Raw genomic sequence first — 41,692 nt, forward strand, 5'->3', positions numbered from 1 at the left:
CAGGAGCCTGACACATGGCACAGCTGTCCCCCCTGCTCAAGCAGGCCACCCCGGTCCAGGCCGCGCGCGGTGAGGGTGTCTACCTCTACGACACCGAGGACCGCCGCCACCTGGACTTCACCGCCGGCATCGGCGTCACCAGCACCGGGCACTGCCACCCGAAGGTCGTCAAGGCCGCGCAGGACCAGGTCGGGACGCTGATCCACGGCCAGTACACGACCGTCATGCACCAGCCGCTGCTGCAGCTGGCCGAGAAGATGGGCGAGATCCTCCCCGAGGGGATCGACTCGGTCTTCTTCTCCAACTCCGGCTCCGAGGCCGTCGAGGCCTCGGTCCGGCTGGCCCGTCAGGCCACCGGCCGCCCGCTGATCATGGCCTTCGACGGCGGGTTCCACGGCCGCACGATGGGCGCCGGCGCGCTCACCACGTCCGGCGCGAAGATCCGGGCCGGGATCGGCCCGATGATGGGCGGCGTCGCGTTCGCGCCCTACCCCTTCGCCTACCGCTACGGCTGGTCCGAGGAGCAGACCGTCGCGTTCTGCCTGGCCGAGCTGGACCGCCAGCTGGCCAGCACCGCGCCCGCATCGGACGTCGCCGCGTTCATCATCGAGCCGGTGCTCGGCGAGGGCGGCTACGTGCCGACCCCGCCCGCGTTCCTGCAGGGACTGCGTGAGCGCGCCGACCGCCTCGGCATCCTGCTGATCGCCGACGAGGTGCAGACCGGCTACGGGCGCACCGGCAAGTTCTGGGGCCACCAGCACGCCGAGGGGGTCACGCCGGACATCATCGTCACGGCGAAGGGCCTGGCCAGTGGCTTCCCGCTGTCCGCCATCGCCGCGCCGAAGGCGATCATGGAGAAGGCGTGGCCGGGCTCGCAGGGCGGCACCTACGGCGGCAACGCCGTCGCCTGCGCCGCGGCACTGGCCACCCTGGACGTCGTGCAGTCCGAGGGCCTGGTGGAGAACGCCCGCGTGCAGGGCGCGAAGCTCGTCGCCGGGGTCCGGGACGCCGCGCAGGGGATCGCCGCGATCGGCGACGTGCGCGGCATCGGCCTGATGGTCGGCATCGAGTTCGTCGACGCGCAGGGCAAGCCGGACGGCGCCACCGCCGCGAAGGTGCACGCCGCCGCGGCCGAGCAGGGCCTGCTGCTGCTGACCTGCGGCGTCTACGGCAACGTCGTCCGCATGATCCCGGCCCTGATCGTCACGGCCGAGCAGATCGACGAGGGCCTGGCCCTCTGGACCAAGGCCCTGAACAACGCCCTGAGCTGACCCCCGGAGCATCAACGAGCGGCGCCCTCGTCGGGAAGATTCCGACGAGGGCGCCGCTCGTTGACGGGTGGGGGGTTACCGGCCGACCGGGGAGATGTTCAGGCTCATGCCGGCCAGGCCACGGGCCCGGGTGGTGAGACGGTCCGCGACGCCGAGCAGGGCCTTCGCGGCCGGGGACTCCGGGTCCGAGAGCACGATCGGGGTTCCGGAGTCACCGGACTCGCGCAGCCGGGTCTCCAGCGGGATCTGCCCGAGCAGCGGCACCGTCGAGCCGATGGACTTCGTCAGCGAGTCCGCGACGACCTGCCCGCCGCCGGAGCCGAAGATGTCCATCCGGGTGCCGTCGGGCATCTCCATCCAGGACATGTTCTCCACCACGCCGGCCAGGCGCTGGCGGGTCTGCAGCGCGATCGACCCGGCCCGCTCGGCGACCTCGGCCGCGGCCTGCTGCGGGGTCGTGACCACCAGCAGCTCCGCGTTCGGGACGAGCTGCGAGGTGGAGATCGCGATGTCGCCGGTGCCCGGGGGCAGATCGAGGAGCAGGACGTCGAGGTCGCCCCAGAACACGTCGGCGAGGAACTGCTGCAGCGCGCGGTGCAGCATCGGCCCGCGCCAGACGACGGGGGTGTTGCCCTCGACGAACATGCCGATCGAGATGACCTTCACGCCGTGCGCCTGCGGCGGCATGATCATGTTGTCGACCTTGGTCGGGCGGTCGGCCGAGCCGAGCATCCGCGGCACCGAGTGGCCGTAGATGTCCGCGTCGACGACCCCGACGTTGAGGCCCTTCTGCGCCATCGCGGCCGCCAGGTTCACCGTGACCGAGGACTTGCCGACCCCGCCCTTGCCGGACGCGACGCAGTAGACGCGCGTCAGCGAGCCCGGCTGGGCGAACGGGATGACGGGCTCCTCGGAGTCACCGCGCAGGCCGCGACGCAGCTCGGTGCGCTGCTCGTCGCTCATCACGTCGAGCTCGACCTCGACGTTCGTGATCCCCGGGACGTCCATGACGGCAGCCGTCACGCGCTTGGTGATGGTGTCCTTCATGGGACAGCCGGCGACGGTCAGGTAGACCCCGATCTGCGCGAGACCGGCGGCGGAGACGGCGACGCTCTTGACCATCCCCAGCTCGGTGATCGGCTTGTGGATCTCCGGGTCCTCGACCTTGCCCAGCGCCGCGCGCACGGCCTCGTCGATGGTCCCCGTGCTGGTGTTGCCGATGACGGACATGCGGTGGGGTACAACCTCTCCTGCGACTCGGTGGCCCGGCGTGAGGGCCGTCACGGCCGTGTCGACCCTGCCGTGTCGACGCTGTGGGCCGACGCTGTGGATCCGACGCCGTTCCGGCGCCGCCGCGACACACCCATGCTACGTGGCCGTGGATCGCCCGCTGCGTGTCCGTAGGATTCACCGGCGTGAGTGAGAGCGTCGACACGTCCGCGGCGGACACCGGCGGACGCGTGCGCTCCCCGGGGGGCCGCCGGGTCGTCCCGACGCACGCCGAGCTGGCCTCCTGGCGCAGCTTCCTGCGGGCGCACGCGACGATCACCAAGGCGCTCGAGGCCGAGCTGGAGACCGAGCAGCAGCTGTCCCTGGCCGCCTACGACGTCCTGGTCCAGCTCTCCGAGGCGCCCGCCCACCGGCTGCGGATGACCGAGCTGGCCGACGCCGTGCTGCTCTCGCGTTCCGGGGTGACGCGGCTGGTGGACCGCCTGGAGCGGCTCGGGCTGGTGGCCCGTTGCCGGGTGGCCGACGACGGTCGCGGTGTCGCCGCCGAGCTCTCCGCGGACGGCCTGTCCCGGCTGCGCGGGGCGTCGGTCACCCATCTTCGCGGGATCCGGGCGCACTTCGCCGACGTGCTCGACGAGTCCGACCTGACGGCCCTGGAGAAGATCAGTCGGAAGCTGGCCCCCTGAGCCCCCGGGTGGGGTCGTCCTGCCCCTTCTCGGTGCGCCCGTTCTCCGGACGCCCGCCGTCCCGGCGCCGGTTCTCGCGCCCGGCGCCGCCCTGGCGCTGCCCGGCCGGGCGTGAGCTCCCGTCCCGGGGCGCCGTCTCGGCCAGGGCGGCCTGGATCTGCGTCGAGAGCTTCTCCATCTCCCCGCGCAGGTAGTCCCGGGTGGCCATCTCGCCGACGGCCAGGCGCAGCGACGCGAGCTCGCGGGCCAGGTACTCGGTGTCGGCCTTGGTGCGCTCGGCGCGCCGGCGGTCCTCGTCCAGGGCGATCCGGTCCCGGTCGTCCTGGCGGTTCTGGGCCAGCAGGATCAGCGGCGCGGCGTAGGCGGCCTGGGTGGAGAAGGCCAGGTTGAGCAGGATGAACGGGTACGGGTCCCACTGGATCCGCCAGGCCACCAGGTTCAGCGCGATCCAGAACAGGACGATCACGGACTGGATGGCCAGGAACCGGCCGGTCCCGAGGAACCGCGCGATCCGCTCGGAGAGGCGGGCGAACCCGTCCGGGTCGACCTCGAACCGGCGACGGCCGACGAGGGGCTGGTCGAGCCGCCTTCCGGGCTGCAGCTCAGGCATCGGCCACCTCCGCCTCCGGTACGTCGATCGGGTCGGCCTGCTCCTCGTCGCGCCAGCCGACCGGGAGCAGGTGGTCCAGCACGTCGTCGACGGTCACCGCCCCCAGCAGGTGGTCCTGCGGGTCCACGACCGGGCCGGCGACCAGGTTGTAGGTGGCGAAGTAGCGGGTCACCTCGCCCAGCGAGGCGTCCGGACCCAGCTGCGGGAGCTCGGAGTCCAGAATCCCGGCGACGAGCTCGAACGGCGCGGCGCGCAGCAGCTGCTGGGCGTGCACGCAGCCCAGGTAGCGCCCGGTCGGGGTGGCCGAGGGCGGGCGGCAGACGAACACCATGCTGGCCAGCGCGGGCGGGATGTCCGGGTTGCGGACCCGGGCCAGCGCCTCGGCGACGGTGGCGTCCGGGTTCAGCGTGATCGGCTCCGGGGTCATCAGGCCGCCCGCGGTGTTCCACTCGTAGCGCAGCAGCCGCCGCACCGGCTCGGACTCGTCGGGCTCCATCAGCTCCAGCAGCCGCCCGGCCTCGTCGTCGGGCAGCTCGCCGAGCAGGTCGGCCGCGTCGTCCGGGGACATCGCCTCCAGCACGTCGGCCTGCCGCTCGGAGTGCAGGTACCCGAGCAGCACCCGCTGGTCGGACTCGGAGAGCTCCTCGAACACGTCGGCGAGGCGCTCGTCGTCGAGGGCGTCGACGACCTGGCGCTGGCGTTCCCGCGGCAGCTCGGACAGCGCGGCCGCGACGTCGGCGGGGCGCATCGTCTCGAACACCGCGAGCAGGCGGTCGGTGCCCTGCCGGTCGGAGATGCCCAGGCCCTGCGCCGCCGACCAGGCCACCACCTCGACGTGCCCGCGTCGGGACAGCCGCCCGGCGCGCCGGGTGCGCACGGCCAGGCGTCCGATCGCCCAGTCCCGGGTCCGGGTCGGCTCGATCGCGGCGTCGACGACGACGCCCTCCTCACCGGAGTCGCGCAGGGTGACCGGGGAGTCGAGCAGCTGGCCGAGCACGAGCGTCTCGTTCGGGCGCTGGTCGAACCGGCGCAGGCTGACCGAGCCGCTGGCCAGCGTCACCGCGGCCGGGTCGACGTCGGCCACCCGCAGCATCGGCACGAAGATCCGGCGGCGGCTGGACAGGTCCACGACCAGGCCGAGCACCCGCGGCGGGCTGGCGTCCACCCGCAGCGCCACGACCACGTCACGGACCTTGCCGATCCGCTCCCCGTCCGGTCCGAACACGGCGAGCCCGGCCATGCGCGCGACGAAGACCCGGGGTGCTGCCATACCCGCAGCCTAGAGCGGTCGTGCGGGCCGGTCCGACCGCGGCGGCGTGGGTAGGGTCGGGCGCCATGTCCGGGCTCAGATTCGACGTGGTGGACGTGTTCACCGACCGCCCCTACGCGGGCAACCCACTGGCCGTGGTGCACGACGCCCACGACCTCACGACCGAGCAGATGCAGGCGGTCGCCGCCGAGTTCGGCCTCTCCGAGACCGCCTTCACGCTGCCGGTGACCGACCCGTCGGCCGACTACCGGGTACGGATCTTCACCCCGGCCCGCGAGCTGCCCTTCGCCGGGCACCCGAGCGTCGGGACGGCCTGGGTGCTCGCGCGCGACGGCGTGATCGCCGCGGGCAGCCGGGTCCAGGAGTGCGGGGCCGGGCTGCTGCCGGTCGAGGTCGACGCCGACGGGGCCCGGGTCACCGGCGGCACGCCGGTCGCCGGGGAGGACCTGGACGCCGGGCTGCTGGCCACCGCCGTCGGGCTCGAGCTCGACGACGTCGACGGCGCCGCTGCGCCCGGCGTGGCCGGAGCTGGCGTCGACTACGCGTTCCTGCTGGTCCGCGACGACGCGGTGGCCCGCGCCCGGTGCGACGCGGCGGCGGTGCGCGCGGTGACCGGGGACCTGGGCGTCGGCCTGGTCGTCTGCTCGGTCGACGCGGACGTGCGACGGGTGCACCTGCGGATGTTCGCGCCCGGTTCCGGAGTCGGGGAGGACCCGGCGACCGGCTCGGCCGCGGTGGCGCTGGGGGTGTTCCTGGCCGACCGCGGCCTCATCGACGACGACGTCGAGCACGCGTTCACGGTCGCGCAGGGCGCCGAGATCGGGCGGCCCTCGACCCTGCACACCCGGGTGCGCACCGAGCGCGGTGCCGCCGTCGCCACCAGCGTCGGTGGTGGCGTGTCGGCGGTGACCCGCGGCGAGCTCGTCGCGATACCGCCCGCCGTGGGGTGACGCACGGGTAACCCACCCCCACCTCGGCTGGGTGAGGAGTGTAACCAATCACCTGGGCGGGGCGCATCGGGAGCGGGCATGCCAGCATCACCCCGATCAGTCGCTCCGCGCGCGAACGAGTGCCGCGCCGGGCGAGGAGTACTCGACGAGGAGCCCTGCCTGTGAGCACCACCCTCCGTGCCCGCCGATCCTGCCTGGCCGTGCCCGGGTCCAGCCAGAAGTTCATCGACAAGGCCCGTGGTCTGAACTCCGACCAGGTGTTCCTGGACCTCGAGGACGCCTGCGCGCCGCTGGCCAAGCCGGGGGCCCGCAAGACGATCGTGGCGGCGCTGAACGAGGGCGGCTGGGGCGAGAAGATCCGCGTGGTCCGGGTCAACGACTGGACCACCGAGTGGACCTACCGCGACGTCACCGAGGTCGTCGAGGGCGCAGGCGCGAACCTCGACGCCATCATGCTGCCGAAGGTGCAGACGCCCGAGCAGGTCGTCGCCCTGGACCTGCTGATGACCCAGATCGAGAAGTCGCTCGGCTACGAGGTCGGCAAGATCGGCATCGAGGCGCAGATCGAGAACGCGCTGGGCCTGACCAACGTCAACGCGATCGCCACCGCGTCCCCGCGCGTCGAGACGATCATCTTCGGCCCGGCCGACTTCATGGCCTCGATCAACATGAAGTCGCTGGTCGTGGGCGAGCAGCCGCCCGGCTACGACGTCGGCGACGCCTACCACCACATCCTGATGTCGATCCTGATGGCCGCCCGCGCGCACGACAAGCAGGCCATCGACGGCCCGTTCCTGCAGATCCGCGACGTCGAGGCCTTCCAGAAGGTCGCCGGGCGCTCGGCGGCGCTGGGCTACGACGGCAAGTGGGTGCTGCACCCCGGCCAGATCGACGCGGCGAACGAGACGTTCTCCCCGGACCAGGCCGACTTCGACCACGCCGAGAACATCCTCGACGCCTACGAGTACTTCACGTCCGAGGCGGGCGGGAAGAAGGGCTCGGCGATGATCGGCGACGAGATGATCGACGAGGCCAGCCGCAAGATGGCCCTGGTGATCTCGGGCAAGGGCCGTGCCGCCGGCATGGAGCGCGGCGAGAAGTGGACCCCGCCGGAGTCCTGACCCACGCCCGCCCCCGACCACCGACGCTGGAGGAACAACCATGGCCCGGCTCGCACAGACCGCCGGATTGACCGACGTCCAGGAGGAGATCCTCTCCACCGTCCGCTCCTTCGTGGACAAGGAGATCATCCCGCACGCCACGGCGCTGGAGCACGCGGACGCGTATCCGCAGGACATCGTCGACGGGATGAAGGAGATGGGGCTGTTCGGCCTCACCATCCCGGAGGAGTACGGCGGCCTGGGCGAGTCGCTGCTGACCTACGCGCTGGTCGTGGAGCAGATCGCCCGCGGCTGGATGAGCGTGTCCGGCGTGATCAACACGCACTTCATCGTCGCGTACATGCTGATGCACCACGGCACGGACGAGCAGAAGCAGCGCTACCTGCCGAAGATGGCGCTGGGGGAGACCCGCGGGTCGTTCTCCATGTCCGAGCCCGACCTCGGCTCCGACGTCGCGGCGATCAAGACGAAGGCCGTGGCCGACGGTGACGACTTCGTGATCGACGGCGCGAAGATGTGGCTGACCAACGGCGGCACGTCCAATCTGACCGCGGTGCTGGTCAAGACGGACGAGGGCGCGGAGAAGCCCTACCAGAACCTGACCACGTTCCTGGTCGAGAAGCCGACCGGCTACGGCGAGGTCGCGCCCGGCCTGATCGTCCCCGGCAAGATCGACAAGATGGGCTACAAGGGCGTGGACACCACCGAGATGGTGTTCAAGGGCCACAAGGTCGCCGGGGACCAGATCCTCGGCGGCAGGCGGGGCGCCGGCTTCGCCCAGATGATGGACGGCGTCGAGGTCGGCCGCGTGAACGTGGCCGCCCGCGCGTGCGGCATCTCCATCCGCGCGTTCGAGCTGGCCGCCGAGTACGCCCAGCAGCGCTCCACGTTCGGCAAGCCGATCGCCCAGCACCAGGCGATCGCGTTCAAGCTGGCCGAGATGGGCACCAAGGTCGAGGCCGCGCACCACATGATGGTCAACGCCGCGCGCCTGAAGGACCGCGGCGAGCGCAACGACGTCGAGGCCGGCATGGCCAAGCTGCTGGCCTCGGAGTACTGCGCCGAGGTGACGCAGGAGTCGTTCCGGATCCACGGTGGCTACGGCTACTCCAAGGAGTACGAGATCGAGCGCCTGATGCGCGAGGCCCCGTTCCTGCTGATCGGCGAGGGCACCAGCGAGATCCAGAAGACGATCATCTCCCGCGGCCTGCTGCGCGACTACAAGCTGCGCTGACCCGTGTCCCACCCCGGCCGGACGCCCGGCCGGGACGCACTCATGGCGCTTGTCTCCCGCGCGACGGGAGGCAGGCGCCATGAGTGTTTTCCGCGGCCGGACGAACCGGACGGGCGACTGGGCTGTTCGGGGGATACGATCGGCCCCGCCGCCACCGGAGCGTCGCGGGTCGTGTTCGTTCGGCCCGCGTGTCCTGCGGCACCCCGGGGCACTCGTGCCCGGGTCCCGGCGTTGACCGGGTGACAGCATCGCCACGAACGACCGAGATCTCGCGGAGGGCCTCATGACCACACCGTTCGGCGGGCCCGCGCGCACCGCGCCGGGCCTGCCCCAACTGCCCACCCCGCCGACCGGCTGGCCGATCGGCTCCTACGCCACCTACGAGGAGGCGCAGCGGGCCGTCGACCACCTCGCCGACTCCGACTTCCCGGTCCGGGACGTGACGATCGTCGGTGTCGACCTGATGCTGGTCGAGCGCGTCATCGGCCGTCTGACCTGGGGCCGGGTGCTGGCCTCGGGGGCCGCGTCCGGGGCCTGGCTGGGTCTGTTCGTGGGCCTGCTGCTGAGCCTGTTCTCCACCGCGAGCCCCGGCAGCTTCTGGCCGATCCTGGTCGGACTGGCCAGCGGCGCGGTGTTCGGCATGGTCTTCGCCGCGGTCGGCTACCGGGCGAGCGCCGGACGTCGGGACTTCCAGTCGGCCAGCCAGATGGTCGCCGGGCGCTACGACGTGCTGTGCGAGCCGCGCAACGCGGAGAAGGCCCGCGAGCTGCTGGCCCGCCTGGCGATGAGCCCGCCACCGGCCGGACACTGACGTTCACCCGCGGGTAGGACGCGGGCGCGCCTGCTTCCGGTGAGTGGCCGGGATGGGACAGGATCGACGCGTGAGCGAATCCGAGCGCCCGGACGCGATCCGGCCGGCCACCGTCCACCGGGCGTACGGACGGCGGGCCGCCGGGTTCGACGGCTTCCTCAAGGCGATCCCCGGCTACCACGCCCATCTGCGGATGTCGACGAACCGGATGGGCCTGCGCGGTGGCTCCGCGCTGCGCCTGCTCGACATCGGGTGCGGCACCGGAGCCTCGACGGCGGCGCTGCTCGACGCGGCCCCCGGCGCGAGCGTGGTCGCGGTGGACGCCTCCACCGAGATGCTCGCGGTGGCACGCAAGAAGAACTGGCCGCCGCACGTGGAGTTCGTGCACACGCGGCTGGAGACCCTGGCCGAGGCGGGGGTGCACGGGCCGTTCGACGGGATCTTCGCCAGCTACCTGGTGAGCAACCTGCCGGACGCCGAGATCGGGTTGCGACGGCTGCTGTCGCTGCTCAAGCCGGGTGCGCCGCTGGCCGTGCACGACTACGCCGTGGCCGACCGGATGGGCAGCCGGGTGCGCTGGACGCTGGCGTCCTGGTCCTACCTGATCCCGATGGCGCGGATCCGGTCCGGCTCGGCCGAGCTGCAGCGCTACCGCACCCAGCGGGTGCAGGGCACCGACGGCGTGGAGGCGATGACGCACCGGATGGGCCGCGCCGGGTTCGAGGACGTCCGCGTGCAGACCGTGCCGGGGTGGCAGCAGCACGTCGTACACACGTTCCTGGGCCGCCGTCCCGACGAGCCGGACGTGGTCGGGCAGCGCCAGGCCGCCCGGGCAGCCGCGGCCGGGCAGCCGTGGCCCGAGGAGCCGGCGAACCCCGAGGAGGCCGGTGAGGAGGCCGCCGTGCCCCCGCAGGAGGAGGGCGGCCCCGAGGACACCGGCTACGCCGGGACCGACGCCGGGACCGACGCCGACGCGGACACTCCTCCGACGGGCCTCCCGCCGGCCCGCGACGACCGGACCGACTGACGCATCGCCCATCCCGCCCGGGCCGGAGACGGGCGTTGCGGCGGTCGCGGGGCTGTCAGAGCCAGTTGTTGCGGCGGAAGTTGCGGTAGAGCAGACCGCAGACGAAGGCGATGACGAGCATGATCATCGGATAGCCGAAGTTCCAGTGCAGCTCGGGCATGTAGTCGAAGTTCATGCCGTAGACCCCGGCCACCATCGTCGGCACCGAGATCAGGCCCGCGTAGGCGGTGATCTTCCGCATGTCGTTGTTCTGCCGCATGCTGATCTTCGCCAGGACCGCGTCGACGAGCGTGGTGAGCAGCTCGTTGAAACCGGCGACCTGCTCGGCGACGCCGCCGAGGTGGTCGTCGACGTCGCGGAAGTAGCTGCGCACGTCGTGCGGGATCAGCGAGCTGTAGCCCTCCGAGAGCTTGCGCATCGGCCCGACCAGCGGCATCACCGCGCGGCGCAGGTCGAGGATCTCGCGCTTCATGACGTAGATCTGCTCGGGGTCCATCGTCGACTTCGGCGAGAACACCTCGGCCTCGATCTCGTCGATGTCGCCCTCGATCTGGCGGGCCACCTCGATGTAGGTGTCCACGACGTGGTCGGCGATCGCGTGCAGCACCGCCGACGGGCCCAGCGCGAGCTGTGCGGCGTCCTCCTCCAGGCGGCGGCGGACGTCGCGCAGGCCGGAGTGGCGCCCGTGCCGGACCGTCACCACGAAGTCGCGGCCCAGGAACGCCATCACCTCGCCGGTCTCGACGATCTCGGTCGCCGCCGTCGGGTCGCGGTGCCCGACGTAGCGGACCGTCTTGAGCACCATGAACAGCGTCTCGTCGTAGCGCTCGAGCTTGGGCCGGTTGTGCGCGTGCACGGCGTCCTCGACCGCGAGCTCGTGCAGCCCGTAGGTCTCGGCTATGCCGTTGATCTGGTCCTCGGTCGGCTCGTGCAGGCCGATCCAGGCGAAGCCCTCACCGCGCTCGCGGACCTCGGCGATCGCCTCGTCGTGGGTCCACCGCCCGGGCAGCCGCTCGCCGTCGACGTAGACGGCGCAGTCGACCACGTAGGCCGAGAGCGGTACCCGCAGCTTCGGGGTCTGGCCGGGGGCCGAACGCCCGGTCAGACGGGCGCGGTGACCCGCGGAACGGATCGCGGGTCGCAGGTGGGACAGAGGCGGCACGATGGGCCCTCCTTGCCGGGGACGGGCGCGGCGCCGGAGTCGGGTCCCGGCGCCGCCTGGGCGGCGAATCGACGCCTCCTCCTCCGGCACGCGCGCACCGGTCAGCCGGTGGGCGGGGGGATCGGGAGGCGGTACGTACTGCCAACCGGTGTCGTCGACACCGCGCTCACCTCCCCTCGTCGGTCGTGCCACGGCGGTCGCCGGCGCCGCGCGTGGGATCGCGCGCGCCAGGTGTGAGAAGGACCGCCCGCCCTCGTCCGGGCCACCGGATAGGTTACCCCCGCAAGATGTCGCGAACGTGATGGAGGCGTGGACGGTGCAGTTCGGTCGCTACTACGAGGAGTTCGAGGTCGGTGCGGTCTACAAGCACTGGCCCGGGAAGACGGTCACCGAGTACGACGACCACCTCTTCTGTCTGATCACCATGAACCACCACCCGTTGCACCTGGACTCGAACTACGCGGAGGAGACCACCGACTTCGGCAAGAACGTCGTCGTCGGCAACTACGTCTACTCGCTGCTGCTCGGGATGTCGGTGCCGGACGTGTCCGGCAAGGCGATCGCGAACCTCGAGGTCGAGTCGCTCAAGCACACGAAGCCGACCTTCCACGGGGACACGATCTACGGCGAGACCGAGGTCCTGGACAAGACCGAGTCGAAGTCCAAGGACGACCGGGGCGTGGTGTACGTCGAGACCCGCGGCTACAAGCAGGACGGCACCGTCGTGTGCACGTTCCGGCGCAAGGTCATGGTCCCGAAGAAGGTCTACGGCGAGAGCCGGGGCGGCGAGCAGCCCGGCCGCCCGACCCCGAACGTCTAGTTCTCAGCTGCGGGGCAGGACGCCCCAGCCGTCGAGGGTCTCGCCGAGGCCCTCGACGAGCGGCAGGGCGGCGAACGCGGCGGCGTCGACGAAACGGGCGTCGGTCGCGTCGTCGCCCGCCCGCAGGGACGTGGTGGCGCCGTCCGGGTCGTCGAGCGTGCAGAGGTAGTCGGCGATCCGGTAGGGACCGCGTTCCACGGACCCGACCAGGCGCCCGGGACGGACGGCGAGGCCGGTCTCCTCGGCCATCTCCCGGACCAGGGCGGCGTGATCATCCTCACCGGCCTCGACCCGGCCCCCGGGGACCGACCACAGTCCCCGTCCGGGCTCGTTGCCCCGCCGGACGAGCAGCAGTTTCCCGTCGGTGTCGAACAGGATTCCCCCCACACAGGGGACGTGTCGGCTACCCTCGGTCATGCGGTGCCACGGTACGCTGCCCGCGTGCCGGTACCGGTTGACGAGGGCCGTCCGGTACGACTGAACGGGCAAGCACCTACGGGCTGAAACGGTGGTCGGGTTAACGTGAAGAAGGTTCTGACGCTTCTCGGTGTCGCCCTCGTTGTCTTCTTGATCCTCACCAACCCGAATGGCGCCTCCGGCTCGGTGCAGAACATCGGGAACATCCTCTACAACGCCGCGCAGTCGGTCACCGTGTTCTTCACCAACCTGTTCTGATCGTGCTCGCTCCCCGGGAGATCGACGAGTATCTGCTCCCCACGGAGCGGCGCGTCATCCGCGTGCGCCAGCACTGGGCCGTCATGGCCAAGCACATCGGGCAGACACTGTTCTTCCTGGTGGCGATGGTCCTCGTCGAGAGCCTGCTGGACGGGCGGACGTCACCGGACGTCGACGTCGTCATCGACAACCTCGCGTTCTACCTGTCGCTGGTGGCCGTCCTGCGGTTCACCGCGAACACGATCCTGTGGTGGATCGAGCGGATCGTCATCACCGACAAGCGGGTGATGATCGCCCAGGGCATCATCGTGCACAACGTCGGCATGATGCCGCTGGGAAAGGTCACCGACCTGACGTTCCGGCGCACCCTGTCCGGCCGCATCCTCGGGTACGGGACGATGGTCGTCGAGTCGGCGGGACAGATCCAGGCGCTGAACCAGATCGACTTCATGCCGCGACCGGAGGAGATCTACGAGGCGCTCTCCGAGCTGGTGTTCGGGGAGAAGGGCAAGACCCGCGCGACCGGCATGCTGGCCAAACCACGCTGGCGGCGCTGACCCACGGCTGCGGCTAGGGTCGGGCGGTGGCCCGCATCGACCTGCACACCCACTCCACCGTCTCGGACGGCACCGACTCGCCGTCGGAGCTGGTCGCCGCGGCCTCGGCCGCCGGCGTCGACGTCGTCGCGATCACCGACCACGACACCACCGGCGGCTGGGCCGAGGCCGCCGAGGCGTGCCCGCCCGGGCTGACCCTGGTGCGCGGGGCGGAGTTCTCCTGCCTGAGCCCGACCGGCCGCGACGGCGAGGACCGGTGCTCGGTGCACCTGCTCGGCTACCTGTTCGACCCGGAGCACCCTGCGCTGGTGACCGAGCAGGCGCGGCTGCGCGAGGAGCGCGTGACCCGGCTGCACACGATGATCGGGCGGATGGCCGACGACGGCTACCCGGTCGACGTCGAGACGGTGTTCTCCTACCTGCCCGAGGGCGCCAGTGCGGGGCGCCCGCACCTGGCCCGCGCCCTGGTCTCGGCCGGTGTCGTCGCCTCGGTCGACGAGGCGTTCGCGAAGCTGCTGCACAACGACAGCCCGTACTACGTGCCGCGCGCGGACACCGCCGTCGAGACGGCCGTGGAGATGATCCGCACCGCCGGCGGGGTGCCGGTGTTCGCGCACCCGCTGGCACGCACGCGCGGGACGGTGATCGAGCCGTCGGTGCTGGTCGACCTGGTCGGGCACGGCCTGGGCGGGATCGAGGTGGACCACCCGAACCACGTGCCCGCCGACCGGGAGCTGCTGCGCGGCCTGGCCGCCGAGCACGGCCTGCTGGCCACCGGTTCCAGTGACTACCACGGCACGAACAAGACGACGCCGCTCGCGGCCGAGACCACCGACCCCGAGGTCTTCGAGGCGCTGGTCGCCCGGGCGACCGGCGTCGGCGTGGTCGGGGCGTCGGCCGGGCGGTAGCGCCCGCCCACGATCGCTGACGGCGCGTGGTCGAGCCGGTGCGCAAGGTACCGGTACCGTGGCGCCGGTGAGTACGACCGGCAGCGAACGGAGCTCGTCGGAGTGAGAATCGAACCTGAACAGCTGGGCCTCGACCTGCTCGACGACGCGTTCGCCGCGCCGGCGCTGCACCGGGTGACCCCGGCACGGCTCGCGCACTGGGAGTCCTGCCCGCGCCGTTTCCGGATGCTCTACCTGGACCGGCCGGCCCCGTCCCGCGGCGGGGCCTGGGCGCACACCACGCTCGGGGCCGTCGTGCACCTGGCGTTGCGCGCGCTGTTCGACCTGCCCCCGGCGCGCCGCACGGCCACGGCGGCGGCCGCGCTGGTCGACCGCAACTGGTCCGACGAGGGCTTCCGGGACTCCGCGCAGGTCGCCGAGTACCGGGACCGGGCCCGCGACTGGCTGGCCGCCGTCGCGACCGGTCCGGACGGCGCGGACGAGCCGCTGGCCCTGGAGCGCCGGGTGGTGGCACCGGTCGGGTCGTTGCTCCTGGAGGGCCGGGTCGACCGGATCGACGCCCGCGACGGGGAGGCCGTGATCGTCGACTACAAGACCGGGCGCGGAGTGCCCGACGCCGGCAGCGCCCGGGACTCGCAGGCGCTCGCGCTCTACGCGATGGCCGCCGCGCACGTGCTGCGCCGCCCGTGCCGGCGGGTGGAGCTGCACCACGTCCCGACCGGTGAGGTCGGGGCGTGGGAGCACGACGACACGTCGTTGCGCGGGCACCGGGAGCGGGCCGAGCGCCAGGCCGCGGACTCCGCCGCCGCGGCGGCGCGGCTCGGGGCCGGGGGCGACCCGGACGCGCTGTTCCCGGTCCGGACCGGGACGCAGTGCGGGACCTGCACCGTGCGCCGGCACTGCCCGCCCGGCCGGGCCGCCGCGGAGGAGCCGCAGCCGTGGGCGCTGCTCGCCGCGTGAACGCCGACCGCCCGCCGCCGGATCGCCCGCTGCCGGACCAGCCACCGGACCGCCGGCCGCCCGGGCACAGGTCTCCCGACCGTGGCCGCGGCGCCGACCCGCGTCCGGACGCGGGACGCCCTGCTGCTCGTGCGCCGCGTCCCGCCGCCGGGCGGCACACCGGCGACGGACCGCGACCGGGGCCGGGAGGCCGGGGCGTGCCGGAGGGCTGGGACGCCCCGGAGGGTTGGGGGACCCCCGCCGGCCCGCACCGCCGGGACGACCCGGGCGGTGCCGAGCACCGGAACCGGTCCGGCCGGGGGGCGCAACGGGCGGTGCGAGCCCGGCTGCCGCTCTGGGACAGGGCGCTGCGGGGTCTGGCCGGGGTGCTCGCCGGCGGACTCGTGGTGCTGTCGCTGGTCCTGCTCGGCGTGTGGCTGCTCGCCGGCAACTGGGGCGTGCCCGGCCCGGGCGGGTTCACGGTGTTCTGGCACGTCGTCGGCGCGGTGGTCGGGGTCGCCGGGCAGCGGGTGGCCGACCGTAGACCGGACCGCACCGGGTCCGTGGCCGCCGCCGTGGTGGTCGGGGCCGCCGCGCTCGTGCTGGGCCTGGCCTGGTTCCTCTGAGCCGACCCCGGTCCGGACCCGGTTCCTAGCGCGGTCCCAGCGCGACCACGTCCTGGCCGCGCAGCTCGACCAGGACCGAACCCTGCGCGGCGGTCTGCACCGGCCCGGTCCAGCCGGCACGGTCGACCGGGACCCTCGCGCGGGACACCCCGGTGGCAGGGTCGACGTCGGCGAGCCCGCCGGGCTGCGGGACCAGGAGCCGTCCGGCGTAGGGCACGCCGGGGCCCAGGGTGCCGCGCAGCGTCCAGCGCGGCTCGAGCGTGTCGCGGTCCAGGGCGACCGTCGCCGAGCCCGTCCACCAGTACAGGTCGCCCTCGCCGCGGGTCACCCGCGCGACGCCGTCGGTGGGGGTGAACACGGGCGGCCCGACGGCCAGCGGGAACTCCCCGACGCGTGCGCCGGCACGGTCGACGAGCAGCAGCCGCGGTTCGCCGGGGAGCAGGACCGCGACCCGGTCCGCGGCCACGGCGACCACCTGTGCGCCGCGCACGCCCAGCTCGGCCGACGAGTCCGCGGCCGGCTGGTCGCCCTTGGCCGCGTCCGGGCGCAGTACGGTGAGCCGCTGCGAGGTGTCCGACGGGCAGTCCTCGGTCACCGCGACCCGGCCCCCGCCGGTGCCGAACGAGGAGTACGTGCACCCGGTCCGCGGCTGGTCGCCCGGTTCCTCGAGGGCGCGCACGGTGCCGTACTCGGTGGTCCGGACCAGGTCGGAGCGCATCGTCTCCAGGTAGTCCTGACCGGTCGCCAGCAGCGGGCCGTCGCCGACCAGCCGGGTCCCGGGGCGGACGTCGAGCGTGCGCGCGGGCCCCCGCGCACCGCTGTCCGGGGCCAGCGCGGAGAGCTCGCTGCAGTACTCGTCGTTGCGGTAGGCGGCGAGCACCCGTCCGAACGCCGACCCGACCGTGCACAGCGGCAGGTCGCGGGTGTAGCTCCACCGCTGCTGCCCGGTCCGGGCGTCGCGGCCGGAGACCGTCGAGTCGCCGGCCACCACGACGCCGTCACCGGCGGCGACCGGCACCGGGGTGGCCGGGCTCGGTGCGCGCCACAGCTCGGTGAAACCGGTCGGGACGGCTGCGGCCGGCGGCGGCGGGTCGGGCGGCGCGGTCGCGGTCACCGACCCGGTGTTCGCCGCCGGGCTCTGCACGCCGTAGAGGATCGCGACCCCGGCCAGCAGCACGACGAGCACCGCGGCGACCAGGAGGTCGCCGCGGTGGCGTCGTTCGGGTGCGGGCAGCCGAAACCGCGGCACGGGGGAGCGCAGGAGCTACGGGTCAGCTGGCAGCGACGTCCGCGCCGCTGTCGGAGCCACCGCCGGTACCGCCGGCCTGGGCGCCCTCGCCCTGGCCGGCACCGGAACGGCGTCCCCGACGGCGACGGCGACGCGGCTTGGCCGCACCGCCCTCGCCGTCCGGACCGGCGTTCGCGGCCGGGCCGGAGTCACCACCGGACGACGGGACCGCGGCGTGGGTCTCCGAGCCGCCCGCCGACGGGGCGGCGCCGGCCTCGACCGACACGCCACCACGGGTGCGCGACCGCGACCGGTTGCGACGCGGGCGGCGGCTCTCGCCGTCCCCGTCCCCGTCACCGCTGCGCCCGCCGGCACCGCCACGTCCGCCGGGACCACGACCGCCGTCGTGGCCGCCGCCGTCGCGGTCGCGGCGCTTGGCCCCGCCGTGGTCGCCCTCGGAGTCGATGTACTCGGCCTCGAGGCCGGCCCGGGTGCGGTTCGCGACCGGCAGCCGGCCGCTCGCCTTGGCCGGGATCTCCAGGTCGGAGAACAGGTGGTCGGACGTCGAGTAGGTCTCCACCGGCTCGTCGATACCCAGCGAGAGCTCGTCGCTGATCATCTTCCAGCGGGGCATCTCGTCCCAGTCCACGAGCGTGACCGCCACGCCCTCCTTACCGGCACGCCCGGTGCGGCCGATCCGGTGGATGTAGGTCTTCGCGTCCTCGGGGCACTGGTAGTTGAGCACGTGGGTGACGTCGGTGACGTCGATGCCGCGGGCCGCGACGTCGGTGGCCACCAGGACGTCGACCTTCTGCGCGCGGAACGCGCGCAGCGCCTGCTCGCGGGCGCCCTGGCCCAGGTCGCCGTGCACGGCCGCGGCGGCGAAACCGCGCTCGGCCAGGTCGTCGGCGACCCGCTGGACGGTCCGCTTGGTGCGGGCGAAGACCATCGTCAGGCCGCGGTCCTTGGCCTGCAGGACGCGCGTGACCAGCTCGACCTTGTCCATCGCGTGTGCCCGGTAGACGAGCTGGCGGGTGCGCTCGTGGATGGAGCCCTGGTCGGACTCCTCGGCGCGGATGTGGGTCGGGCGGTTCAGGAACCGCCGGGACAGCGCCACGATCGGACTCGGCATGGTGGCCGAGAACAGCATCGTGTGCCGCTCCTCGGGCAGCATCCGCAGGATCCGCTCGACGTCGGGCAGGAAGCCCAGGTCCAGCATCTCGTCGGCCTCGTCGAGGACCAGCGCGTTGACCCGGCCCAGCACCAGGTGGCGCTGCTCGGCCAGGTCGAGCAGCCGGCCCGGGGTGCCGACGACGATGTCCACGCCCTTGCGCAGGGCCTCGAGCTGGGGCTCGTAGGCGCGGCCGCCGTAGATGGCCACGACGCGGACGCCGAGGTTCTTGCCGGCGGCGGCGATGTCGCGCGCGACCTGCACGCACAGCTCCCGGGTCGGGACGACGACCAGGGCCTGCGGGACGTCCTTGGTGCGGTCCGCGGCCTCGCCCTCGGCGGTGGCGGCGGGGCGTTCACCGGGCGGGGTGAGGCGCTGCAGCATCGGGACGCCGAAGCCCAGCGTCTTGCCGGTGCCGGTACGGGCCTGGCCGATGCAGTCCTCACCGGCCAGCGCCAGCGGCAGCGTCAGCTCCTGGATGGCGAACGTGCGCACGATGTCGTTCTCCGCCAGCGCGGAGACGATCTCGGGACGGACGCCGAGCTCGGCGAAGGTCGGGGGGAGCTTCTCGTCGGCCGGGGCCTCGGTCGGCTCGTCCCGGATCATCGCGGGGATTCCGGTGTCCTCGAACCCGGGGTCGATCTCGGGTGAGGACTCGTCGGGTGTGGGGATGTCGTTCGGGGCGGACAGGGTGATCGCCTCTCTCCGCGCACAGGAGCCGGTGGCGAGCTCGTCGACCACGCCGGGCCGTGAGGCCGCGGGTGGGAGAACCGCCGAGGCGCTGCGCGCACCAGGTCATGTGCGGGGCGGTGGGTCGCAGTACTCGTGGCACTGTGCGTACTCGTGGCACTGTGCGACCCGTTGCCCGTTCCCCGCGCGGTGGGCACGTCTCTCCCGGCTGGGTGTGGCGTGCACCCCGCATCCTACCCCGCCGGGTCCGGCACCGGGCACGACGGTGTCGCAGCCCACCCGGGCGGACCCCTGCCGACCTGCCCGCACGGTGCGACACGCCGGGCGCCACGCCGGGCCGTCGGCGGCCGCCCGGGGTCGCCGGGACGTCGCGGGCGGTGTCCGGGTGTCGCAGGCCCGCGGACGTCTAGGGTGACGGCCATGAGGACGGATGCCGGTGCCGAGCTCGACGCCGGCGGCCCCGCCCGGGCGATGGTCGACCTGCTCGGGGTGCTGGCCTACGGCGAGCTCTCCGCGTTCGACCGGCTGGCCGAGGACGCGCGTGCCGCCCCCACCCTGACCGGGCGTGCGCAGCTCTCCGCGATGGCCGCGGCCGAGATCGGGCACTTCCGTCTGATCGAGGACCACCTGGCACGGACCGGGGTCGCGGTGTCCGAGGCGATGGCGCCGTTCGTCGCGCTGTGGGACTCCTACCACGCCTCGATCGCCCCCCGGAGCTGGCTGGAGTCGCTGGTCAAGGCCTACCTCGGCGACGGTCTCGGCGCCGACTTCTACCGCGAGGTTGCCGGGTGGGTCGACCCGGGGACCGGGGAGCTGGTGCAGCAGGTTCTGGCCGACACCGGGCACAGCGCGTTCGCCGAGCGGGAGGTCCAGGCGGCCTGCGCGGTGAACCCGCAGCAGCGCGACCGGCTGGCGCTGTGGGGGCGGCGGCTGCTCGGTGAGGCGGTGACCCAGGCCCAGCGCGTGGTCGCCGAGCGCGACGAGCTGGCCGAGTTCATCGTCCGCGGCTCCGGTGACATGGGCGGCATCGCGAACCTGATCAAGAAGGTGCAGGCCAACCACGGCAGGCGGATGTCGCGCCTGGGCCTGTCCTAGGGATGACGTGACGTCGGCCCGGTGGCTCCCCGTCCTGGCCGTGGCCGTGGCGGTGTCGCTCGCCGGCTGCAGCGCCGCCGCGCCCGCGCCGCAGCGGGGCCCGGTCCGCGTCCCCAACACCTCCGCTCCCGGCGCCGAAGCCGTGGTGGTCCTCGACGGCGACGTGCACCGCGTGCGCGAGATCACCGGCAACGGACTGGAGAAGTCGGTGGGGAAGATGTCGGTGGACGTCACCTGGTGGGGCGGCCCCGGGGTCGGCGCGCGGTTCGAGCGGCACACCGAGTCCGGGTTGGACCTGCTCCGGGCCGACCCGTTCTCCGGCTACGACGCCGGTCCGGCCGGGACCCCGGTGCAGTCGGCCGTCCTGCTCGCGGTCGGGGCCGACGGCGCGACGGCCGCGGTGTCCTACGTCGAGCTCGCGACCCGCCGCAGCAGCGACGGCGTGAGCGGCCCGGGCGGTGTCCTGCTGTCCTACCAGGAGGACGGGAGATACCTGGACCGGCCGCGGCTGATCGTGGTGGGCGACCGGACGCCGGACCGTGCGATCCGCGACGTCGTCGAGCTGCGGATCGTCCGGCTGGACCGGTGAGCCGCCGCCCTCAGCCGTCCGGCATCCAGCGGGTGATCGACCCGTCGCCGAACGCGGCGACGACCACGAGCCTCCCCCCGACGACGGTGGTCGCGACCGCGTAGCCGCCCCGCGCCGCGGCGGGCAGTGTGGTGGTCTCCACGGGCCCCTCGGCCAGCGTCGGCCCCATGCGGGTGACCGTGCCGTCGGCGTAGGCGGCGACGACGGCGTCCCCGCCGGGCAGGCGCCGGGTCTGCAGCGAGGTCACCGGACCCCTGGCGACGTCGCGCGGGGTACTCATCGGGAGCTGCTCGCTGTAGCTGATCTCGGTCAGGACCCGGATCGACCCGTCGCCGTACCCGGCCGCGAACAGCAGGAGCCGGCGCGGGTCGCCGTAGCGGGGCACGGCCCCGTCGGGCGGGTGCACCGCGGTGACGGCGGTGACGCCGCCCGACGCGCTGACGGCACGTCCCCCGTTCCCGGACCCGCCGCCGGTGTACGCCGCGTACGGGAGCACGAGCCCGTCCGCGGTGCCGACGACGAGGCTGGTCCGGACGATGACCCCCAGGGAGGTGTCGTAGGCGCCGTAGGTCTGCTCGACGGCGGTGGTGTCGGCCGCGATCGCCCGTACCGCACCGGTGGCCCGGGCCTCGCTCCGGATCCGGTCGAGGAGGGTCTGCCGCGAACCGCCGCTCGCGTCCCACATCCGTACCGTGCCGTCCTCGCCGCCGGACGCGAGCCCGGGCCCGCCGTCGTAGGGCTCCGGGCGGCCGACGGTCCGGCCCTCGTAGGGCAGGCGGGTCGCGACGAGCGAGGTGACCGCCCCGTCGTGGCTGCCGAGGGTGCCGTCGACCGGGTCGCCGGTCTCCAGGTCGCGCATCGCGACCCGGCCGTCCTGGTCGCCGGTCGCGATGCGCGCCCGGCCGTCGACGGTCACGACGGTGAGCGCGCGGACGACCTCACCGGGGGTCGGCGTCGTGTCGAGGACGTCGCCGGTCGCGGGGTCGACGCGCCGCAGCGTGGGGCCGGGTCCGGCGACCACGACGACCGGCCGGGGCCCGTCGAGGGCGGTGGCCACCACCGGCCGCGGCGCGGACAGGCCGACCCGGTCGCGTACGTAGGAGAGGTCGACCAGGAGCGCCGCCACACAGACCACCACCGCGGCGGCCACGCCGACCCGCACGCCTCGTCCCCGCCGGGTCCCGCGGCCCGGGCCCCGCCCGTCCGGCCGGAACCCGGGCGCTCCGGGACGGGCGTCGGTCATGGTGCGGCCCCCGTTCCGCTGCGGTTTCCGCGGAGTGTGGCATCGCGGACCGGCGGCCGCCGCCCCGGTTTCTCCCACGGCGAACCGGGGGAGCCGTCGAGATCGTCCCGACTGGACTAGCCTGGCGACGGATAAGACATCGAGCAGTGCGTTCAGGAGGTCCACCGGTGAAGGTCAAGATCGGCATCGCGGAGAGCCCGCGGGAGCTCGTGGTGTCCAGCGACCGGTCGCCGGACGAGGTCGTCGAGCAGGTCAGCGGTGCGCTCAAGTCGGACACCGGGCTGCTGGACATGACCGACGAGCAGGGCAACCGTTTCGTCGTCCCGGTGGCGCGGATCTCGTACGTCGAGATCGGCAGCGAGGAGCGCAAGGTCGGGTTCGGCCTCGGCGGCTGAGCCCCCGAGAAGCAGAGTTTCCCGAGAAGCAGACGACGACGGCCCGGCCACCGGTGGTGGCCGGGCCGTCGTCGTACCCGTGGGCCCGGGCCGGGAGGCCGGGCCCGGACGATCAGGCGTCGTCGGACTCCGGCTCCGGCGGTTCGTCCATCGCGAACGGCGGGTGCCCGACGCCGGTGGCCCGGTAGCGACCCCACATGTCGGGCTCCGCGAGCCTGCCCTGCGCGGCGTGGGTGCCGGTCCGTACCTCGACCTCGGCGCCGCCGTTGCCGATCAGCTCGGTGAGCCGCGCGTTCACCAGCACCCGCCCGGACCAGTGGACCTTCCCGTCGAACGGCTCGTGCCGGCACTCCAGGCGGACCTCGACCGCGATCTGCTCACCGTCCAGCACGACCGTCGCCGGGCCGGTGTAGCCCTCGTCGTCGTGGTGCTCGTCGTGATCCCCGGTGTGGTTCACGGTCTGCGTGTCGGGCTGCTCAGCCATCGGTGGCCTCCTTCGCGGATGCGGTCGTCGGGTGCGGGACCAGGCGCAGGACGTCGGCGGCGGCGGTGGGGGAGTCGATCCCCGCCACGCCCGCGATCCCGCTCCAGATCAGCACGGTGAGGTAGTTGGTCAGGGCGTCGCGGCTCATCGTGCGACGGTCGAGCCACCAGTCCCCGGCGGACTGGACCATCCCGACCAGTCCGTAGGCCCAGGCCTCGGCGCCGCCGGAGTCGCGGCCCTCGGCGCGCAACCGCTCGCCGATGATCGTCGCGAGCAGCGCGGCGATCTGGCCGCGCACGTCCTCGACGATCTCCGCGCCGGCCGAGGGCTCGGCCGGGTTGTGCACGACGAAGCGCCACAGCTGCGGCTCGTCCTCGATCCCGGCGAGGAACGCGTCGATCACGGCCGCGACGTGCTCGACCGGCTCCGCGTCGATCTCCAGGGTCGGCCAGATCCGGCCCATCAGGATCTCCGCGGACGCCTCGCCGACCGCCCGCTGCAGATCCGCGCGGTCGTCGAAGTGCCGGTAGAGGACCGGCTTGGTGATGCCGGCCGCCATCGCGATCTGGGCGATCGACACCCCGGCCCCGTGCTCGCGTACCGCGTTCATCGCGGCCTCGACCATCTCGGCCCGTCGCTCGGCCCGGCGACGGTCCCGCGCGTCCTGGCGGTCCGGCTTGACATCGCTGCTGTCCTGAGGCACGTTACCAGTGGTAACAGTTACCGACGGTAACAGCAAGGAGGGCGACGTGTCGGGAGCACATCCGATCGGTCCCGGGAGCCGGGTCCTGATCACCGGTGCCGCCGGTGGCTTCGGCGAGCCGACGGCCGCGCGGCTGCGTGAGCTGGGCGCGCACGTGGTCGGCCTGGACCGGGTCGCGGGTCCGCACGTGATCGCCTGCGACATCACCGACGACGCGGCCGTGACCGCCGCCGTCGACGAGGCGGTGTCCCTGCTCGGCGGGTTGGACGCCGTCGTGCACTACGCCGGCATCGGCACCCCGAACGACGCGGGCGGCCCGCTGCACCCGGACGCGATGCGCGTCATCGACGTCAACCTGCTCGGCGCATGGCGGGTCACCGCGGCCGCGCTGCCGACCCTCCTCGAGGGCGGACGGGCGCGCGGCGCGAAGGGCCGGGTCGTGTTCGTCTCCAGCGAGCTGGCCTACCTGACGCTGCCGTTCGTCTCGGCCTACAGCGTGGCCAAGCGCGGGATGACCGCCTACGCGGACGCGCTGCGCCTGGAGTACGGGACCGAGGTCGCCGTCTCCACGGTGTACCCGGGCTACGTGCGCACACCGATCCACGACGCCGGGCACGCCGTCGGCCTGGCGCTGGAGGGTCAGGTCCGCCGCGAGGAGGTCGACGACATCGTCGGCACCGTCGTCCGCACGCTGACCTCGGTGCGGCCTCCCCGCGATACCGCCGGGACCCGCCTCGGGGGCCTGGAGCTGTGGGCCGGTAGGCACCTGCCGGGCATCGTCGGCGCGGCCGTCGTGCGGCAGCTGCGCGCGAAGGCGCGGTCCGGGCACTTCGACTCCGCCCCGGCCGCCGCGGACCTGGTGCGCCGCCTGACCGGCCGGGTCCTCCCCGCCGCCACCGCCACCACTGCCACCGGCAACAGCGCCGACGCCGCCGTCGGTGCGGGCGAGAGGAGTGTCTGAGATGAGTGCACCCACGAAGGGCACGGACAAGACCGGGAGCAAGTCCACCGCGAAGCTGGGCGACCGCGAGGCCACCGCGGAGCGCCTGCTGCGCTCGTCGGTGGACAAGTCCTACGAGCCCTCGATCGACATCGACTGGGACGCCCCGCTCGTCGAGGGCAAGTACGGCATCGTCCCGGAACGCTGCTCGCTCTACGGCACCGAGCTCTGGGACGACCTCACCGAGGAGCAGCGGATCACGCTGAGCATCCACGAGTTCTGCAGCGTCGCCCGGATCGGGCTCTGGTTCGAGATGATCCTGATGCAGATGCTGCTGCGCTACGCCTACGACCGCGACCCGCGCCGCGCGCACATCCAGTACGCCCTGGTCGAGATCGCCGACGAGTGCCGGCACTCGATGATGTTCGCCAAGGCCACCGAGCGCTACGACGTCCCGGACTACGCGCCGAAGCGCCGGGTGCACGAGGCGGGCCGGTTCTTCAAGACCGTCGGCACCGGGCCCGCGATGTTCGCCGGCACGCTGTTCGTCGAGGAGATCCTGGATCAGCTCCAGCGCGAGGGGATGCGTGACGAGCGCGTCCAGCCGCTCTCCCGGATGATCAACAAGATCCACGTGACGGAGGAGGCCCGGCACGTCCGCTACGCCCGCGAGGAGCTGCAGCGGATCATGCCGAAGACGAACTGGTGGCAGAAGGGCCTGGCCAACTTCCTCACCGCCCGGATCGCCGCGATCGTCGCGCGCAACCTGATCCACCCCGAGGTCTACCGCAGCGTCGGGATCGACCCGAAGGTCGGCGCGAAGGCCGCCCGCAACAACCCGCACCACCAGGAGATGAAGCGCTGGACGGCGCGCAAGCTGGTGCCGTTCCTGCGCGAGCAGAAGATCATGGGTGGGCCGACCGACGTCATCTGGCGCCGCGCCCACCTGATCTGAGCACGGGAGGCACACGCATGCCACGACGGATCGTCACCCGGGACGGGACCGGGCTGCACGTGCGCGAGTCCGGCCCGCCCGGGGCGCCGGTGACGGTGCTGCTGGCGCACGGCTGGACGCTCGACGAGCGCTGCTGGGCCCCGGTGGCCGACGCGCTGGCGGCCGGGGCAGGTGCCGGCCCGCCCCCGCGGGTGGTGCGCTACGACCACCGCGCGCACGGCCGCTCGGACGACACGCCGGAGCCGTCGATGACGCTCGAACAGCTCGCCGACGACATGGCCGAGGTGATCGCCCAGGTCTGCCCGTCCGGCCCGCTGGTGCTGGCCGGGCACTCGATGGGCGGGATGACGGTGATGACGCTGGCGCAGCGGTACCCGGAGCTGGTCGCCGAGCGGGTCCGCGGCGTCGCACTGGTCGCGACGGCCAGCGGCGGTCTGGGCGGTGCCGCGACGCTCGGCCTGCGCGGGCGCCCCGCGCAGGCGTTCCTGGCCGGGAAGGGCCGGGTGGAGGGCAGCCCCCGCTGGACCGAGCGCCGCGAGCTGACCCGGCACCCGCTGCTGCTGCTCGCCGGCATGCGCGCGCTGCTGCTGGGCCGCAGGCCCGGGATCCGGGCCACCCGGCTGACCTGCGAGGCGGTCGCGGGCTGCCGCCCGACCACGGTCTCCGGGTTCACCCCCACCCTGACCACGCACGAGCGCGACGCCGCACTGGCCGCGTTCGCCGACATGCCGGTCGAGGTGATGATCGGGTCGCGGGACCGGCTGACCCCGTTGCGCCTGACCCACCGGATCCGCGAGCACCTGCCGCGGTCGTCCATGACGATCTTCCCGGACGCCGGTCACATGCTGCCGGTGGAGCGGGTCGGCGGCGTCGCCACCCGGATCGCGGCACTGGCCCGCCAGGCCGCGGCCGCGCCGTCCGCGCAGCCCGCGGACGCCCTGTAGCGGCGCGCCACCGGCGAGGACCGGACGGCCCGGTCGTCGCCGGACTCCCGCGACGACCGGGCCCGCCCGCGGCGTGGCGAACCTGCCCGTTCGGTCAGGCAGGTCGCTCAGGCCGACTGTTCGTCGGCCGGCTGCTGGTCGGTGATCCGGGGGAAGCCCGCGATACCCCGCCACGCCAGCGACGACATCAGGCCGACCGCCTCGTCGCGCGGGACGCGCTGCTCGGAGTCGAGCCAGTACTGGGCACCGACCTGGCTGAGCCCGACCAGCCCGACCGCGAGCAGCCGCGCCCGGTCCCGGTCCAGGCCTGCGTCGTCGGTGACGGCGTCGGCGATCGTGTCGATGCACCGGGCCAGCGCGTTCTCCACCAGGGCCGCGGCCTCGGGGTCCCCGCGCAGGTCGGACTCGAACACCAGCCGGTAGGCCTTGCCCTCGCCGGCCACGAAGTCGAAGTACGCCGCGACCGCGGCGTTCACCCGCGCCCGGTTGTCCGAGGTCTTCTCGATGGCCCCGGAGACCCGCTCGACGAGCTCCTCGGCGTAGGTCGTGAGCAGCGCCTGGTAGAGCTCCAGCTTGCCGGGGAAGTGCTGGTAGAGCACCGGCTTGCTGACGCCGGCGCGCTCGGCGATGTCGTCCATCGCGGCGGCGTGGTAGCCCTGCGCGGCGAACACGTCGCGCGCGGCCAGGAGGAGCTGCGCCCGTCGTGCGCCGCGGGAGAGCCGCGCGCCGCGGGGCGTCGAGGTTCCGGTCATCGGGCCCGCCCTTTCACCTGATGTCACCACGCCGGCTGTCTTCGCACCCTACTCGTCGGTAGGCACGGATTCATAACGTCGCGTGGCCGCGCGTCGCCACCGTCGGCGGGGTCGTCAGCCGACCGTGCTCCGGAAGCGGCGCAGCCGCAGACTGTTGGTCACCACGAAGACCGAGCTGAACGCCATCGCCGCGCCCGCGATCATCGGGTTCAGCAGCCCGGCGGCGGCCAGCGGCAGGGCCGCGACGTTGTAGGCGAACGCCCAGAACAGGTTGCCGCGGATCACGGCCAGGGTGCGGCGGGCGAGCCGGATCGCGTCGACGGCCGCCCTCAGGTCGCCGCGCACCAGCGTCAGGTCGCCGGCCTCGATCGCGACGTCGGTGCCGGTGCCCATGGCCAGACCGAGGTCCGCGGTGGCCAGCGCCGCGGCGTCGTTGACGCCGTCGCCGACCATCGCCACCACCCGCCCCTGTGCCTGCAGTGCCTCCACCGCGGCGACCTTGTCCTCCGGGAGCACCTCGGCGATCACCGTCTCCGGGCCCGGGTCGATCCCGACCTCGGCGGCCACGCTGCGGGCGACGGCGGCGTTGTCGCCGGTCAGTAGCACCGGGGTCAGGCCCAGGTCGCGCAGCGCGCGGACGGCCTCGGCGCTGGTCGGCTTCACGGTGTCGGCCACCTCGAGCACGGCGCGCGCGTGCCCGTCCCAGGCGACGACGACGGCGGTGTGCCCGGCCTCCTCCGCGGCGGTCTGCGCCGCGCGCAGCTCCTCCGGGATCTCGACGTCGTGCTCGGCGAGCAGCGCCGGGCGCCCGACCAGCACCGCGTGCGCGACGACGGTGTCCTCGCGCGCGGCGGTCGGCACCGGCTCGACCGGGTCGGTCACCGGGCCGGCCTCGCGCAGCTCGGAGACGATGCCGGCCACGCCCAGGCCGGGCCGGTTCTCGAACTGGCCGACGCCGGGCAGGTCCCCGCCGGAGCGCTCGCGTGCGGCCGCGGCGATCGCGCGCCCGACCGGGTGCTCGGAGCCGTTCTCGACCGCCCCGGCGATGCGCAGCGCCTCGGTCTCGTCCTGGCCGGGCGCCGGGTGCACCGACACCAGCGAGAGCTCGCCGCGGGTGATCGTCCCGGTCTTGTCCAGCACGACGGTGTCGATCGCCCGGGTGGACTCCAGCACCTCCGGGCCCTTGATCAGGATCCCGAGCTGGGCGCCGCGACCCGTGCCGACCAGCAGCGCGGTCGGTGTGGCCAGGCCCAGCGCGCAGGGACAGGCGATGATCAGGACGGCGACGGCGGCGGTGAACGCCTCGGCGGCCGGCGCGCCGGAACCCAGCCAGAAGCCCAGCGTGCCCGCCGCGAGCACGATCACGATCGGCACGAACACGCCGGAGACCCGGTCGGCCAGCCGCTGCACGGCGGCCTTGCCGTTCTGCGCCTGCTCCACCCGCTGCGCCATCCGGGCCAGGCGGGTGTCCGCGCCGACCCGTGTCGCGCGCACCACCAGCCGACCGCCGGCGTTCACGCAGCCGCCGGTGACCGGCGAGCCCTCGGCGACCTCGACCGGCACCGACTCGCCGGTCAGCATCGACATGTCCAGGGCCGAGGTGCCGGAGACGACGACCCCGTCCCCTGCCACCTTCTCGCCCGGGCGCACCACGAACCGGTCGCCGACGGCCAGCCGGTCGATCGGGATGCGTCGCTCCCGGACCGTGCCGACGCCCGTTCCGCCTGCGCTCCCCTCTGCGCCGATGCTCGTTCCGCCTGCGCTCCTCTCGTCCGCGTCGAGCACCGAGACGTCCTTGGCGCCGAGCTCCATCAGCGCGCGCAGCGCCGCACCGGCCCGGCGCTTCGACCGTGCCTCGGCGTAGCGCCCGAGCAGGATGAACAGGGTGACCCCGGCCGCGACCTCCAGGTAGATCTGCCCGGAGCCGTCGACCGAGGACGCCGTGAGGCTGAACGGGTGCACCATCCCGGGCCTGCCCGCGGTGCCGAGCAGCAGCGCGTAGAGCGACCAGGCGAGCGCGGCCAGGGTCCCCAGCGAGACCAGGGTGTCCATGCTCGCCGAGCCGTGCCGCAGCGTCGTGGCGGCGGCCCGGTGGATCGGCCAGGCGCCCCAGACGACGACCGGCGCGGCCAGCGTCAGGCAGATCCACTGCCAGTAGGTGAACTGCCAGGCCGGGACCATCGACAGGGCGATCACCGGCACGGCCAGCAGCGCGCAGACGACGAGGCGTTGGCGCAGGTCCCGCACGTGGATCTCGGCGCGGTCCGGAACGGCGGGTGCGTCCGGTGAGTCCGGCGAGGGCGGTGGCGCGGGCAGCTCGGCGCGGTAGCCGGCGGCCTGCACGGCCGCGACGAGGTCGTCGGTGCCCAGGTCCTGCGGGTAGTGGACCTCGGCCTTCTCGGTGGCGTAGTTGACGGTGGCGGCCACCCCGTCGAGCTTGTTCAGCTTGCGTTCGACGCGGTTCGCACAGGACGCGCACGTCATGCCGCCGATCAGCAGCTCGACGCGCTGGGTGTCCGGGCGTTCCGGGGTGACCGTAGCCATGATCAACTCCCTGTCGGGGTGCCGACGGTGAACTCGCAGAGGTGCTCGGCGCCGTCATGGGTGAACGTCAGGAACAGCCGGTGGCTTCCGGGCGACGGGACGTCGGCGACGAACGCCACGCCCGGTCCCGAGCGTGCGTCCGGGCCGGAGCCGGTGGTCTCCGGACGCAGCGGGAACCGTGCCAGGTCGCCCTGGCGCACCGCGACCATCCGGCCGAACGCGCCGCCGGTGCCCTCGACCGGGGCCAGGTCGGTGACCGGCGCGCCGTCCTTGCTGACCGTCGCGAACACCCGGGACTCGCCGCCGGCGAGCAGGCCGCCGTCCAGACGGACCTGGTACTCGCCGGTCTGCACCGTGCGCTGCTCTCCGGTGAAGGTGAACGGGCCGAACGGGCCCGGGACGAACAGGTCGGTCCCCAGGTCCAGGGCCGGCCCGCCGGTCGGGGTGAACCCGGCGTAGAGGCGCCAGACCCCGGCGCCGGGGAACTCGACCGGCGCGCGCCACACCCCGTCCGGGCCCTGGGTGGCACGCAGCTGCGTGTAGCCGGCGTCGTCCCGGCGGATCACCGCGGCGTCGATCTGCGCCCCCGGCGCCCCGTCGAACGCCCGGACCGGCGCGCCGTCCGAGCCGGTGATCGTGAACGCGATCTCGGTGGGCTGCTTCCAGTCGAGCACGGTGCCGTCGGCGACGAGCGTGTAGCCGGAGCGGGTGGAGCTCAGGCCCGCCGGCTCGGTCTCCGGGTCGGGCGCGGCCGCCGGCGAACCGCCCGGGGAGGCGTGCGGGGTGCCCGTCCCGTGCCCGGGGCCGACCGCGCGCGAGGCGTCGACCACGGCCGTCGCGGCGCCGGACCCACCGACCACGGGCCCGAGGGTCCCGCCCAGGGCCCAGCCGCCCGCGAACACCAGTGCGAGCGCGGCCGCGAAGCCGCCCACCCGCGCCGTCGTCCTACCGGCCACCGCCGTACCTCCGTCCCGCGCCTGCGTGTCCCGGTGCCGCCCGCCACGGGTGCGGCGCGCGGTCGTCCGGTCCGTCCCGGTCGCGTCGGTTCCCACACCCGGTACAACGCCTCGGCGCCGTACCGGATAGGCCATGACCCGATCGGGCGGTTCACATACTATAGGGGGGTATCCCATCGCGGACCATCCGGGAGGTGAGGGGCCGATCACCCGGACGCCACAGCCGGCCGGTGGGCACGCCATGATGGTCGGATGGCCTTCCGCTCGACACCGGTCGTTCACCGCTCCGCCACCCGCGGCGCCGGGCTCGCCGGGCTGCGCCCCGACCGTGTTGACGGGGCCCGCCCCGACGGGCTCGCCGGGACCCGTCCCGATGACGCCGACCTCGCCGACGAGGCCACGCTCGGCCGGATCGACCCGATGCAGGCGCCCTGGCCCGGACGGACCGTCGTGTCCGGCGGGGTGGCGCTGCACGTGCGGGAGACGCCGGGCACGTCGCCGGACCTGCCGGAGGCCGTCTACGTGCACGGGCTCGCGGGCTCGTCGACGAACTGGACGGACCTGGCCGGGATGCTCGTCCCGCGGGTCGCCGGAACGGCCGTCGACCTGCCGGGGTTCGGGCTCTCCGAGCCGACCGCGTCGCGCGAGTACACCCCGGAGGCGATGGCCGACGCCCTGCTCTGCTGGATCGCCGGACGCGGGCGCCCGGTGCACCTGGTCGGGAACTCCCTCGGCGGGCTGATCTCGATGACGGTCGCCGCCCGCCGTCCGGAGCTGGTGCGCTCGCTGACGCTGGTCTCGCCCGCCATGCCGGACCGCCGACCGGACCCGCGCCGCCTCTCCGACCCCCGGATGGCACTGGCCATGGTGCCGGGCCTGGGCCGGTCGGCGCGCCGCGCGCTGGCCGAGGAGCCGTTGCGCACGCGGGCGGAGAAAGTCGTCCGGCTGTGCTTCGCCGACCCGGCCCGCGGGTCCGCCCGCCGCCTGGACGAGCTGGTCGCCGAGGCCACCCACCGCGCCACGCTGCCGTGGGCGTCCGAGGCCGCGGACGGCGCGACGCGCGGGCTGCTCGGCGTCTGGGCCGGGCGTGAGGCGTGGCTGCGCGCCGCCCGTGTCCGGGTGCCCACGATGGTGATCTGGGGCGAGCAGGACCGCATCGTCACCGCCCGGCTGGCGCGCCGGACCGTCGCCACGCTGCCGGACGCGCGGCTGCTCCTGCTGCCCGGTGTCGGGCACGTCGCGCAGATGGAGGTCCCCGAGCTCGTCGCCCGCGCGATGGCCGGGGCGTGGGACGCCCAGGAGCAGGGCCGCTGGGCCGGCGGCGCGGTGCGGGAAGATTGCGGCTGAGCCCCGCGTTCTGGCAGGGGAGAGCCACCGGGGCCCTGGCCCCGGCGACCGCACACGGATTTCTGCGAGGAGATGAACCATGGCGCTACCGCCGCTGGTGGAGCCGGCCGCCGAGTTGACCAAGGACGAGGTCGGTCGCTACAGCCGTCACCTGATCATCCCGGACGTCGGGATGGACGGGCAGAAGCGGCTCAAGAACGCCAAGGTGCTGGTCGTGGGCGCGGGCGGGCTCGGGTCCCCCGCGCTGCTCTACCTGGCCGCGGCCGGGGTGGGCACGCTGGGCATCGTGGAGTTCGACGTGGTCGACGAGTCGAACCTGCAGCGTCAGATCATCCACGGCCAGTCCGACATCGACCGGCCGAAGGCCGAGTCGGCGCGCGACTCGATCCGCGAGACCAACCCGCACGTCGAGGTCCGCCTGCACAACGAGCGGCTGACCTCGGACAACGTGCTCGACATCTTCCGCGACTACGACCTGATCCTGGACGGCACGGACAACTTCGCCACCCGGTACCTGGTCAACGACGCCGCGGTCCTGCTCGGCAAGCCCTACGTCTGGGGCTCGATCTTCCGCTTCGAGGGCCAGGCGTCGGTGTTCTGGGAGGACGCCCCGAACGGGCTGGGCCTCAACTACCGCGACCTCTACCCGGAGCCGCCGCCGCCCGGGATGGTCCCCTCCTGCGCCGAGGGCGGCGTGCTGGGCGTGCTCTGCGCGTCCATCGGGTCGATCATGGTCAACGAGGCGATCAAGCTGATCACCGGTATCGGCGAGACGCTGCTCGGCCGCCTGATGATCTACGACGCGCTGGAGATGACCTACCGGCAGGTGCGGATCCGCAAGGACCCGGAGACCCCGAAGATCACCGAGCTGATCGACTACGACGCGTTCTGCGGCACCGTCTCCGACGACGCCCAGGCCGCCGCGGCGGGCAGCACGATCACCGCCGCCGAGCTCAAGGCGATGATGGACGCGGGCAAGGACTTCGCGCTGATCGACGTCCGCGAGCAGAACGAGTTCGAGATCGTCAGCATCCCGGGCGCGACGCTGATCCCCAAGGACCGGATCCTGTCCGGCGCGGCGCTCTCGGAGATCCCGCAGGACAAGCCGGTCGTGCTGCACTGCAAGTCCGGCGCCCGCTCGGCCGAGGTGCTGGCCGCTCTGCACAAGGCCGGGTTCAACGACGCCGTGCACGTCGGCGGCGGCGTCCTGTCCTGGGCCAAGACGGTGGATCCCTCGCTGCCCACGTACTGACCCGTACCGACCATCGCTGACGGCCGTCGTCCCCTTCCCGGGGACGGCGGCCGTCGTCGTCGGACTGCGGCATCCGGATCTTCCTCGTCGCCCGCTGTAGATACCGGTTGCGCTGATCGAGTGAAACCGATCCGTTTACCGCCGCAACGCGCCCGTACGGCGAAACGTTGGCACCGGTCGGCGCGACAAGGGTGTGGCGAATCGGTGGCAGTTCCGGCACGCCCGGCGAACCGGGTCGCGCCCGCTCCGCCGTGGATCGTTCAGGCTGGAGGGCCGGGTGGACCAGGGCACGACATCGGTGCGGCAGTGCGCGCTACCGGGCTGTGACGAGCAGATCGAGGTCGTGCCCGGCCGTCCGGAGCGCCGGTACTGCACCGCCGCGCACCGCGCCGCCGCCCGGCACGCCCGGCGTGCCGCCACGCAGGCCGACGGTGACCAGCGGCTGGCCGAGACGTTGCCCTGGCTTCGGGAGCCCGCGCCGGAGCCCGTCGCGGAGCCGCAGAACGCTCCGGCGGTGACGCTGGTGCCCGCGGTCGCGGCACGTCCGGGGTCCGGCGTCCGGCGTGGCCGCCGTCCCGCGCCCGGCGCGCTGTCGGCGCCGCGCAGCCTGCTGCGCCACCGTCGGACCCTCGCGATCATCGGCGCGACCGCCGTGCTGGCCGGCGGTTACGCGATCAGTGCCGGCAGCGCCGTCACCGAGACCACGCCGACGACCGCGCCCCGTGAGCTCTCCGCCGAGGAGTGGGAGGGGCAGGCGCGGGTCGCGCTCACCGCACTGGACGAGCAGCTGGACACGATCAGCCGCACCCAGCAGACCTGGAAGCAGATGCAGGCCGACCCGAGCCGGGCGGTGGCCACACAGCCGGTCCCGGTACGGCGTCTGGAGCAGCGCCGGTCGGTGCTGCAGCAGCAGCGGGCCACGCTGACCTCGCAGCTCGAGGCCTATCGCTCGTTGCAGCGTGCGGGTGACGAGCTCTCGCTCGCCGACCAGCAGCTCGCCCAGCTCGACCAGGTCGTGGCCGAGCTGCCGCCGCCGGGGCGGCGCAGCGCCGACCAGGCGGCCGCGATCGCGGCGCTCGACGAGCAGCGGGACATGCGGGCCCGCCAGCGCGAGGCCAAGCAGGACGAGCTGCGCACGCTCGACGACGGTCTCGCGCAGGCCCGCCGCTCGGCCCTGCCGGGTGCGCCGGAGGAGACCGAGAAGGTGTCCGGCGACGTGCTCGCGCTGGCCCGCGGGGAGAAGCCCAGCTCGCCCGAGCCGACGTCGGCCCCGAGCCGGCCCGAGGTGCTCGCCGGTGGCCGGGACCCCAGCGGCGACCGGGAGACGGGCCGGGTCACGACGAGCGGTCCGCCCGACCCGCGCGGCCCGCGCGACGAGACCGCGCCGCGCAGCGACGAGAACGCGGCCGGTGCCGGCGCGGAGAACCCGGCCCGGGGCGGCCCGGGTGAGGGTGGCGGTGGCGGGGCCGCCCCGACCGCACCGACCGCGCCGAAGGCCGACGCGGGTGGCGGAGGTGGTCCCTCCGGTGACCGGGCCGGGGACGGGAAGAAATCCGGGCCGGCCGAGGTGCTCGGCGGCGCGGTCCAGGGCGCGTCGGACGGGGTCAAGAAGCTCACCGGCGGGGACCGGAACGCAGATCCGAAGCCCGGCAAGGCGGGCGACAAGGGCGACGGCAAGCCCCCGGCGGCGCCCGGAGCGAAGCCGGACGACGGCGGGGGCACCGTCACGCCCGCCGATACCGGCGGGTCGAAGGGCGTGGTCGGGCAGGCGGCCGGTGTCGTCGGCGGAGCCGTCGACGGCCTGACCGGCAAGGGTGGCGACGACAAGGGCGACAAGGGCGGCCGCGCGACGGGCGACGGGGAGAAGTCCGCGGGCTCCGGAGCGAAGGAGAAGGCCGAGGCGCCCGCGGGAGGCGACGGCAACAAGGACGAGGCCGGCAAGGGGAACGACGACAAGCCGAAGGACCGGGCCCGCGGTGGCGGGGACTCCGGCGGTGGGCTCCTGAAGGACGCACCGATCATCGGTGAGGACGGCGGCGCGGACCGTTCCGGCGAGAAGGACCGCCCGGCGGAGAAGTCGACTCCGAAGGAGAGGTCCGCCCCGTCGGAGAACTCGGCCCCGAAGGAGAACTCGGCCCCGAAGGAGAAGTCGGCCCCGTCGGAGGAGTCGGCCCCGAAGGAGAAGTCGGCGCCGGACGAGGGGTCGGCGCCGATCGCACCGAGGAAGATCGTCGGGCCGGAGAGTGGCGGTACCGCTCCGGCGACGTCGGGTGGCGCGGGCATGGCCAGCGCGGTCGCCGGCCCGTACCTCGAGTCGGCGATCGGCGCGGAGGCCGCACGTCCGGTGCTGCAGGAGGCGGATCGCCAGATCGCCGAGGAGATGGCGAACCGGTCGGCCGAGGGCGGTTCCGGCTCGAGTGGTGGGGGCGGCTCGTCGGCGTCGTCCGGATCGGGCGGCTCCGCATCGGGCGGCTCCGGCTCCGGCAGCGGCTCGGACGAGTCCGGTGACTCCTCCGGATCCGGCGGGACCTCGTCCGAGGCGGGATCCGGCGGTGAGTCGGGCGGTGAGTCCGGCGAGGAGTCCAGCGGTGGGTCCGGCGGGGAGTCGGGCGAGAGCGGGTCGTCGGGCGCGTAGGCGGGCGGCACCGGGGTGTCCGGCCCGTAGGCGGGCGGTGACGCCCGATCCGGTACGGCGGTGGGAGGAGATCGCGGATCGTCCCGCGTGGCACATGTGCGCGCGGGACGGGCCCGGGTACGGTCCGGCCCGTGACAGCAGTCCGCCCGCTCGCGCCCGCTCCGTCCACGAGCGCCCTGCCCGAGCACGTCCGCGTCGCCTTCGGGGTGCGTGAGGCCGTCCCGCGGCCCGTCGTATGGGCAGGCCAACGCGCCTGGCACTGCGGCGACGTCCTGCTGCGCCCGGTCTCGGACAACGTCGTGGCCGCCTGGTCGGCCACGGTGCTGGAGAACCTCGAGGTCGACGGCGTCCGGCTGGCGCGGCCCGTGCGGTCCAGCGACGGACGCTGGGTGGTCGGTGGCTGGGCCGCGTCCCGGCACCTGTCGGGCACGTCCGAACCGCGCCACGACGACGTCGTCGCCGCGTCCCTGCGCCTGCACGCCGCCACCTCGACGGTGCTGCGGCCGCGACTGCTCGACGACCGCGACGACCTGCTGTCCCGCTCGGCCTCGGCGGCCTTCGGTGAGTCCCGCCTCGACCTCGACCCGCTGACCGGCGGGGAGCTGTTCGCCGACCTCGCCGCGCACCGGCGCCCGATCCGGCTCACCCCGCAGGTGGTGCACGGGGAGCTGTTCGGCGCGATGCTGTTCGACCGCGCCGGCGTGCCCGCGGTGCTCGACCTGGTGCCGTTCTGGCGCCCGGCCGAGTGGGCGGCGGCCGTCGTCGTCGTCGACGCGATCGCGTGGGGCGGCGCCGACGACGCGCTGATGGACCGCTGGTCCGAGCTGCCCGAGTGGCCGCAGGCGCTGCTGCGCGCGGTGCTGCACCGGCTCGCCCTGCACGCCCAGCACCCGGAGGCCACGGCGGCGTCGCTGGGCGGCCTCGAGCGCGTCGCCGGCCTGGTCAGCACCCGGCTGTAGCACCCGGCTGTAGCGCCCGGCCGTGGGCACAGGCCCCCTCCGGCGGGCGCCCGCGCATCTCACACCCGTGTGATCGGCATGTGAGAGAGGATTTTCCGCGACGTCACGCGGGGCCACATCCGGGCAACCGGAACTTCCTACGGTTCGGCGTACCTGATAGTCGCCGGCGTGGGGAGTTCTTCTGTGACCGCAATGATCCCGGAATCCGAGAGCCGCCGTCCCGGCGGCCGCTGGATCGAGCACTGGGAGCCCGAGGACCCCGGCTTCTGGGAGCGCACCGGCAGGAAGGTCGCGAGCCGCAATCTCTGGCAGTCGATCTTCTCCGAGCACATCGGGTTCTCGATCTGGACGCTGTGGTCGGTGCTGGTCCTGTTCATGGGCCAGGACTACGGGTTCGACGCGGCGCAGAAGTTCTTCCTGGTCGCCATCCCGACGCTGGTCGGCGCCGTGCTGCGGCTGCCCTACACGTTCGCGGTGGCCCGGTTCGGCGGCCGGAACTGGACCATCGTCAGTGCCTCGCTGCTGCTGGCCCCCACGGTCCTCGCGCTGATCGTGATGGAGCCGGGGGTCTCGTACACGACGTTGATGGTCGTCGCGGCGGTCGCGGGCGTCGGCGGCGGCAACTTCGCCTCGTCGATGACGAACATCAACACGTTCTTCCCGGAGAGGCAGAAGGGCTGGGCGCTCGGGCTCAACGCGGGCGGCGGCAACCTCGGGGTCCCGGTGGTGCAGCTGATCGGGCTGCTGGTCATCGCGACCGCGGGTGCGGGCTCGCCGCGTCTGCTGATCGCGATCTACATACCGTTCATCGTGGTCTCGGCCGTGCTGGCCTGGGTGCGGATGGACAACATCGCGGCCGTGCGCAACGACACCGGCGCGTTCGTCGAGGCCTGTCGGGACCGCCAGACCTGGATCATGTCGTTCCTCTACATCGGGACGTTCGGCTCGTTCATCGGCTACTCGTTCGCGTTCGGGCTGGTGCTGCAGAACCAGTTCGGGCGCACCCCGCTGCAGGCCGCGGCCGTGACGTTCATCGGCCCGCTGATCGGCTCCCTGATCCGCCCGCTGGGCGGGCGGATGGCCGACCGGTTCGGCGGGGCCAGGGTCACGCTGTGGAACTTCGCGGCGATGGCCGTCGCCACGGGCATCATCATCGCGGCGTCCGGCGCGGACTCGCTGCTGGTGTTCACGGTCGGTTTCGTGCTGCTGTTCACGCTCACCGGGATCGGCAACGGGTCGACCTACAAGATGATCCCGGCCATCTTCACCAGCCGGGCCAGGGCGAACGTGGCGAACGGCGGTGACGCCGCGGCCGAGACGGCGACGGCGCGCCGGGTCTCCGGTGCCGTGATCGGCATCGTCGGCGCGGTGGGCGCGCTCGGCGGGCTGTTCATCAACCTCGCGTTCCGCGCGTCCTTCCTGTCCGCGGGGACCGGCGCCCCGGCGTTCTGGGCCTTCCTGGCCTTCTATGTGATCTGCCTCGTCGTCACCTGGGCGGTCTACCTGCGGCCCGTGCCGGTCGGCGCGGACCGGGCGGACGTGGCGTTCGCCCGCGTCTGACGGCGCGGTCGGTCCGACCACGGTCGTGCGCGGCCACCCCCGGATGTGGGTGCTGTCACAGGGCGGCGCAGTTCCGCATCTGCGGGTCGAGGAGGACGGTCGTTGCGGATCTACCGGTAAGGCGGACCTCAGATCTGCAGGTCGTGGCACACCTCTACGGACGCGTGCCGTCAACCGGATGATCCTGCTTCCTGCGCGTTTCTCGTATCCGTCCCTTCTGGACGTCGTTGGCCGGTCCAAGTACTCCCGGCCAGGGTCGCGCTCCCCCTCGAGGCCCGGCGGGAGGCCGTTCCGAGAGGACAACGATGCCCGCTCACCGTGCACCCGCCACCGCGCTGCGCCCCCGTCCGCCCGAGGGCGAGGGTGGCGTCAGCCGCCGCCGCTTCCTCGGCTACCTGATCGCCGCGCCCACGCTCGTGGTGGCCGCGGAGATGGGCCGCCAGACCGTCTTCGGCGCCCCGGAGGCGTCCGCGGCGCCGATCCCGTCGGTCCAGACGACCGAGCTCTACGACCTGAGCGACGCGATCCGGGACGCGGCCCGCCCGACCGCGAACCTGATCAAGATCGAGGTGAACCGCGACGGCACCGTGTCGTTCGCGATGCCGCGCTCGGACAACGGGCAGGGGATCATCACCTCGACCCAGATGATCATCGCCGAGGAGATGGACCTGGAGCTCGACCAGGTCGTCGTGACGCTGGCCGACGCCCGCCCGGAGCTGGTGTTCAACCAGCTCACCGGCGGCTCGAGCGCGATGTTCACGCTGTACACCCCGGTCCGGGTGGCGGCCGCGCTGGCCAGGGGCCGCCTGCTCGACGCGGCGGCCGCCGCGTTCGACCAGGACGCGGGGACGCTGAGCTCGCGGGCCGGTGTGATCACCAGCCTGACCGGCGGGACGCTGGGCATCGGCGAGCTCGCGGAGAAGGCCGCCGTGCAGACGACCGAGCAGGTCGAGGTCGTGCTCAAGCCGCGCGAGGAGTTCCGGATCCTCGGGAAGCCGCAGACCAAGACCGACGCCCGGGCGATCGTCACCGGTAAGAAGCAGTTCGCCACCGACCTGCAGATCCCGGACGCGCTTCCGTCCGTGGTCTGCCGCGCCCCCGACCTCAACGGCGCCCCGATCGCCATCGACAACGTCGACGAGATCCGCTCGATGCCCGGCGTCACCGACGTCGAGATCATCGCGACCGGCGTCGCGGTGCGGGCGGTGACCTTCGGGCACTGCATCGACGCCGTCCGCGCGATGACGGTGCAGTGGGAGCCGGGCACGGTCGCCGGTCAGGACGACGAGTCGGTGCTGGCCGATCTCCGGAAGGCCGAGCTCCCGCTGGCGGTGCCGCCGGCCGGGGGCAGCACGGTCGAGGGCGACTTCACGTTCTACTTCAAGTCCAACAGCTCGCTGGAGACCAACTGCGCGATCGCCGACGTCCGGTCGGACTCGGCCGAGATGTGGTTCCCGACCAAGACCCCGATCACCGCCCAGGACCAGATCGCGGACCTGCTCGGCCTGCCGACCAACGCGGTCACCGTGCACGTGACCGAGGGCGGCGGCTCGTTCGGGCGCAAGCTGTTCCTGGACGCCGCGCTGGAGGCGGCCGAGTTCTCGCAGAAGATCGGCAAGCCGGTCAAGCTGATGTGGACCCGCGCCGACGACTCCCGCCAGGGCCGCGTGCACCCGATGGCCACGTCCCGGGTCCGCGCCTCGGTCACCGCCGACTCGGTGCTCAGCTTCGAGCTGCGCCACACCAGCGTCTCGATGGACGTCAGCCACGGGTTCGGCGACGCGCTGACCGTGGCGGCGTCCCGGCTGCCGTCGGGCAACCTCGCCGTGGCCGAGGTGATCTGGGAGCTGAGCCAGACGGTCCCGTACAACTTCGGTGTCTCGACCCGGCTGCTCAACGAGGTCGACATGCGCTTCAACACCGCCCCCATGCGCAACGTCTACTCGCCGGACTCCACGGTCGCCCGGGAGCTGATGGTCGACCAGATCGCGGCGAAGATGGGCCGCGACCCCTACGAGTTCCGCCGGGAGTTCCTCAAGCACGACCGCCAGCGCGCGGTGCTGGACAAGGTCGCCGAGGAGGGGAACTGGGGCCGGACGATGGAGGAGGGCACGGCCCAGGGCATCTCCTTCCAGACCGAGTACAAGTCGGTGATCGCGACGCTGGTGGAGATCGACTGCCGTCCGGAGACGGTGAACCGGTCGGTCCGGGAGGGCCTGACCGGGCCGCGCGTGACCAAGGTGACCACGGCCGTCGACGTCGGAGTCGTGATCAACCCGCGCGGGATCGAGGCCCAGATCCTGGGCGCGATCAACGACGCGCTGGCGATGACGCTGACCGGCAGCATGAGCCTGGTCGACGGGCACTTCGTCGAGGCCAGCTGGGACAACTACTTCTACACCCGGCAGTGGAACACCCCGCCGGAGGTGAACTTCCACCTCGTGGAGTCCGACGCCCCGGAGCCCGGCGGCGTCGGCGAGCTCGGTGTCGGCGGGTCGACCGGCGCGATCGCGTGCGCCTACGCGCGGGCGACCGGGAAGGTCCCGGAGTACTTCCCGATCATGCACAAGGAGCCGCGGCCGTTCGAGCCGTACCCGACGGTGCCGCCGATCCCGCCGTCGCCCACCAACGGCCTCGACACCACGTTCTGAGGAGCCCGACATGCCTACACAGACCTTCAAGCTCAACGGTGAGCAGGTCACCGTCGACACCGAGGACGACGTGCGCCTGCTCTGGGTGATTCGCGACCTGCTCGGGTTCACCGGGCCGAAGTACGGCTGCGGGATCAACGTGTGCAAGGCCTGCACCAGCCACATCAACGGCAAGGCCTTCAACCCGTGCTCGGTCCGCGTGGCTGACGTCGCCGACTCCGACGAGGTCACCACGATCGAGGGGCTGGCCGACGGGGAGGACCTGCACCCGATGCAGCAGGCCTGGATCGACTACGACGTCGCGCAGTGCGGCTACTGCCAGCCCGGCCAGATCATGGCCGCGGTGGCCAAGGTCCGGCAGTGCGTGACCGAGGGGCGCGAGGTCGACGACACCGCCATCGAGGAGCTGCGCAACATCTGCCGTTGCGGGACCTACCAGCGGATCCGCGAGGCGATCAAGGCCGGTGCCGAGAACATGTGATGCCGGGCACTATCGTCGCAGCACACCCGCCCCCGACGGGTGTGCTGCGACGCGCACGCTCCCGAACCAAAGGCGGTTCCGATGAGCAAGTCAGTGACGGACGCGGGTCTCGACCCGCTTCCCGCACTCCGTGCGGCGCTGCGGGCGGTGCAGACCGACTCCGGGTTGCCGATCGCGTTCGGGGCCTTCGTCGACAACGGGGCCACCGCCGTGCTCAGCGA

General features: G+C 73.4%; 39 protein-coding genes. 26 read left to right on the forward strand and 13 right to left on the reverse strand.

The annotated features are described in order from the left end of the window. The first annotated feature begins 14 nt into the window (after window positions 1-14). Window positions 15-1,271, forward strand: a complete 1,257-nt coding sequence (locus tag I4I78_RS04620; protein ID WP_218609925.1) for an aspartate aminotransferase family protein — start codon at window positions 15-17, stop codon at window positions 1,269-1,271. Between the two features lie 75 nt (window positions 1,272-1,346). Here the strand turns inward: I4I78_RS04620 and I4I78_RS04625 are convergent, their stop codons facing one another. Beyond that, window positions 1,347-2,501 (reverse strand): Mrp/NBP35 family ATP-binding protein, encoded by a 1,155-nt coding sequence (locus tag I4I78_RS04625; RefSeq protein WP_218609926.1) that lies wholly within the window; start codon window positions 2,499-2,501, stop codon window positions 1,347-1,349. Between the two features lie 185 nt (window positions 2,502-2,686). Here I4I78_RS04625 and I4I78_RS04630 point away from each other — a divergent pair, with 185 nt between their 5' ends. Next, window positions 2,687-3,187: a MarR family winged helix-turn-helix transcriptional regulator gene (locus I4I78_RS04630; protein WP_374225836.1), complete on the forward strand. Its 501-nt coding sequence runs from the start codon at window positions 2,687-2,689 to the stop codon at window positions 3,185-3,187. Here I4I78_RS04630 and I4I78_RS04635 read toward each other — a convergent pair. After that, window positions 3,165-3,797, reverse strand: coding sequence for a DUF1003 domain-containing protein (locus tag I4I78_RS04635; protein ID WP_218609927.1), 633 nt, complete (start codon window positions 3,795-3,797; stop codon window positions 3,165-3,167). The two genes, I4I78_RS04630 and I4I78_RS04635, sit on opposite strands and share 23 nt — an antisense overlap. Beyond that, entirely contained in the window at window positions 3,790-5,067 is a 1,278-nt protein-coding gene (locus I4I78_RS04640; protein WP_218609928.1) for a magnesium transporter MgtE N-terminal domain-containing protein, read from the reverse strand. The genes I4I78_RS04635 and I4I78_RS04640 overlap by 8 nt, the downstream gene beginning before the upstream one ends. A 65-nt stretch (window positions 5,068-5,132) precedes the next feature. On the opposite strand from I4I78_RS04640, the gene I4I78_RS04645 reads away from it, so the two are divergent. The 5 genes from I4I78_RS04645 (at window position 5,133) to I4I78_RS04665 (ending at window position 10,210) form a co-directional block, all read left to right on the forward strand. Then, window positions 5,133-6,017, forward strand: coding sequence for a PhzF family phenazine biosynthesis protein (locus tag I4I78_RS04645; protein ID WP_218609929.1), 885 nt, complete (start codon window positions 5,133-5,135; stop codon window positions 6,015-6,017). 161 nt (window positions 6,018-6,178) lie between these two features. After that, on the forward strand, window positions 6,179-7,138 hold the full coding sequence (locus I4I78_RS04650) for a CoA ester lyase (protein WP_218609930.1): 960 nt from the start codon (window positions 6,179-6,181) through the stop codon (window positions 7,136-7,138). A 40-nt stretch (window positions 7,139-7,178) separates the two neighbouring features. Then, window positions 7,179-8,372 (forward strand): acyl-CoA dehydrogenase family protein, encoded by a 1,194-nt coding sequence (locus I4I78_RS04655; RefSeq protein ID WP_218609931.1) that lies wholly within the window; start codon window positions 7,179-7,181, stop codon window positions 8,370-8,372. Window positions 8,373-8,655: 283 nt separating this feature from the next. Further along, on the forward strand, window positions 8,656-9,183 hold the full coding sequence (locus I4I78_RS04660; RefSeq protein WP_218609932.1) for a general stress protein: 528 nt from the start codon (window positions 8,656-8,658) through the stop codon (window positions 9,181-9,183). A gap of 70 nt (window positions 9,184-9,253) precedes the next feature. Then, a complete protein-coding gene (locus I4I78_RS04665; RefSeq protein ID WP_308251898.1) occupies window positions 9,254-10,210 on the forward strand; it encodes a class I SAM-dependent methyltransferase in 957 nt (318 codons plus the stop codon). Between the two features lie 55 nt (window positions 10,211-10,265). Here I4I78_RS04665 and corA read toward each other — a convergent pair whose 3' ends face one another. Next, on the reverse strand, window positions 10,266-11,375 hold the full coding sequence (gene corA, locus I4I78_RS04670; RefSeq protein ID WP_218609956.1) for a magnesium/cobalt transporter CorA: 1,110 nt from the start codon (window positions 11,373-11,375) through the stop codon (window positions 10,266-10,268). A gap of 313 nt (window positions 11,376-11,688) precedes the next feature. Here corA and I4I78_RS04675 point away from each other — a divergent pair, with 313 nt between their 5' ends. Continuing rightward, a complete protein-coding gene (locus tag I4I78_RS04675) occupies window positions 11,689-12,192 on the forward strand; it encodes a MaoC family dehydratase (protein WP_218609957.1) in 504 nt (167 codons plus the stop codon). A gap of 3 nt (window positions 12,193-12,195) precedes the next feature. Here the strand turns inward: I4I78_RS04675 and I4I78_RS04680 are convergent, their stop codons facing one another. Further along, entirely contained in the window at window positions 12,196-12,609 is a 414-nt protein-coding gene (locus I4I78_RS04680; RefSeq protein WP_218609933.1) for an NUDIX hydrolase, read from the reverse strand. Window positions 12,610-12,714: 105 nt separating this feature from the next. On the opposite strand from I4I78_RS04680, the gene I4I78_RS04685 reads away from it, so the two are divergent. From I4I78_RS04685 to I4I78_RS04705, 5 genes are all read left to right on the forward strand, one after another. Further along, window positions 12,715-12,867 carry a hypothetical protein gene (locus tag I4I78_RS04685; protein WP_218609934.1) on the forward strand — a complete coding sequence of 51 codons (153 nt, stop codon included), beginning with the start codon at window positions 12,715-12,717 and terminating at the stop codon, window positions 12,865-12,867. A 2-nt stretch (window positions 12,868-12,869) separates the two neighbouring features. After that, on the forward strand, window positions 12,870-13,424 hold the full coding sequence (locus I4I78_RS04690) for a PH domain-containing protein (protein ID WP_218609935.1): 555 nt from the start codon (window positions 12,870-12,872) through the stop codon (window positions 13,422-13,424). Between the two features lie 26 nt (window positions 13,425-13,450). Next, the gene (locus tag I4I78_RS04695; protein WP_218609936.1) at window positions 13,451-14,332 is read left to right on the forward strand and encodes a PHP domain-containing protein; all 882 of its coding nucleotides are present in this window, start codon (window positions 13,451-13,453) and stop codon (window positions 14,330-14,332) included. 102 nt (window positions 14,333-14,434) lie between these two features. Next, window positions 14,435-15,292, forward strand: a complete 858-nt coding sequence (locus I4I78_RS04700) for a PD-(D/E)XK nuclease family protein (RefSeq protein WP_308251899.1) — start codon at window positions 14,435-14,437, stop codon at window positions 15,290-15,292. A 197-nt stretch (window positions 15,293-15,489) separates the two neighbouring features. After that, entirely contained in the window at window positions 15,490-15,897 is a 408-nt protein-coding gene (locus I4I78_RS04705) for a hypothetical protein (protein ID WP_218609937.1), read from the forward strand. Window positions 15,898-15,922: 25 nt separating this feature from the next. Here the strand turns inward: I4I78_RS04705 and I4I78_RS04710 are convergent, their stop codons facing one another. Further along, a complete protein-coding gene (locus I4I78_RS04710; protein ID WP_218609938.1) occupies window positions 15,923-17,146 on the reverse strand; it encodes a PQQ-binding-like beta-propeller repeat protein in 1,224 nt (407 codons plus the stop codon). A 22-nt stretch (window positions 17,147-17,168) separates the two neighbouring features. Next, complete coding sequence (locus I4I78_RS04715; RefSeq protein WP_218609959.1) at window positions 17,169-18,902, reverse strand: DEAD/DEAH box helicase; 1,734 nt, start codon at window positions 18,900-18,902, stop codon at window positions 17,169-17,171. A gap of 504 nt (window positions 18,903-19,406) precedes the next feature. Between I4I78_RS04715 and I4I78_RS04720 the strand changes: the two genes are divergently transcribed. Together I4I78_RS04720 and I4I78_RS04725 are read left to right on the forward strand one after the other, a co-directional pair. Beyond that, complete coding sequence (locus I4I78_RS04720) at window positions 19,407-20,081, forward strand: ferritin-like fold-containing protein (RefSeq protein WP_218609939.1); 675 nt, start codon at window positions 19,407-19,409, stop codon at window positions 20,079-20,081. Between the two features lie 7 nt (window positions 20,082-20,088). Then, a complete protein-coding gene (locus I4I78_RS04725; RefSeq protein WP_218609940.1) occupies window positions 20,089-20,670 on the forward strand; it encodes a hypothetical protein in 582 nt (193 codons plus the stop codon). A gap of 10 nt (window positions 20,671-20,680) precedes the next feature. Here the strand turns inward: I4I78_RS04725 and I4I78_RS04730 are convergent, their stop codons facing one another. After that, window positions 20,681-21,832, reverse strand: coding sequence for a WD40 repeat domain-containing protein (locus tag I4I78_RS04730; RefSeq protein WP_218609941.1), 1,152 nt, complete (start codon window positions 21,830-21,832; stop codon window positions 20,681-20,683). Window positions 21,833-22,080: 248 nt separating this feature from the next. Here I4I78_RS04730 and I4I78_RS04735 point away from each other — a divergent pair, with 248 nt between their 5' ends. Continuing rightward, window positions 22,081-22,308: a DUF3107 domain-containing protein gene (locus I4I78_RS04735; RefSeq protein WP_218609942.1), complete on the forward strand. Its 228-nt coding sequence runs from the start codon at window positions 22,081-22,083 to the stop codon at window positions 22,306-22,308. A 112-nt stretch (window positions 22,309-22,420) separates the two neighbouring features. Here I4I78_RS04735 and I4I78_RS04740 read toward each other — a convergent pair whose 3' ends face one another. Both I4I78_RS04740 and I4I78_RS04745 read right to left on the reverse strand, forming a co-directional pair. Continuing rightward, the gene (locus tag I4I78_RS04740) at window positions 22,421-22,792 is read right to left on the reverse strand and encodes a DUF4873 domain-containing protein (RefSeq protein ID WP_218609943.1); all 372 of its coding nucleotides are present in this window, start codon (window positions 22,790-22,792) and stop codon (window positions 22,421-22,423) included. Further along, window positions 22,785-23,495, reverse strand: coding sequence for a TetR/AcrR family transcriptional regulator (locus I4I78_RS04745; protein ID WP_308251901.1), 711 nt, complete (start codon window positions 23,493-23,495; stop codon window positions 22,785-22,787). Before I4I78_RS04745 ends, I4I78_RS04740 begins: the two co-directional genes overlap by 8 nt. A gap of 46 nt (window positions 23,496-23,541) precedes the next feature. Here I4I78_RS04745 and I4I78_RS04750 point away from each other — a divergent pair, with 46 nt between their 5' ends. From I4I78_RS04750 to I4I78_RS04760, 3 genes are read left to right on the forward strand one after another with little or no spacing between them, the layout of a single operon-like run. Continuing rightward, window positions 23,542-24,456, forward strand: coding sequence for an SDR family oxidoreductase (locus I4I78_RS04750; RefSeq protein WP_218609944.1), 915 nt, complete (start codon window positions 23,542-23,544; stop codon window positions 24,454-24,456). A gap of 1 nt (window position 24,457) precedes the next feature. Continuing rightward, window positions 24,458-25,390 (forward strand): diiron oxygenase, encoded by a 933-nt coding sequence (locus I4I78_RS04755; protein WP_218609945.1) that lies wholly within the window; start codon window positions 24,458-24,460, stop codon window positions 25,388-25,390. 17 nt (window positions 25,391-25,407) lie between these two features. Then, window positions 25,408-26,334, forward strand: a complete 927-nt coding sequence (locus tag I4I78_RS04760; RefSeq protein WP_218609946.1) for an alpha/beta fold hydrolase — start codon at window positions 25,408-25,410, stop codon at window positions 26,332-26,334. Between the two features lie 107 nt (window positions 26,335-26,441). Here I4I78_RS04760 and I4I78_RS04765 read toward each other — a convergent pair whose 3' ends face one another. The 3 genes from I4I78_RS04765 to I4I78_RS04775 all read right to left on the reverse strand — a co-directional run bounded on the left by I4I78_RS04765 (window position 26,442) and on the right by I4I78_RS04775 (window position 30,586). Further along, on the reverse strand, window positions 26,442-27,086 hold the full coding sequence (locus I4I78_RS04765; RefSeq protein ID WP_218609947.1) for a TetR/AcrR family transcriptional regulator: 645 nt from the start codon (window positions 27,084-27,086) through the stop codon (window positions 26,442-26,444). Between the two features lie 114 nt (window positions 27,087-27,200). Further along, window positions 27,201-29,630 (reverse strand): cation-translocating P-type ATPase, encoded by a 2,430-nt coding sequence (locus I4I78_RS04770; RefSeq protein ID WP_218609948.1) that lies wholly within the window; start codon window positions 29,628-29,630, stop codon window positions 27,201-27,203. A gap of 2 nt (window positions 29,631-29,632) precedes the next feature. After that, a complete protein-coding gene (locus tag I4I78_RS04775; protein ID WP_218609949.1) occupies window positions 29,633-30,586 on the reverse strand; it encodes a hypothetical protein in 954 nt (317 codons plus the stop codon). A 252-nt stretch (window positions 30,587-30,838) separates the two neighbouring features. Here I4I78_RS04775 and I4I78_RS04780 point away from each other — a divergent pair, with 252 nt between their 5' ends. From I4I78_RS04780 to I4I78_RS04810, 7 genes are all read left to right on the forward strand, one after another. After that, the gene (locus I4I78_RS04780) at window positions 30,839-31,933 is read left to right on the forward strand and encodes an alpha/beta fold hydrolase (RefSeq protein WP_226379105.1); all 1,095 of its coding nucleotides are present in this window, start codon (window positions 30,839-30,841) and stop codon (window positions 31,931-31,933) included. A 79-nt stretch (window positions 31,934-32,012) separates the two neighbouring features. After that, a complete protein-coding gene (gene moeZ / locus I4I78_RS04785; protein WP_218609950.1) occupies window positions 32,013-33,185 on the forward strand; it encodes an adenylyltransferase/sulfurtransferase MoeZ in 1,173 nt (390 codons plus the stop codon). Window positions 33,186-33,462: 277 nt separating this feature from the next. After that, window positions 33,463-35,820 (forward strand): hypothetical protein, encoded by a 2,358-nt coding sequence (locus tag I4I78_RS04790; protein WP_218609951.1) that lies wholly within the window; start codon window positions 33,463-33,465, stop codon window positions 35,818-35,820. Between the two features lie 131 nt (window positions 35,821-35,951). Next, the gene (locus I4I78_RS04795) at window positions 35,952-36,779 is read left to right on the forward strand and encodes a TIGR02569 family protein (protein WP_218609952.1); all 828 of its coding nucleotides are present in this window, start codon (window positions 35,952-35,954) and stop codon (window positions 36,777-36,779) included. A 192-nt stretch (window positions 36,780-36,971) separates the two neighbouring features. Beyond that, the gene (locus I4I78_RS04800; RefSeq protein WP_218609962.1) at window positions 36,972-38,339 is read left to right on the forward strand and encodes a NarK/NasA family nitrate transporter; all 1,368 of its coding nucleotides are present in this window, start codon (window positions 36,972-36,974) and stop codon (window positions 38,337-38,339) included. Window positions 38,340-38,644: 305 nt separating this feature from the next. Continuing rightward, window positions 38,645-40,990, forward strand: a complete 2,346-nt coding sequence (locus tag I4I78_RS04805; protein WP_218609953.1) for a molybdopterin cofactor-binding domain-containing protein — start codon at window positions 38,645-38,647, stop codon at window positions 40,988-40,990. A 10-nt stretch (window positions 40,991-41,000) separates the two neighbouring features. Then, on the forward strand, window positions 41,001-41,471 hold the full coding sequence (locus tag I4I78_RS04810; RefSeq protein WP_218609954.1) for a (2Fe-2S)-binding protein: 471 nt from the start codon (window positions 41,001-41,003) through the stop codon (window positions 41,469-41,471). Window positions 41,472-41,692 lie beyond the last annotated feature (221 nt).

The organism is Pseudonocardia sp. KRD291, assembly GCF_019263595.1.
Classification (GTDB): domain Bacteria; phylum Actinomycetota; class Actinomycetes; order Mycobacteriales; family Pseudonocardiaceae; genus Pseudonocardia.

What these genes read in the sequence shown, in the direction of transcription:
- I4I78_RS04755 (WP_218609945.1), top strand. Translation starts at nt 24,458, where the DNA reads ATGAGTGCACCCACGAAGGGCACGGACAAGACCGGGAGCAAGTCCACC.
- I4I78_RS04715 (WP_218609959.1), bottom strand. Translation starts at nt 18,902, where the DNA reads ATGATCCGGGACGAGCCGACCGAGGCCCCGGCCGACGAGAAGCTCCCC.
- I4I78_RS04680 (WP_218609933.1), bottom strand. Translation starts at nt 12,609, where the DNA reads ATGACCGAGGGTAGCCGACACGTCCCCTGTGTGGGGGGAATCCTGTTC.
- I4I78_RS04740 (WP_218609943.1), bottom strand. Translation starts at nt 22,792, where the DNA reads ATGGCTGAGCAGCCCGACACGCAGACCGTGAACCACACCGGGGATCAC.
- I4I78_RS04645 (WP_218609929.1), top strand. Translation starts at nt 5,133, where the DNA reads ATGTCCGGGCTCAGATTCGACGTGGTGGACGTGTTCACCGACCGCCCC.
- I4I78_RS04635 (WP_218609927.1), bottom strand. Translation starts at nt 3,797, where the DNA reads ATGCCTGAGCTGCAGCCCGGAAGGCGGCTCGACCAGCCCCTCGTCGGC.
- I4I78_RS04805 (WP_218609953.1), top strand. Translation starts at nt 38,645, where the DNA reads ATGCCCGCTCACCGTGCACCCGCCACCGCGCTGCGCCCCCGTCCGCCC.
- I4I78_RS04800 (WP_218609962.1), top strand. Translation starts at nt 36,972, where the DNA reads ATGATCCCGGAATCCGAGAGCCGCCGTCCCGGCGGCCGCTGGATCGAG.
- I4I78_RS04810 (WP_218609954.1), top strand. Translation starts at nt 41,001, where the DNA reads ATGCCTACACAGACCTTCAAGCTCAACGGTGAGCAGGTCACCGTCGAC.
- I4I78_RS04770 (WP_218609948.1), bottom strand. Translation starts at nt 29,630, where the DNA reads ATGGCTACGGTCACCCCGGAACGCCCGGACACCCAGCGCGTCGAGCTG.
- I4I78_RS04780 (WP_226379105.1), top strand. Translation starts at nt 30,839, where the DNA reads ATGGCCTTCCGCTCGACACCGGTCGTTCACCGCTCCGCCACCCGCGGC.
- I4I78_RS04640 (WP_218609928.1), bottom strand. Translation starts at nt 5,067, where the DNA reads ATGGCAGCACCCCGGGTCTTCGTCGCGCGCATGGCCGGGCTCGCCGTG.
- I4I78_RS04660 (WP_218609932.1), top strand. Translation starts at nt 8,656, where the DNA reads ATGACCACACCGTTCGGCGGGCCCGCGCGCACCGCGCCGGGCCTGCCC.
- I4I78_RS04620 (WP_218609925.1), top strand. Translation starts at nt 15, where the DNA reads ATGGCACAGCTGTCCCCCCTGCTCAAGCAGGCCACCCCGGTCCAGGCC.
- I4I78_RS04720 (WP_218609939.1), top strand. Translation starts at nt 19,407, where the DNA reads ATGAGGACGGATGCCGGTGCCGAGCTCGACGCCGGCGGCCCCGCCCGG.
- moeZ (WP_218609950.1), top strand. Translation starts at nt 32,013, where the DNA reads ATGGCGCTACCGCCGCTGGTGGAGCCGGCCGCCGAGTTGACCAAGGAC.
- I4I78_RS04625 (WP_218609926.1), bottom strand. Translation starts at nt 2,501, where the DNA reads ATGTCCGTCATCGGCAACACCAGCACGGGGACCATCGACGAGGCCGTG.
- I4I78_RS04655 (WP_218609931.1), top strand. Translation starts at nt 7,179, where the DNA reads ATGGCCCGGCTCGCACAGACCGCCGGATTGACCGACGTCCAGGAGGAG.
- I4I78_RS04760 (WP_218609946.1), top strand. Translation starts at nt 25,408, where the DNA reads ATGCCACGACGGATCGTCACCCGGGACGGGACCGGGCTGCACGTGCGC.
- I4I78_RS04765 (WP_218609947.1), bottom strand. Translation starts at nt 27,086, where the DNA reads ATGACCGGAACCTCGACGCCCCGCGGCGCGCGGCTCTCCCGCGGCGCA.